We start from the raw sequence: 57,671 nt of genomic DNA on the forward strand, positions 1-57,671 counted from the left end.
AGAAGTCGGATATGTTCTTGCGGCCGGATCTTGGTACATTTGCCATTTTCCCGTGGCGCCCGCAGCAGGGCAAGGTGGCGCGGTTCATCTGCGATATTTATAAACCGGACGGTACTCCTTATGAATGCGACCCGAGACGCGTACTGCGGAAAATGACGGAGGAGGCGGCCGGGTACGGTTATTCCTTCGACGTGGGGCCCGAGTGCGAGTTCTTTTTATTTGATTGCGATGAAAATGGGGCTCCGACCACGCATTCTTCCGAGCGGGCGGGATATTTTGACGTAAGCCCGTTGGATTACGGGGAAAATGCAAGGCGCGATATGGTGCTCACGCTGGAAGATATGGGGTATGAGGTGGAGGCGTCCCACCACGAGATGGCGCCCGCCCAGCATGAGATTGATTTTAAATATGACGAGGCGCTTAAGGCGGCAGATGACATTATGACTTATAAGCTGGTGATTAAGACCATCGCCAAACGTCATGGCCTTCATGCGACCTTTATGCCGAAACCGATATTCGGAATCAATGGTTCCGGTATGCATCTGAATCTGTCCCTTTCCAGAGATTGTCGGAATATTTTCCGCGATACGGGGGATCCGAATGGACTGAGCAAGGAAGGGTATTATTTCATCGGCGGTCTGATGAAGCATATCAAAGCAATCACGCTGATCACGAACCCGCTGGTGAACTCTTATAAGCGTTTGATTCCGGGCTACGAGGCGCCGGTCTATATTGCGTGGTCTGCCAATAACCGGACGCCGCTGATCCGTATTCCGGAGACTGCCGGAGTGGGAGCAAGGGTCGAGCTCAGGAGTCCGGACGCCGCCTGCAACCCGTATTTGGCGTTGGCAGTCTGCCTGGCAGCGGGGCTTAAAGGAATTCGGGAAAAAATAGATCCGCCAGAGCCGATTAGCAGGAATATTTTTGAACTGAGCGGTGATGAAAAAGAGGAACTGGGAATTGAATCTCTGCCGGGCAGCCTTTTGGAGGCAGTTCACGAATTTGAAAAGGACACTTTTATACAGAATGTTCTGGGAGAAGAACTGAGTAAGAAGTTTATCACTGCGAAGAAGGAGGAATTTAGGCAGCACTGTGCCCAGGTGACCAGGTGGGAGCTTGACGAATATCTGCAGAGATATTAAAATATCCTGTTTTCGGGGAAAATTTTCCGGAAGGGATATGTAACTCGACGTTGGCAGATATTCGGAGGCTTGAATGAATGAGTAGTATTATTGTTGTATTCCCTAAACGGGAAAATGCAGCAAATATTCGCAATATACTGGTGCGTAACGGGGTAGATGTTCTGGCGGTGTGTACCACGGGTGCCCACGCAGTTCAATATGCAGAGGATCTTGATGAGGGAATCGTGATTTGTGGTTATAAATTGAAAGATATGTTATATACTGAATTGAGAGAATATCTGCCCGATACCTTTGAGATGCTGCTGGTCGCTTCTTTGGAGAAATGGAGAGGGGACGCGCTTCCGGGTGTGGTGGGTCTTGGTATGCCGATCAAGGTATATGACCTTATGAATACCGTGCAGATGCTGCTGGAGACCATGGAGCGCAGAAGGAAAAAGCGGAAGGCCCGGCTTAAAAACCGCAGTCCCGAGCAGCAAGCCCTGGTGAAAAGCGCCAAAGAGCTTCTGATGGACAGAAATCATATGACCGAGGAGGAGGCGCACCGCTACCTGCAAAAATGCAGTATGGACAGTGGAAATAATATGGTGGAAACTGCCCAAATGGTGCTCAGTATTATGGCAGAATAGGAGTTGTAAAGGCGGAGGTCTATGAAATTTACGAAAATGCATGGCATTGGAAATGACTATGTGTATGTAAATTGCATGAGAGAAACGATAGAAAATCCTTCGAAAATTGCAAAAGAGATCAGCGACAGGCATTTTGGAATCGGTTCAGACGGGCTGATTCTGATCGAACCGTCCGCTATTGCTGATTTTAAGATGGATATTTATAATGCAGACGGTTCCCGGGCGAAGATGTGTGGAAATGGAATACGCTGTCTGGGAAAATATGTTTATGAGTATGGACTTACGGGAAAGACACATTTGACCATCGAGACGCTCTCCGGTATCCGAAAGCTTGAACTTTGTGTGTCAGGCAGGGAGGTGGAGGCCGTCAGAGTGGATATGGGTACGCCCAGATTTAATTCGCATTGCATTCCCATACTGAGCGAGAAAGATCTGGTTCTCGATGAGGTCATCGAGATTCAGGGAGAGAGGTATCGCATGACGGGAATTTCCATGGGAAATCCGCACGCAGTCGTATTTGTGGAGGATACAGAGAATTTTCCGGTGGAAAGAGTGGGGCGGCTGTTCGAGTTCCACCCCAGATTCCCGGAGCGGATTAACACGGAGTTCTGTCAGGTGTTGGACCGCAGACACTTAAAGATGCGGGTATGGGAGCGGGGATCGGGCGAGACCCTCGCCTGCGGGACGGGGGCCTGCGCAGTTTTGGTGGCCGCGGTACTTAATGGCTTGACAGATGCCAAAGTACAAGTTAAATTATTAGGAGGAGATTTATCCGTAGCATGGGACCGCCAGCTTAACCGGGTATATATGACCGGACCGGCTGTAAAAGTATTTGACGGAGTTATTTAAGTTGCCAGGCATACTTAAGAAGAGGTTTGGTTAAGCGCATGTTGACAGTGGTTTGAGTGGAATGTCCGGTTGGTTAAAGAATACCGGCTGTTCAGAAAAGCGGTATCGGAAAGACTACGAATAACAATAAGTTATAGAAAAAGAACAGGAGAAGACGACGATGTATACAGTAAATGAAAATTATTTAAAATTACCGGGCAGCTATTTGTTTTCCAATATAGCTAAAAAGGTAGCGGCCTTTGCCGAGGCGAATCCGGAGGCTCCGATTATCCGTCTGGGGATCGGTGATGTGACGCAGCCGATCGCTCCGGCTATTATTGAGGCACTTCACAAGGCGGTCGATGAGATGGCGCACGCAGAGACCTTCCACGGTTATGCGCCGGATCTGGGCTATGAGTTTTTAAGAAGCGCGGTTGCGAAGAATGATTTTCAGGCAAGAGGTTGCGAGATCTCTGCGGACGAGATCTTTATTTCTGACGGAGCAAAGAGTGATTCCGGTAACATTCAGGAAATTTTTGGGCCGGATTGTAAAATTGCAGTGTGCGATCCTGTTTATCCGGTATATGTGGATACCAATGTCATGGCCGGACGAACCGGTACATACGATCCGAAGACGGAGACATGGAGTAATGTGATTTATATGCCGTGTACCGAGGAAAATCATTTTTCACCGGAATTGCCGAAAGAGACGCCGGATCTGATCTACCTCTGCTTCCCGAACAATCCGACAGGTGCGGCGATCACGAAGGACGAACTGCAGAGATGGGTAGATTACGCGAATAAAGCAGGCGCGGTAATTATTTATGATGCAGCTTATGAGGCGTATATTACCGAGGAAAATGTACCGCATAGCATCTTTGAGTGCGAAGGGGCAAGAACCTGTGCAATCGAGCTTAGAAGTTTTTCGAAAAATGCAGGATTTACCGGAGTGCGTCTGGGTGCGACTGTGATTCCGAAGGATTTGAAATGTGGAGATGTGATGCTTCATTCTTTGTGGGCGAGACGTCACGGAACCAAGTATAACGGGGCACCGTATATCGTACAGAGGGCGGGCGAGGCTGTTTATTCCGAGGCAGGAAAAGCGCAGACTTAAAGAACAGATCGCATATTACCAGAAGAATGCAAGAACGATTTACGAAGGCCTGAAGAGTGCAGGTTACAATGTGTCCGGTGCAGTGAATTCACCGTATATCTGGCTTAAGACTCCGGGACAGATGACTTCCTGGGAGTTCTTTGATTTCCTGCTTGAGAAGGCCAATGTAGTGGGAACTCCGGGGTCTGGATTTGGCCCGAGCGGGGAAGGATATTTCCGGCTGACGGCATTTGGAACCTATGAGAATTCCTTAGAGGCCATCAAGCGGATTCAGAATATTTAAGAGAAGAGTGCCTGGGACATGGTTGCTCGTGGTGATAAGAGGCGAAAAAATAGCTTTGAGGTGTGACCAGGCAGAGAAAAATTGAATAGGAAGATGGGAAAAGCCACAGGATTTGCAAAATGCAAGTTACTGTGGCTTTTCTTTGGTTTTGTGGCTAATAAAAACCACAAAACCTGTAAACACAAGTTTTGTGGTACCCACCAAATAAAAAATCGGAGTGACAGGATTTGAACCTGCGGCCTCTACGTCCCGAACGTAGCGCTCTACCAAGCTGAGCCACACTCCGATGTTATGTACCGGACATTCCTTAGAATATCCGGCTTTCCTTATTCAATTAAGGAGCTACGGATAGAGGACTCGAACCTCTACTAACAGAGTCAGAGTCTGCTGTGCTGCCATTACACCAATCCGCATTAGTGTTTTGCAGTTGTCCGCATCAACAGCGAACAATAGTATTATATCAAAACTCCGACAAAATGCAAGCCTTTTTTTGAAAAAAATTAAAGAAAGTCTTTTTGGTGATATGGATATATTTTTCTGATATTATTAATTGGAATGGGCATTGTGAGAGAATATTTTAACATTGCTTTTTAGATATGAAAGTGATAAGAATTGTGGTAAGATATTCACGAAAGCAATGAGCAGTGCCAAATCACAGGAAAAGCAATCGGCTGCTTGCAGACGAATTGTTTTTCCTGCGATTTGATAGGGCGAAAGCCCGTGAACGAACGGGCAAAGCTCGTGAGTTCGCACTGCGGACTATAGTATAATATGACCACTTGAAAATTCTAAACCAACAAATACTACAGGAGGATTACCCATATGGAACTTGTGAAGGGAAGACCGGAGGATACGATCGGCAGACTGCCCAGAGAGGTTGAGGTCTATGATCTGCTGGACAGTCTTGGAATAGAATATTACCGCACAGATCATGAAGAGGCGAATACGATGGAAGCGTGCAATGAGATAGACAGGATACTCGGAGCAACGATTTGCAAAAACTTATTCCTCTGCAACCGACAGAGGACACAGTTCTATCTATTGATGATGCCGGGCGAGAAGGTTTTTAAGACGAAAGATCTGTCAAAACAGATTGGTTCCTCGCGTTTGTCCTTTGCAGAGGCGGAATATATGGAAGAATTTCTGCATATCCACCCCGGAGCGGTGTCGGTGATGGGGTTGATGAATGATAAGGAGCACCATGTTCAGCTCCTGATTGATAAGCCGGTGGCAGAAAGCGAGACAGTCGGCTGTCACCCCTGTGTCAGCACTTCCAGTATGCGTATGAGAACGAAGGATATATTGGAAAAATTTCTTCCGGCGGTGCATCATGAGCCGATTATGGTAGATTTACCGGATTATGCAGAAAAAGAAGAGTAGAGGAGCGTTTAGGAAGGAAATGGAGAATAGTAGAAAAAGAATCAGAATATCATGGTTCCTGCTGGGCGTTCTGCCGTTTGTTATTTCTCTTGGAATACAGATCGTGGCAGTTATGGTGGGAAGTGAAGTGACCCGGGACATGGGAATGTATATGGTATTTTATCAGGTGCTTGCGATTCCGATATTTGGTCTGTGGTATTACCTTGGAGAAGGTAAAAAGCAAGGATTTCGCTCAACTAAAGAGGGATTAAGGCAAGGATTTGGCCTGCTTGTAGTCACAGCGCTTGCGCTGCAATTTGGAAGCAGCCTGTTCTTGATTTTCGCCCAGATCGTGATGCCGGGATTCATGCAGGAATATTTGGAACTGGTGGAGACCTCCGGGCTTGGGAGCCTCACATTTTCCATGATTTTTTATACGGTCATTTTGGCACCTATTGGAGAAGAACTAATCTTCCGGGGAGTGACTATGCGGTATTTTAAGGGAGCTTCCGGGAAATTCTGGATAGCCAATGTATTACAGGCGGCTCTTTTTGGTCTGTATCATATGAATGTGATCCAGGGCTTATATACCTTTATTCTAGGGCTTGCCATGGGATATGCGGTGAGAACTTACGGGACGGTGACGGCGGGAATCGTGATGCATATAGTGATCAACGGTTCCGGCTATCTTTTGATGAACGTACAGATTCCGGCGGTATTTACGCTGGCCCTGGAAGTGGCGGGTGCAGTTATTGCGGTATGGGGAATTTGTAAAATGAAAGAGAAAAAGAGGGCGGAAGAAGAGCGAGAAATGAGCGAAATGACTGGTGACGAATAGAGAACGGTTCCTTTATGGGCGGAGGCAGTGGAGATAGTATGAATATCAAGGATTTAGAGACGTTTGAAGCAGTTGTGGAAGAGCAAAGTATCACCAGGGCGTCAAAGAAATTATATATTACCCCTCAGGGAGTCAGCAAGATCATAAAAAATTTGGAAAAAGAATGCGGGTGTGTACTGTTCGTGCGTACAGCCCACGGTCAGGCGCTTACAGAGGCAGGAGAGCGTTTTGCAAAGTACGCGATGCGGGTGCGGGCGGAACATCATGCTATGCTCACTGATATGCTCCGTATCAGGCAAAAGGAACATGGGGTGGTAGATTTGATATCGGCATATGGAATTCTGAGACTTCTGACGCCGGACTGTATTCTGGATTTTAAGCGGAAATATCCGGACATTGAGTTTCACTATCGGGAATATCCTGACAGACAGGTAGAACGGCTGTTTCAGGAAAGAGAAGGCAATGTGGCATTTTCCATCGCCGATTTTGAAGAAGGGTGCTATGACGTGTCGGAAATAGAGACATTTCCAATTCGGCTTTTAGTAAATACAGACCACCCTTTAAGCCAAAGAAAATCGGTCACGATTGAAGATTTAAGAGGGGAACCATTATTTATCGAAAGCAGCCAGTTTAAAATTCATCATCTGATTGTAGAACGGTGTCGAGAAGCCGGGTTTAAACCGAATATCATTTTTGAAACAAGCGGATTCAGCCTGTGCCATAAAATGGTGAAAGCCGGGAAAGGTATTTCTGTCACAGTGGATTTTGTGTTTGACGATATGAAGGCTGACGGGTTGGTCATGATACCGTTTTCCGACGGGGAGTACCAGTGGAAGGCGTGTATGCTGACGCGGAAGGGGGAAAAGCCGGGCGAGGCAGTAGAACTTTTTGTCGCGCACGTCAGAGAATGGCTTTCCCTGATTCGGACAGGGGTTATCACCAGATAGTGAAGAATTGGAAACGAAATGTTGAAGGGATACCGTATTTTCTTTCTTTTTGTACAATTTAGAAAGAGAGAAAAACGGTATTTTTTGTATATTTTTTCGTAAATATAGAAAAAAAGTATATATAGAATATTTTTATAGAAAATCTCGATTTGTTGATGCAAGGGCTTAATGATAAAATAATATCATGAAAGAATTTCGTGTATGACAAAGGAGGAAATAACGATGAATATCAAACAGGAGATCAGCGTAAAGAAAGTAGTCAAAGATGCAGAGGATAATTTCAGAAATGGATATTTCTGTTGTGAGGCTCTGGTAGCCGCAATTCGCGATAACTTTGAACTCGATGTACCGAAGGAAGTAATTGCTATGGCATCTGGTATGGCAGTTGGTGCGGGAAAATCTGGCTGCATGTGTGGCGCGCTTAACGGTGGAATTCTTGCGCTTGGGCTGTTCTTTGGCCGTACTGAGCAGAATGGACCACAGGATCCGAAGGTCGTAAAATGTATGCAGCTTACGCATGAACTCCATGACTGGTTCAAGGAAGCAAATGGAAAACATTCCTGCTGCTGTCGTGTGTTGACAAAAGAATTTGATATGGGAAAAGGGGAACACAAACAGCAGTGTATCTACTTTACAGGACTTTGCGCAGGTAAGGTGGCTGAGATTGTAGTTCGCGAGCTGGGACTTACGAACCTCGATGAACAGACTTCTTAATATACGGATAGCGTTATATCCTACAGCTTGATTCGCATAAAAGATACAAAAGACAGGAGAATAAAGGAATGAAAGAGGTAATTAAAAAAGTCCCGCTGCCAATCTGCGGCGTGATGCTGGGCTTTGCGACACTGGGAAATCTGCTGCAGAGCTATTCGGAAGGAATCCGGTATGCCTGTGGAATCGTCTCAGCAATTTTACTGGTACTGTTTTTGCTGAAACTGATCATGTTCCCGAAGATGATAAAAGAGGATATGAAAAATCCAATCATGGCAAGTGTGTCTGGAACCTTTCCCATGGCACTCATGTTGCTGAGTACATACGTGAAGCCATTTATTGGGAAAGCTGCATTTTACATCTGGCTGTTCGCGATTGCACTTCATGTTGTATTGATTGTGTATTTTACCATACAGTTTATCTTAAAATTGCAGATGCCAAAAGTGTTCGCCAGCTATTATATTGTATATGTGGGAATCGCAGTGGCAGCAGTAACAGCTCCGGCTTATGAACAGCTTGGAATCGGAACAGCAGCCTTCTGGTTCGGGTTTGTGACATTAATCGGACTTCTTGTGCTGGTTACAATGCGTTATACAAAGTATAAGGAGGTGCCGGACCCGGCAAAACCGCTGATCTGTATCTATGCAGCTCCGACAAGTCTGTGTATCGTAGGTTATGTGCAGTCTGTCACTCCGAAGTCCAGAGGATTTCTGCTGGCGATGCTGGCTGTGGCTACGGTGCTTTATATTTTTGCTGTGGCAAAGGCAGTAGGGTATTTGAAGCTGCCGTTCTTCCCGAGCTATGCGTCCTTCACCTTCCCCTTTGCGATCAGTGCGGTTGCCACTAAACAGACGATGGCTTGTCTGATGAACATGGGACAGCCGATGCCGGTTTTGAAATATGTGGTATTGGTCGAGACGATTCTTGCAGTTTTGTTTGCAGTGTATACTTTGATTCGTTTTATGGGCTTCCTATTTGCAAAAAAATAAAAGGGCTATGGTAAAACTAGCTGAAAAAGTGGTTGTTTATGCAAAAATATTGTATAAATAACCACTTTTCTTTTTCACTGTACCATGGTAGAATAGGGAGAAATAAACGGAGAGAGCAAAAAGCCTGTCCGAGTATGTATAGCAGTCAGACAAATGCATGAAAGGCATTCGCCTGAGACACATGGAAACTGAAAATAATATGGATTGAGAGGAAGAAAATTATGAAAATGAAGAAATTAGGACTGGTACTTACAGCAATCGCGTGCATGGGAATGATCACTGCATGTGGTTCCAAGGATTCTGCAAAGGGGGATTCCAAAGGGGAGGAGAAAAAAACTCTGGTCATGGCGACCAATGCGGAGTTCCCGCCGTATGAGTATTATGAAGGAGACGAGATCGTAGGTATTGATGCTGAATTTGCAGCAGCGATCGCTGAGAAGCTGGGAATGGAACTTAAGATTGAGGATATGGCATTTAACTCCATCTTGTCTGCTGTCTCAAGTGGAAAAGCGGATCTCGGCGTTGCCGGAATGACGGTAGACGAGACCAGAAAGAAACAGGTTGATTTTAGTGATTCTTATTATACCGGCCGTCAGGTAATCATCGTAAAAGAGGACAGTGACATTGCAGGGCCGGACGGACTTGAAGGGAAGAAGATCGGTGTTCAGGAAGGGACAACGGGCGATATTTACACGACAGATGATTTCGGCGACGAGGCGATCGAGCGTTACAATAAGGGTATGGAAGCAGTGCAGGCACTTGCACAGGGCAAGATTGATGCAGTTGTCATTGATGACCAGCCGGCGCAGACCTTTGTCGAGCAGGTAGAAGGGCTTAAGGTTCTTGAGGCTGAATATGCGGAAGAGGATTATGCGATTGCGCTGAAAAAGGGCAATACGGAGCTTCTGGAAAAGGTCAATGCTGCCATCAAAGAGCTGAAGGAAGACGGAACATTTGACGAAATCGTAGCAAAATACATTAAGTAATTTTTGCAGATAGGCAGGTCCTGTAATGAGTTTAAAAGAACGTTTTTATATAAATTTTATTGAAGATAACAGATGGCATTACATTGTGGACGGTTTGAAGGTTACCCTTTTGGTAACCTTCTGTGCCGTTATGATTGGCGTGGTTCTGGGATTTTTGCTGGCAATCGTAAGGGCGACCTATGATAAGACAGGCAGGTTAAAGATAGCAAATGTACTTTGTAAGGTGTATATCACGATCATCCGTGGAACTCCGGTCGTTGTTCAGCTTCTTATTATATATTTTGTGATTTTTGGGAGCGTGAATATCAGCAAAGAAATTGTGGCGGTTCTGGCCTTTGGTATGAATTCCAGCGCGTATGTGGCGGAAATCTTCCGTTCGGGAATCATGTCCGTGGATAACGGGCAGTTTGAGGCAGGACGAAGCCTCGGATTTAATTATACGCAGACGATGGTTCATATTATTATGCCGCAGGCGTTTAAAAATGTCCTTCCGGCGCTGGGAAATGAGTTCATTGTGCTGTTAAAAGAGACCTCTGTTGCCGGATATATTGCCCTTCAGGATCTGACTAAGGGCGGCGATATTATCCGAAGCCGTACATTTGATGCATTTATGCCGCTTATAGCAGTTGCACTCATTTATCTTGTAATGGTTATGATATTTACGAAGCTGGTAGAGCTTTTGGAGAGGAGGCTGAGAAACAGTGATCATTAATGGAGAAGAATTGATTCGTGTGGAAGGCCTCCGCAAATCATTTGGCAGGTTTTATGCGCTGGATGGAATCGATGAGGTGATACGTAAAGGAGAGGTCGTGGTGATCGTAGGGCCGTCCGGCTCCGGGAAATCTACGTTTCTCAGATCGCTGAACCTTTTGGAGGTTCCGACGGAAGGCCACATTTATTTTGAAGGTGTGGACATTACCGATAAGTATGTGGATATTGACAAACACCGTCAGAAAATGGGAATGGTGTTCCAGCATTTCAACCTGTTCCCGCATAAGACGATTCTGGAAAATATTACGCTTGCTCCGATGAAGCTGCGAGGAAAGAGCAAAACCGAGGCCGAAGAGCGGGCAATGGAGCTTTTGAAACTGGTAGGACTGGAGGAAAAGGCGAATGCATATCCGTCCCAGCTTTCCGGTGGACAGAAGCAGAGAATCGCGATTGTTCGTTCGCTTGCCATGGATCCGGATGTGATGCTCTTTGACGAGCCGACCTCCGCTCTTGACCCGGAGATGGTAGGCGAGGTGCTGGAGCTTATGAAGCAGCTCGCGCGGGAAGGCATGACCATGGTCGTGGTGACTCACGAGATGGGATTTGCCAGAGAAGTGGGAAGCAGGGTTTTATTTGTGGATGAAGGAAGAGTTAAGGAACAGGCGCCGCCGGAGGAGTTTTTCTCAAATCCGAAGGATGAAAGATTGCGGGAATTCTTATCGAAGGTGTTGTAAAATGGATGCCTTTGGGTATACCTTGTGAAACGGCCGAATGGCCATACGGGATGCCCTTGGGTATACCTTGTGAAACGGCCGAATGGCCATGCGGGATGCCCTTGGGTAAAATTTTTAAGAACGATATTGGCAGGACCAAAAGCACTTTGGTCCTGCCTGTTTGTATTTGGAGTGATTTGATTTAGAAGGTCAGAAAGACGGTAATCTGGTGTCTGATAAAAGGTAAGGAAGCAACAGGGCAATAGAGTCTTTTTGTGATTGGATAAAGTCTTTTTTTATGTTATGATACATTATATATTATATGAAGGTTAAACTTATATACCCAACGGTAGGAGACAGGAAATGATAAACAGACGAAGACCATCTAAGCAGATTATAGCTTGCATTATGGTGATGATTTTTATTTTGCTTGCTTTTTTTTCATTTACCAGAGAGAATGAGCAGCGTATTATGGAACAAAATATGGGATATATCCAGGATAGTACGATTCAGATTGCGGGACAAATTGATCAGGTATTCTCGGACGGGTATGCAAACATTCGTATTATGAGTGCATTTGTAAGCCAGTCGTTGGACAGGCCGGAGGTAGATATCGATCTTGTACGTGAGCTTGCAGAAGATTCTGTTTTTGATTTCCTTGAATTTGCAGATAAGGATGGCATGGACCATAACATTACAGGCGGCGTGTCAGATGCAAGAGACAGGAAGTACTATCTGGATGGAATGAAGGGAAATGTCGGTCTGGAGGTTATTTTTAATTCCCGCGCGACCCACGAGACATTGCTTATGTTCTATTCGCCGGTTACCTTTGAGGGAGAGAACGTGGGTGTGCTTATCGGGGTGTATCAGGCGAGCAACAAGCTGGCAAAGATGCTTGATATAACGTATTTTGGAGAATCGGCCAATCTGTATTTGTGCACACCGGAGGGAAGGGTGGCTGCAAGTAATCTGCCGCTGGATACCAATGAGGAACTCTATGTTACCGATTTGGCAGAGGGGAATGAGAAACTGTCCGACAGTATGTATCAGGCGATGCAAAGCGGTCAGAGTCTTAATTTTACTCTGGAAACGCAGAAGTCTGGCGGGTGCATGACGAAATTGAAATCAGATTGGTATTTGATTCAGGTATTTCCGGAAGCGGCGAATGTCACCATGGTTCAGGAAGCCAATAATGCGGGAATCCGGCTGGAGACGATGCTTCTTTTGATTTTTGGCGTGGTTCTGGTGGTTATGGTTCATTTTTATCGGAAAGAGCAGCAGACGATAGCGGAGGTGGCAGAGGAAAGAGGGGAATATAAGAATGCGGTACTGGCTGATGCCATCATTGTGTTTGAGGCGAATATGACCAGGAATCAGATACAGGAAGGAATCTGGAAGAATAGGGACGGAAGCAGAAGGCCGCTGGAAGAAGTCCTGGGGCTGGAGCTGCCCTGTGATTATGATACATATATCGTGCGCTGGGCGGACACTTATGTGGACGAGGGATCAAGAACTTTGTTTTTGGAATATACCGGAAGAGAGTATCTTAATAAACAATTTGAGCAGGGAAAAAGTGAGATTACATTCGAGTATTATGCCAGATCGCTGGAGGGAGAGAAAATTTTTGTGCGACGCAGTACCTATCTGGCGGTAGACAAGAAAAGCGGCGATATCATTGCATACAATAATGTAAAGGACATTACGGATCAGAAACAGAAAGAGAATCAGATGCATCGGTATGAGCAAATGTTGATCATGACTGCATCGGGAATGCATCAGGGGGCGTGGCAGGTTGATTTGAGCGATTTCTCGACGGTCTATCTGTCTTTTGAGGATAACCATATTACGCCATGGGAGAAAGAGGATTGGAGTGTATGGTTTGCCAGACAGGAGCGGTATATTCATCAGGATGATATAGAGAAGGTCAGAGAGAAGTTGTCGGCAGCAAATCTGCTTAAAATGCCTGTCGCCGAAAAATTCAGGTGCGATTTCAGAAGCAGGGAAAGGAACGAAAGTGGAATTCACAGGATGTATTCCGCCAGCGCATATAAGACGGAACTGGATGGGAAGCTGTACGTAAGTTTGATCACCATGGATAATACTGCGGCTATGGAAAATGAAATGAAGCAGAAGGCGTTAATCGAGGATGCACTGCTTAGAGCAGAGAATGCAAGTAAAGCAAAGACAAAGTTCCTGTTCAATATGTCTCATGATATCCGCACCCCGATGAATGCGATTATTGGGTTTACGACGCTTGCAATCAGACATGCGGACGATGCGGAACGAGTGCGCGGTTACCTTAAAAAAATTGCAGATTCCGGCAATCATTTACTGTCTTTAATTAACGACGTGCTTGATATGAGCCGGATTGAGAATGGTAAAGTGCAGTTGGAAGAGACAGAGTACAGTCTGTCCGAGGTGGTACAGGAATTACAAAATATGCTGCTTTTAGAAGTGCAGTCCCGAAATCTGAAATTATATATTGAGATGGAGGATGTGACAGATGATAAGGTCATCGGGGACAGACTTCGTTTGAAGCAGATTCTGCAGAACCTGCTCGGTAACGCCGTGAAATTTACAAATTCGGGAGGCAGAATCTGGGTTAAGGTTATGGAAAGACCGGGAAGAGACAAAACAATCTATGAATTTCGCGTAAAGGATACCGGAATCGGTATGAGCGAGGAATTTCTGAAGCGTGTTTTCGAGCCGTTTGAACGGGAACGTACATCGACTGTAAGTGGAGTTCAGGGTACCGGACTTGGTATGGCAATTACACGGAATCTTGTGGAGATGATGGAGGGAACGATTTCGGTCACCAGCAAGAAAGGGGAAGGAACTGAGTTTATTGTGCAGCTTCCTATGAAGCCTTTTATGGGCGAGCAGCAGGAAACGGTACATGTTGAGAAAGAGAATACTCATGAAATAAGTATGACCATGAAGGGGCGAAGAGTTCTTCTGGTCGAGGATAATGATCTGAATCGGGAAATTGCAGGAGAGATTCTGAGCGAGGCAGGTCTGTTAGTTGAGGAAGCCAATGACGGAAGTATTGCGGTCGAGAAACTTCTCGAACAGGGACCGGGTTATTATAGCCTTGTATTGATGGACGTTCAGATGCCGGTCATGGATGGCTATACTGCGACACGGACGATTCGCAGCTTTGATAATAAGGAGCTGGCCAGCATTCCGATCATTGCGATGACGGCGAATGCATTTGATGAAGATAAGAAGGAGGCATTTGCAAACGGTATGAATGCACATGTTGCCAAACCGATTGATGTGAAATTACTGTTAAAAGAGATGGAGGCAGTTATGGAATGATAGTATCTGCTATAGAATGTCTTATTTCAGGGAGAGAGACAGCTGCAGAGAGATAGATGATTTTAAAAATGATATCAGCAGGGCCAATGATCTATTGCCTGGAGGAAAAAGATAATGGAGAAGGCCTTCAGAGGATTTTCCTTAATACGAATGTACATCCCCAAATAATTCAAAATAATGAATTTGATGGCGCAGTTCTGATTATGGCAGAAGGGAAACGTTTATCGGAGGAAGGCTGGGAAGATTGTCTTTATGCTTCAGAAATGGCGCAAAAGTATGAAAAACAGGAATTACAGTTCATACCATATTATCTGTGGAATAACCGTGGGGAAGGTGAAATGACAGTTTGGGTCAGAAGCGAATCTAAAGTGGTATAAAAGCAGCTGGGTCTGGTAAAAAATAAGGAAGGCAGTGAAAGATCAATTTCCCTGCCTTTTTTTAATGGCTTTTTAGGGGAAATAAGATGATTCTCAACAAAAAAACTAAAAAATAGGTTAGTTGATTAGTTAGAGAATCAGATTATTTGATTAGAGATAGAAAAGAAAGGCTTATGTATATTGGCATGTGTTTTGACAGAAGCAAATAGCCATGGGTTGGATTGGAACTTTGCTGACCTGCATTGCGTAAAAGATATTTTGATAGTTCAATTTGCCTGATTTGGAAAAAATTATTCAACATTTTACCACTTTGACAAAGGAAAAGCATGGTTATATAATGCGGACAAGTCATTTTAGAGTATGCGAGTAACGTAGGGGGAATAGAGAGTATGAGATTTTATGGAATCAGAGAGAAAATGGAAGAAAAGGGCATCACACTTGGCATGTTGGCGGAAGGAACCAGGATTCCCTTGCCGGAATTGATTAAGGTAAGGGAGGGAGAAGAAGCACAGGTGAGTGTGGAAGAGAGGGAACGCCTGGAGAATTTACTGGAGCTTGAAAGCTTTGATGTTACGCCGAATGGAACGGAAAATATCATAAGGGAGAGCCCTGTGTATTTGGCGAGAAAGTCGGATTATACACTGGAGGATTATGATGCACTTCCTGATGATGTGCGGGCTGAGCTAATCGACGGGCAGTTTTTTGTGATGGACGCTCCGTTTCTGGAACATCAGGTGGTCAGTGGTGCGCTTTATTTTGCAATGCAGCAGTATATTAGAGAGAAGAAGGGGACATGTTTTGTGCTTACGGCACCGGTGGGAGTGCAGATCGACTGCGATGAGAAAACGGTGGTTCAGCCGGATATTCTTATTATTTGTGACCGTAAAAAGATGATAAAAAGAGGGATTATAGGTGCGCCGGATCTGATTGTGGAGATTTTATCTGAGTCTACCCGGAAAAAGGATATGGGTATTAAGCTGAGAAAATATAGGGATGCCGGAGTCAGGGAATATTGGATGGTGGACATCAGGCACCGTCAGGTTATCGTCTATTACTTTGAAAAGGACGAGAACCCAATCATTTATGGATTTGAAGTGAAAGTACCGGTCGGAATCTATGACGGTGAGCTGGAGATTGATTTTGAAGAAATCAAGGAGCGGTTGGAGCTGATTAGCGATTAGTGGAAGTAAGAAAACAGATTTTTGTCTGAGAAAAATTTCGCATTTAACTTTTTACGTCGCTTTTCTTACTATTTGGCGGCACTCCGGCTTAGATCCGGGCACCCTCCAATTCTAATAATTTTTCTTTGATATCCAGTCCGCCGGCGTAACCGACCAGACTGCCGTTTTTTCCGACGACACGGTGACAGGGAATCAGGATTATGATAGGATTCCGGTTGTTTGCCATGCCGACAGCGCGACAGGCTTTCGGATTCCCGACCATTTGCGCAATTTCAGAATAGCATCTGGTCTCCCCGTAAGGGATGGTTCTGAGAGCCCTCCATACCGCTTGTTGGAATGGGGTACCTTGTGGAGCAAGCGGCAGCGTGAATTCCTGACGCTTTCCTTCCAGATACTCGGTAATCTGAGAAATGGCCCGGGTTACAAGAGGCAGGCAGCATTTGGTTGTTTGGTCTGTCAACTGTATTCCGGGAGAAGAGCATACGGCGGGAGAGAGTATCTGATTCTTGGCATTTCCATCTGGTCTGCGGGCAAGAGTGAGGTGCGTGATGGAACTCTCGGTATACCCGAGAATCATAGTTCCAATGCATGTTTCAAATGTGTGATAAGAGATATTTTGTGTTTTCATGTAGTTTATCGTTTCCCTTCGCGGTGTTATATATAAGTAATATCATGAGTAGGAGAGCACTGTCAATATTTGGCAGTGTTCCTTTTTTGTTGCTATGCATACGACAAAAACGTCCAGTGGACGTTATTTAGTTGCCAAGCATACCTGAAATAAGGTCCAGTGAACCTTATTTTAGTCCTATGATCAGGAATGTTTTGAGAAAACCCGGGGAATGATAGATAGTATTGACAACACTAAACGCATTGATAGAAAGTCCGTTCAAAAAAGGGAAGAAGTTTCTTCTTATATAAAAAATTGTATTTACAAGTAAGTTGTACTTGCTGCGCTGATTGTGAAAGAAGGTGCAAAAAACTATGCAAATTAACCAAAAAATCTACTGAAATATGTAAGAAATGACAGATTGTTTGAGAAACGTTTGAAAGCACTTTCCAAGCACGGTGAAAGTATTGAATAAAAAAAACTGCCGTGTATACTTGGGATTACCAACGAAGGAGGATAAAAAGTATGAAAAAGAGAGTCGAAGAGCTGCGGGGAAAACTGATCGTATCCTGCCAGGCTCTGCCTGACGAACCACTTCATTCTTCGTTTATTATGGGAAGAATGGCGCTGGCCGCGAAAGAGGGTGGTGCAATGGGAATCAGGGCAAACACCCGGGAGGATATTCTTGCGATCAAGAGTCTGGTCGATCTGCCTGTCATTGGAATCGTGAAGCGCGATTATAAGGACAGTGCGGTCTACATTACCCCTACCATGCGGGAAGTGGCGGAACTGGTGGAAGCAAAACCAGAGATTATTGCAATGGATGCGACTGGGGCGTTAAGGCCGGGAGGAGTAGATCTTGATACATTTTTTGCACAGGTGAAAGAGAAATATCCTGACCAGCTATTGATGGCAGATTGCTCCACGGTAGAAGAAGCGCTTCATGCAGACGAACTGGGATTTGATTTTATAGGTACTACGATGGTGGGATATACTCCGCAGAGCAAAGGTATGCGGATCGCGGAAAATGATTTCGCGATACTGCGGAAGATCGTGGAGAACGTGAAGCATGAAGTGATTGCAGAGGGCAATATTAATACGCCCGAAAAAGCGAGACGGGTGATAGAATTAGGGGTCTTCAGCGTTGTAGTAGGCTCTATTATCACGAGGCCCCAGATCATTACCCGAACTTTTGCACAGGCACTGCAATAGCAGCGCGGAACACAAATTTAATACTCTAAGAAGAATAAAACAGTAAGAGTTTACGTGAAAAGCTAAGCGTGAAATTTGGAAACAGCAACAATATCAAAATCACAGGGAAAAGGAGAAATGAGTTATGAGAAATCTGGACAAGTATAAGGGAGTCATTCCGGCATTTTACGCATGTTACAATGAAGAGGGAAAGGTGAGCCCTGCTCGTGTGCAGGAACTGACTAGATATTTTGTGGAAAAAGGAGTAAAAGGAGTTTACGTCAACGGTTCTTCCGGTGAGTGTATCTATCAGAGCGTGGAGGAGCGTAAAATCGTTCTGGAAAATGTGATGGAAGCGGCGCAGGGGAAATTGACGGTAATCGCTCATGTGGCCTGCAATAATACGGAGGACAGCCGTGTGCTTGCAGCTCATGCTGAAAGCCTGGGAGTAGATGCCATTGCGTCGATTCCGCCGATTTATTTCCGCCTGCCGGAATATGCCATTGCGGATTACTGGAATGACATCAGTGACGCCGCACCGAAGACGGATTTTGTGATCTACAATATTCCTCAGCTGGCAGGGGTGGCGCTGACCATGAGCCTGTTTGAAGTGATGCGGAAGAACCCGAGGGTGATCGGCGTAAAGAACTCTTCCATGCCGGTTCAGGATATTCAGATGTTCAAGCAGGCAGCCGGAGAAGATTATATCATCTTTAACGGACCGGACGAACAGTTCATCAGCGGCCGTGTGATCGGTGCAGAGGGCGGAATCGGAGGAACTTATGGAGTCATGCCGGAACTGTTCCTTAAGATGGACGAATATGTAAAAGCAGGAAAGCTTGATCAGGCGAGAGAAATACAGTATGCGGTCGATGCGATCATTTACAAGATGTGCTCTGCTCATGGAAATATGTACGCGGTGGTCAAGGAAATTCTTAGAATCAATGAGAAACTGGATATCGGAAGCGTGAGACTTCCACTGGCTCCGCTTACCGCATCAGACAGGGAAATCGCGGCAGAGGCAGCACAGATGATCGTGGAGGCAAAGGAACAGTATCTGTAAAGAGGGAGAAAGAATATGCAGGGTTTTACGGTAATAGATTTAATTATTTTGATCGTATATCTGGCGGCAGTGTTGTTTGCGGGACTACATTTTGCCAAGAAGGATATGCAGGGTAAAGAGTATTTTAAGAGTGATGGGACTGTGCCGTGGTGGGTGACTTCCGTGTCGATTTTCGCTACATTGCTAAGTCCGATATCCTTCCTGTCACTGGCGGGAAATTCCTACGCGGGGACATGGATCATGTGGTTCGCTCAGCTTGGCATGCTGCTTGCGATTCCGCTTACGATCAAGTTTTTCCTGCCAATATACAGTGCACTTGATATTGATACGGCCTACCATTATCTGGAGCTTCGGTTCGGCAGCAAAGGGCTTCGGGTACTCGGGGCAGTCATGTTTATCATTTATCAGGTAGGGCGAATGTCGATCATCATGTATCTTCCATGTATGGTGCTCTCCAGCCTGACAGGACTTAATGTGAATCTGCTGATTGTCATTATGGGCGTGATCGCGATCATTTATTCATATACGGGCGGCCTTAAATCCGTACTTTGGACGGACTTTATTCAAGGCTCCGTACTCCTTATAGGAGTTACATTTGCACTGATTTATCTGCTGGCGAATATTAATGGAGGCGCGGGCGCAGTCTATGATGCGCTGACGGCAGGACACAAATTCCTGGCTGAGGATCAGCCCGTTTTCAATATTAATATTCTGAAGGACAGTGTATTTCTTCTGATCGTAGGCGCCGGATTCAATACTATGGGGTCCTACGTATCCAGCCAGGATATTGTACAGCGTTTTACCACGACGACAGATACGAAGAAGTTAAATAAAATGATGCTGACGAACGGAGCGCTTTCCATTTTCATTGCTACCGTATTTTACCTGATCGGGACAGGGCTTTCTGTATTCTATCAGCAGAATGCACTGCCGCCGGCAGCAGCGCAGGATCAGATTTTCGCGTCCTACATTGCATTTGAGCTTCCAGTCGGAATTACAGGTATTTTGTTGGCGGCAATCTACGCGGCGTCCCAGTCCACACTTTCGACAGGGTTGAATTCCGTGGCGGCAAGCTGGACGCTGGATATCCAGTCAAGGCTGACGAAAAAAGAACTGAGCTTTGAAAAGCAGACGAAGATTGGACAGTATGTGTCACTTATCGTGGGTGTTTTCGCAATTGTGGTATCCATGGTTCTGGCAAATGGAGGCGTAAAATCAGCTTACGAGTGGTTCAACGGATTTATGGGTCTGGTTCTCGGTATTTTGATCGGAACCTTCATTCTGGGAGCATTTACCAAAGTGGCAAATACTTTCGGAGCGACTCTTGCCTTCATCGCGGCATCAGTTGTGATGGTCAGCATCAAATATTTCATTCCGGCGGAAAGCGTGTCGATCTGGTCTTATTCCATCATCTCAATCACGGTATCGCTGGTAGTGGGTATTCCGGCGAGCCTGATCTGGCGGACGGTAAAAGGAGACAGGTCAGAACCGGCGCCGAATACGACAATTTATAAAAAGTAGCATTTTGACCATTGCTTTGGGGCGCAATGCATAGAGGCGGGCAGGATATGCCCGCTGCGTGCATATAGGCTGAAAGAGAAGCAATGTAAAAAGAAATTCAATGCAAAAAGAAAAACAATGCAAAAGGAGAAGCGTATGATTTATGGCAATATTTATAACTTAGAAGGGTATGCATTTCCCAATGAACAGCTTGGAGAATGTGTGGAATATGTGAAAACGCATGATATGCTCAGTCTGCCTACGGGGCGTTTGGAGATAGATGGAGAGCGTCTGTATGCCAATATCGCCGAGTATACGACGGTGTACGCAGATGAGAGATTCTGGGAAGCACACAAAGCCTATCTGGATGTGCATGTCATGCTTCATGGAAGTGAGAGGATCGACCTGGCTTTCCTTCAGGACATGGAGACAGGAGATTATGTGGAAAAAGAAGATTTTCTTCCGATGGAGGGAGAGATGAACGCGTCGGTCACGCTTCGGGAGGGAGATTTTCTGGTGTGTTTTCCGGAGGACGCACATAGGACCGGAGTAATGAGTGAGGCGTCTGAAAAGATTAAGAAAGCGATTTTCAAGGTTCGTATCTGATAATTAGCTGAAAAGTAAGAGGAAAAATGAAATATGCAGCATTATGTATGTATTGATATTGGCGGAACTGCTATCAAGTGTGGTATAATAAATGAAAATGGAGAATTCCTGGCAAAAGGACAGCGTGAAACAGAAGCGATGAAAGGAGGGACATCTATTCTGGCCAAGGCAGTCCAAATCGTGGAAGACTACAGGGAACAATATAAACTGAGTGGTATATGTATTTCAACAGCCGGAATGGTGGATGTAGAGACGGGGGAGATTTTCTATTCTGCGCCTCTGATCCCCGGCTATAAAGGAATTAATTTTAAGACCAGCCTGGAAGAAAGGTTTGGCATTCCCTGTGAAGTGGAAAATGATGTAAACTGTGCAGGTCTTGCAGAATATATCTCAGGAGCGGCCCGGGGAAGCCGGATTGTGCTTTGCCTGACTGTGGGAACCGGAATCGGAGGCTGTATTTTGATCGACGGCAAGGTATTTCGCGGCTCTTCAGGCAGTGCCAGCGAGGTGGGATATATGCAAATGGAAGACAGTGATTTCCAGACGCTTGGTGCAGCGAGCATTCTCTGCCGGAAGGTAGCAGAGTGCAAGAAAGAACAGTTGCAGGACTGGACTGGATATCGGGTCTTTGAGGCGGCACATAAAGGGGATGCTGTATGCATACAGGCAATTAACGAAATGACGGATATCCTTGGAAAAGGAATCGCGAATATCTGTTATGTGCTGAATCCTGGAACCGTCGTGATCGGCGGAGGGATTATGGCACAGGAAAAAGTGCTGATGCCGAAGATTCAGGCAGCGCTTGAAAAATATCTGATTCCTGAGATTTGTGCGAAGACTAGACTGAAAACGGCCGAATATGGAAATGATGCTGGAATGCTGGGGGCATTTTACCATTTTAAAACGATCCGTAATCAAAATGCGGAGCAATAATCGGGAATCCGGATGCTTTATAACTGAGTGACACGAAAGAATGCTGGATCAGGGGGGCATGCAGCAGGTAAAGGAAGAGGCCAGATGGAATATTATATTAAATCAGTAGTACCGATTATTGAATCAAATTATGAGAATTTTACAGCAGTGGAAAAAAGCATTGCAGATTTCTTTATCCACAATCAGGAAAAGGTAGATTTTTCTGCGAGATCCATAGGAGAGAGACTATTCGTATCGGAAGCCTCTCTTTCCCGATTTGCCAAGAAATGCGGCTATCGCGGCTATCGGGAATTTATCTATCAGTATGAGGAAATTTTTGTAGAAAAGAGAGATTCTGTTGCAGAGCATACCAGAATGGTGCTCAATGCGTACCAGGAGCTTTTGAATAAGACTTACAGTCTGATGAATGAGAACCAGATTATGCGGGTCTGCCGCTATCTGAGCAAGGCGTCGCGTGTATTCGTCTGCGGACGGGGCAGTTCCGGTCTTGCGGCAAGAGAGATGGAACTGCGTTTTATGCGGATCGGGCTGGACATCGATTCGATTCAGGACAGTGATCTTATGAAAATGCAGGCGGTATTTCAGAAGGAGACCTGTGTGGTGATAGGGCTTAGCATCAGCGGGGAGAAGGAAGAGGTCCTCTATATGCTCCGCGAGGCGCATCGCCAGAAGGCGAAGACCGTGCTGGTCACATCAAGGAACCGGGAAGAGTATGATGAGTATTGCGATGAGGTGATGCTGGTACCTTCTCTGGAATATTTGAATCACGGCAGTGTGATCTCTCCGCAGTTTCCGATCCTGTTAATGGTAGATTTAATCTATTCTTATTATGTGGAAAAAGATAAATATTTAAAAGAAACAATGCATGGGGATACCCTGAAGGCATTGAAAGGAGAGCGCTAAATGAGAATTTATAAGACGAAAGATTATAGTGAGATGAGTAGAAAAGCTGCGGGAATCCTTGCTTCGCAGATCATTATGAAACCAGATAGTACACTGGGCCTTGCAACGGGCTCCACCCCAATCGGTTTATATGATTGTCTGGTAGAGGGGTATGAAAAGGGAGATTTGGATTTCTCTCAGGTTACAACTGTGAACTTGGATGAGTACAAAGGACTTCCCAGAGAAAATGATCAGAGCTATTACTATTTCATGCATAAGCATCTTTTTGACCGTGTGAATGTAAAGCCGGAGAATGTTCATCTTCCGGATGGAACGAAAGAGGACAGTGAGGCAGAGTGTGCCGGCTATGAAGCGCTGATCCGCTCTACGGACGGTGTAGATATCCAGCTCTTAGGTCTGGGACATAACGGACATATCGGCTTCAACGAGCCGGCAGATGAGTTCAAAAAAGAGACACACTGCGTGACCCTTACAGAGCGCACGATCGAGGCGAATAAACGGTTCTTTGCATCAGCAGACGAAGTGCCGAAGCAGGCTTATACGATGGGAATCGGTACGATCATGCGTGCTAAGAAGATTCTGATCGTGGTAAGCGGAGAAGACAAGGCAGAGATCGTAAAGCAGGCATTCTTCGGACCTGTGACACCGAAGGTTCCGGCGTCTATTTTGCAGATGCACCCGGACGTAACACTGGTTGCAGATGAGGCGGCACTTTCCAAGATTCCGGAATAACAGAGGAATCCAAGTTTGAAGAACTAAGCAGCAGCCGGGATATCGGCGGCAGAATGGAGTTGTAGTATGATTGTAAAAAATGTCATGGTATTTACGGAAGAAAAAGAATTTGTTCCGGGATTTCTGGAGATCGCAGATGGCGTATTCCGGCAGGTCTGCCTGGGAAAAGAAACGGAGAACGCCGCATTTTCCCAGAAGGAACAGATTGTCGACGGACAGGGAGCTTATGCACTGCCAGGTATGATCGATCTGCATTTTCATGGCTGTATGGGGTATGATTTCTGTGATGGAACAAAAGAAGCGGTAGAAGCAATCGCTGCATATGAAGCGTCTATCGGTGTGACTGCAATCTCTCCGGCTACTATGACACTTCCCGTGGAGGTCCTTGAAGAGATTCTCGGCACAGCGGCTTCCTATCGCGAGGAGCAGAAAGCGGACAAGGAAACGAAGGTGGCGGATCTTGTGGGCGTTAACATGGAAGGCCCGTTTATCAGCACCAAGAAAAAGGGAGCCCAGGACGCGAGAAATATTATTCCCTGCGACGTAGGGGTCTACCGCAGATTCCAGAAGGCGGCAAAAGGTCTTGTGAAATTTATCGGTATCGCTCCGGAGGCATCAGATGCCGGGGAGTTTATCCGGGAAGTAAAAGAGGAAGTACAGGTTTCGCTGGCACACACCAACGCGGATTATAATACGGCGAAGGCGGCATTTGACGCGGGTGCTTCTCATGCGGTACATCTGTATAATGCGATGCCGGCTTTTACGCACCGGGAACCCGGCGTGGTGGGAGCTGTATCGGACAGTGACCATGTCATGGCGGAGATGATCTGTGACGGAGTGCATTTGCACCCGGCAGTGGTCAGGGCGACATTTAAGATGCTGGGAGAGGATAGGATCATTCTCATCAGTGACAGTATGCGTGCGGCAGGAATGCCAGATGGCAGATATACGCTGGGAGGACTTGATGTGGAGGTTACCGGAAACCGTGCGGTTCTGGTATCCGACGGTGCACTGGCAGGCTCTGTCACGACGCTTCCGGATTGTGTGCGGACAGTGGTCAAAAAAATGGGAATCCCGCTTGGCACGGCGGTGGCATGTGCCAGCATGAATCCTGCGAAAAGTCTCGGAATTTTCGATCAGTACGGTTCAATCAGAACAGGGAAAAAGGCAGATCTTGTACTCTGGGACAAGGAGCTGAATCTACAGATGGTCATCAAAGATGGTCAGATTATAACCTAAGTATACCTTGTGAAACGGCCGAATGGCCATACGGGATGCCCTTGGGTATAGAATAGGAAAAACGGTTTCCGATAGCAGCGGACTTTGCGAAAAGTGTTGCGAATGGAAATCGTTTTTTTCAATTGGTGCGCCCGGCGGCACACGTTTCTATTTTCGCATTTCCTGGATTTGGCGATACATCTCTACATCTTCTTTTGTGATTTTCAGGTTGGAAGCGAGAGTTTTTCCGTCCGGCAATGTCACCTGTAATTCCAGAATGGTCCCTTCCTGCAATCCGTTCTGGGAAACGGCTTTTAAAAAGGAGGGGAATTTTGGGTGACGGGTGGAAAATTCGCTCCACAAATTCTTAAGCTGTAATAACATCATTGGATTCATATGTCTTCACCTGCTTTCTGTATTTTGTAGTGCCTGCGCGTACAGTATAGCAGAATATGAAGCAAAAGGAAATAAAAAGTGGGAACACTCTCGCCTGTTGTATTTTGGGTAGAAATCGATTATACTAAAAGGGCAAAAATTGCCAGGAGATGAAAGAGAATGAGAGAAACATGTGAAAATATGCTCAGGACTTGGAAAAGTCTGTTTGGAGCGCTAATCAAGTGGATCATTTTATCCGTTGTGGTCGGCGGAATTATCGGCGTCATTGCCAGTGCATTTTCCTATGCGGTCGCCTATGCGACGCAGTTCAGAGAAGCGTATGCATGGGTATTGTTTGGAATGCCGCTTGGAGGTCTTTTGATCGTATTTTTGTATAAGATCACAGGACAGGAGAAGAATTCGGGTACGAATCTGGTACTTACGGTGGTGCGTTCCAGCCATGAAGATGTGCCGGGAAGGGTGGCTCCGCTGATTTTGATTGCCACGGTCATCACACATTTGTTCGGCGGTTCCTCAGGACGTGAGGGGCAGCTTTGCAGTTCGGCGCCAGCGTGGGAGACTGGTTCGGACAGAAGCTCCACCTGAATGAAAGCGATAAAAAGATTCTGATGCTTGCAAGTATGAGTGCCGCATTTTCCGCACTGTTCGGGACCCCTATGGCAGCGGCAATTTTCCCGATGGAGGTCATCAGTGTGGGAATCATGTATTACGCGGCTCTGGTGCCGTGTATGTTTTCGGCGTTTGTGGCACAATTTGTGGCGGTATTTTTCAAGGTACGGGTATTGGAGAACCCGTATCCGGTGGAGGAGGTGCCTGTCTTTTACAGTGTGGACGGGCTGAAATTTATTTTGCTGGCCGTATGCTTTGCGCTGGCCGGGACAGTGTTCTGCATTCTTTTACATAACAGCGAGCATTGGTTTAAGAAATGGATCGCAAATCCCTATCTGCGAATCGCAGCGGGGGCTGCTGCGGTGATTGCGCTTCGCTATCTTGTGGGAACAGACGCCTATCTGGGACTTGGCGACGGCGTTATTCACGGCAGCTTTGCGGAGGCGGCGGGGATTGAGATGTTCCTGCTTAAGATGATATTTACCTGTCTGACCCTTGGCTCAGGCTTTAAGGGCGGAGAGATTGTCCCCTCTTTGTTCATCGGGGCGACGCTTGGCTCTGCGCTTTCGGCAATATTTCACCTGCCGCCGGACATCTGTGCGGCCTGTGGTATGGTGGGGGTATTCTGTGCTGTGACCAACAGCCCGATCAGCTCGATGCTCATCGCATTTGAACTGTTTGGCTTTGCGGGAATGCCGTTTTTCTGTATTGTGATCGCCGTAAGCTATCTGCTATCGGGATATCAAAGCCTTTATAAGGAGCAGAAAATCGTATATTCCAAGACGGAGAACCGCTATATTAATAAGCAGACGGAATAGAAAAGGAGTAAACGGGGAAGATTAACAGCATCACAGGGAAAAAGTTATTTCTAAAAATACCCTTGAAAAATGCTTTTGACTATGATATTATTGGAAAATAATTTATTTATGTAAAGCGTTGAAAGAGACTCTTGCCTTTGGAACTTGACAGGAATATGGCGTCACCGACTGAGAGCGCCGTTTGAGGAATAAGGCGAAGGGAACACTCCGGAGCAGATTGGCTGAATGGGAGACAGGGTCTTTGAAGGCGACGCCTTAGAGGCGCAGTTTTTGGGATACCGGATACACGGCATCAGAGTAGACAGTTTCAGTAGGTCAATACGTCTTATGCACGTTACGCATATCAGAGAGGAACCCAAGTGCATAGTACACCGAAAGAAACCTTCGCTTAAGCAGGAGCGACGGCCGACTGGCAGGCTGAGGCAGTATGTCAGGAGTGGTGTTTTGTGGCGGAAGATCTCGCCGGTCGATGATGACTTAAGTCCGATGGCATGAGCGGTTCTGTTTCGTTCGACAAAGGCGTCGGTTTAGCAATCAGGGTATATTGTTGCAGGGTTCAATGCGGGTGGTACCGCGGATTTGATAAGTCCGTCCCGGAATACAGATTGTATTCCGGGGCTTTTTTTGTTTCATAGGAAAGTGCGAGAGCACATTCTATTTTGATAATTTTTCAAAAAAAGTCCCCGGAATGCACAAAACTAAATTTTAGGAGGATTGTGACATGGAATTTTTAACAGGTGTAAAAGAAAAAGAAACTTTAGAGATCAGCCAGTTATTAAAAGACGGAATGCCGGGAAGTACGGTGAAGGTAAACGGAGCCGTTCATGCAGTCCGCAACATGGGAACAGTCGCCTTCATCATTCTGCGGAAACGGGAGGGGCTGCTTCAATGTGTTTATGAAGAAGGTACGGCAGATTTTGACGTGAGAGAGATTCGGGAGGCGCAGAGCGTAGAAGTGTCCGGAATTCTGGAGAAGTCGGAAAGGGCGCCTCACGGCGTAGAAATCCGGCTTACCGGTATCCGGATCCTTGGCCAGCCGAAGGAAGCACTTCCGCTTGCAGTGTCCAAGTGGAAACTGAATACGTCCCTGGAGGCAAAGCTGAACTACCGCTCCATTTCCCTTAGAAATATAAAAGAGAGGGCCAAATTCCGGATTCAGGAAGGAATCGTAAGGGGCTTCCGTGAATTCTTGTATCAGCAGGGCTTTACGGAGATCCACACGCCGAAAATCGGGGAGAAGGGAGCAGAAGGCGGCTCCAACGTATTTAAGCTGGACTATTTTCACCGCCCGGCGGTTCTCGCCCAGAGCCCGCAGTTCTACAAACAGATGATGGTGGGCGTATTTGACAGAGTATTTGAGACCGGACCGGTGTTCCGCGCGGAGAAACACAACACCAAACGGCATTTGAACGAATATACCAGCCTGGATTTTGAGATGGGTTATATTGACGGCTTTGAAGATATTATGGCAATGGAAACCGCATTTCTCCAGTATATGATGGAACTTTTGAAGAAAGACTATACAAAGGAACTGGAGATTCTGGAACTTAAGCTTCCCGATGTGTCCCGGATTCCGGCGATCCGTTTTGATGAGGTGAAACGTCTGGTCTCGGAAAAATATGACCGGAAGATCCGCAATCCGTTTGACTTGGAGCCGGAGGAAGAGCAGCTGATCGGACAGTATGCGAAGGAAGAATGGGGCAGCGATTTCGTCTTCGTCACCTATTATCCTTCTAAGAAGCGTCCCTTCTATGCGATGGACGATCCGGAAGATGAGAGATTTACACTGAGTTTTGATTTATTGTTCCGCGGGCTGGAAATCACGACCGGCGGGCAGAGAATCCATGATTACGACATGCTGATCCAAAAGCTGGAAAAGCGCGGCATGTCTGCAGAGGGCATGGAGGCATATCTTGACACCTTCAAGCACGGAATGCCGCAGCATGGAGGCTTAGGAATCGGAATGGAACGTCTGACCATGCAGCTTTTAGGAGAGGAAAATGTCAGAGAGACCACATTGTTCCCGAGAGATTTAAGCAGGCTGACGCCGTAATGTGACAGTGCAGCATGAGTAAGAGAGGTAGAAAGATGGCAAATAAAATATCAGACGAGACGATTGAATATGTAGGAATTCTTGCAAAGCTGGAATTGTCTGCCGAAGAAAAGGCACAGGCAAAGTCGGATATGGAGACGATGCTGGATTATATAGATACGTTAAATGAACTGGATACCCGGGGGATCGAGCCGATGTCTCATGTATTTCCCGTCCACAATGTATTTCGTGAGGACGTAGTGGAAAATGGAGATCAGCATGAGGAAATGCTGGCGAATGCGCCACAGAAAAAGGAGCAGAGTTATCAGGTGCCGAGGACATTTGCGTAAGCTGCATCAAAGGGCGCTTTTGTAAGGAAGGTACCTAAGGATTCGGATAGAAGGAGTAGGATATGGATATTCTGAGTATGACAGCCGTGGAGCTTGGGAAGAAGATCCGGGCGAAGGAAATAACGGTAAGAGAGGCGGTCCAGGCTTGTTTTGACCGCACCACCGAGGTGGAGGATCAGGTAAATAGTTTTGTGACGCTGGAAAAAGAAGAAGCTTTTCGGCGTGCCGAAGCGGTGCAAAAAGGGATCGAGGAAGGAAGATTTACCGGATATCTTGCGGGCGTACCAGTGGCGGTTAAGGACAATTTGTGTACCAGAGGAGTGCTGACCACCTGCAGCTCTAAGATTTTGGAAAACTTTATTCCGACATATACGGCCGAAGCGGTGCGGAATCTTAATAAGGCTGGAGCGGTCGTGATCGGGAAAACGAATATGGACGAATTTGCCATGGGAAGTACCACGGAGACTTCCTACTATGGAGCGACGAAGAATCCGTGGAATCTGGCGCATGTTCCGGGTGGTTCCTCCGGCGGCTCCTGCGCGGCGGTGGCGGCAAGAGAGGTGCCCTACGCTTTAGGGTCAGACACGGGCGGCTCGATCCGCCAGCCAAGTGCGTACTGCGGCGTTGTGGGAATCAAACCGACATACGGAACGGTGTCCCGGTATGGCCTGATCGCGTATGGTTCCTCCCTGGATCAGATCGGACCGATCGCGAGAGATGTGACGGACTGTGCGGCAATTCTTGAGGCGATCGCCTCCCACGATGTAAAAGACAGTACGTCGGTTCTGCGGGAGGATACGGATTTTACCAGTGCATTAAAGTGTGATGTGAAGGGAATGCGGATTGGAATCCCCCAGGATTATTTTACAGAGGGGCTGGATCAGGAAATTCGTGACGCCATCTTTGCGGCCGCAGAATGTCTTAAGAGGCAGGGCGCAGTCGTGGAGAAATTTGACTTAGGGCTGGTGAAATATGCGATTCCGGCATACTACGTCATCGCTTCTGCCGAGGCGAGCTCGAACCTTTCCCGGTTTGACGGGGTAAAATACGGATACCGCACGAAAAATTATGAAGAATTGCATGGAATGTATAAAAAGACACGTTCCGAGGGATTTGGACCGGAGGTAAAGCGGCGGATCATGCTGGGTTCTTTCGTGTTAAGCTCAGGATATTATGACGCATACTATCTAAAAGCACTGCGGACCAAGGCGCTTATCAAGAAAGCGTTTGACGACGCATTTTCCAGATACGATATAATCCTGGCTCCAGCAGCGCCGCAGGTGGCGCCGAAGCTGGGAGCGTCGCTTAGTGATCCGCTTAAAATGTATCTCGGCGACATTTACACAGTCTCCGTAAACCTTGCGGGGCTTCCGGGAATCAGCATTCCGGTGGGAAGAACCTCCGGGGGCCTTCCAATCGGCATGCAGATGATCGCGAATTGTTTCCAGGAGAAGAAGCTGTTTACGGCGGCATATACGTATGAATGTCTGACTGAGAAAAAATGGGTGTCCCGGTGGCCGCATCTCAGGCGAAATGGGGAGGACATACCAGCAGGGGAAAAAGAAGGAAGGGAGGAGAAATAGATGGCGAAGCAATATGAGACGGTGATCGGACTTGAGGTCCATGTGGAGCTTGCGACGAAGACCAAGATTTTCTGCTCCTGCAGCACGGAGTTTGGCGGAGCGCCGAATACGCACACCTGTCCGGTATGTACCGGTATGCCGGGTTCTCTTCCGGTCCTCAACAAAAAGGTGGTAGGGTACGCGATGGCGGTGGGACTTGCGACGAACTGTAAGATCACGCAGGTTAGCAAATTCGACCGGAAGAATTATTTTTACCCGGATAACCCGCAGAACTATCAGATTTCCCAGCTTTATCTTCCGATTGCCCGTGATGGTTACGTGGAGATCGAGGTGGGGGATATCAAAAAGAAGGTGCGGATTCATGAGATGCACATGGAGGAAGACGCTGGTAAACTGGTTCATGATGAATGGGAGGACTGTTCTCTTGTAGATTATAACCGAAGCGGCGTTCCGCTTATAGAGATTGTCTCCGAGCCGGATATGCGCTCCGCCGATGAGGTGATCGCTTATTTGGAGAAGCTGCGTATGATTTGCCAGTATCTCGGCGCTTCTGATTGTAAATTGCAGGAAGGCTCCATGCGTGCAGACGTAAACCTTTCCGTGAGAGAGGTGGGGGCGAGTGAATTCGGAACCAGGACCGAGATGAAGAACCTGAACTCATTTAAAGCGATCGCCCGTGCAATCGAAGGAGAGAGGGAGCGTCAGATCGAGCTGATCGAAGAAGGGAAAAAGGTCGTTCAGGAGACCAGAAGATGGGACGACAACAAGGAATACTCCTATGCAATGCGTTCGAAGGAGGACGCCCAGGATTACCGGTATTTTCCGGAGCCGGATCTGGCGCCGATTGTCATCAGTGATGAATGGATAGAAGAAATAAAGTCCCGTCAGCCGGAGCTTCGCACAGAGAAGCTGATCCGGTACAGGAAAGAATTCGATATTCCGCAGTATGATGCCGAGATTCTCACAAGCTCCAAGAAAATGGCGGATATTTTCGAGGCGGCAACGGCCATCTGTAAGAAGCCGAAGAAGGTGTCTAACTGGCTGATGGTAGAGACCATGCGTCTTTTAAATGAAAAGGGGCAGGAGCCGGCCGATATTGCATTTTCGCCCGAGAATCTTGCGAAACTGGTAAATCTTGCCGATTCCGGGACGATCAATAGCTCTGTGGCAAAGGAAGTATTTGAAAAAATATTTTCAGAGGATATTGATCCGGAGAAATACGTGGAGGAAAATGGCCTTAGGACCGTAAATGATGAGAGTGCTCTTCGTGAATTGGCGCAAAAGGTGATAGGCAGTAATCCGAAGGCGGTGGCCGATTACAGGGGAGGGAAGGAGAAAGCCCTTGGCGCGCTGGTCGGACAGATCATGAAGGCCATGAAGGGAAAAGCAAATCCCGGTATGGCAAGCCAGGTTTTGAAGGAAATGCTGGACTTGTAAGGGAGAAGAAGTTTGGATTTGCGATTCTAATATTAGAAATAGTCTTATATACAGTTCTACTGTTGTGGAAGCTGCAAGTGGAAGCGGGAACTGTGATAAGGCTATTTCTTTATTTTGAGAAAACGGTGCTTGACAAATGAAAATGTGTAAATAGGGATTCAATAATGCAGAAAAATGTGTAAAAAGCATAGATTAAAGTTGGAAAAAATGTGTAAAAGAGCGATAATAATAGAAAGAAGCGCCAATGCTGATGCTTTGAAAGAAAAAAGAATTGATTTTCACGTCAACTCTTTAGAATATCTTTAGTTTTTCCCGACGCCTGCCTTAAGAATTTTCAGGTATTTTATTTATAGGTTAATCGGGGAAGGGTTAAAATAACAGAACGGAGAACCTCTCCGTTTAGAATAAAAGAGAGAAGGGGACAGATTACTATGGAAATGAATCATGTACTGATTGTAGAGGACGACAAGGAGATCCGCGAAGGAATTGAGATATACCTTCGCAGTCAGGGATATAAAGTTTTTCAGGCGGCAAATGGAATTGAGGGTCTCGACATCATAGAAAAAGAAGAGATTCACCTTGCCATCGTAGATGTGATGATGCCGCGCATGGACGGAATCACCATGACCATGAAGCTCCGTGAGAAATACGATTTTCCGGTCATCATGCTGTCGGCAAAATCCGAGGAGGTGGATAAGATCACGGGCCTTAATTTCGGCGCCGATGATTATGTGACGAAGCCATTTACCCCGATGGAGCTTCTGGCGAGGGTCAATTCCCACCTCAGAAGATACCGCCGTTTCGCGGAAAAATTAAACGGAAAAGAGGAGAATTCCAACATTCATGTGATCGGCGGCCTGGAGCTCAACGAGGATACGGTGGAGGTATCGGTGGACGGAGAACCGGTAAAACTGACGCCGATCGAATACAAGATCTTACTGTTGCTGATGAAGAGTCCGGGCAGAGTATTTTCCGCGGAGGAAATCTATGAACGTGTATGGAATGAACGCGCCATCAACACAGATACCATCATGGTTCATGTCCGCAATATCCGTGAAAAGATCGAGAGCTGTCCGAAAGAACCAAAATATTTAAAGGTGGTGTGGGGCGTTGGATACAAAATTGAAAAACAGGCGTAAGCTGGCGATATTTCTTATTATATGCACAATTCTGATTCCAACCTTCGTGGTGATATATCAATATCCATATGTTTATAACGATTCCCGGGAGATGAGCGAGCAGAATCAGGAAGGCTATCTGACATCGGAGAGCTTCATGGGCAGTTTTTTGCGCACGGCCTGTGTGATGTATCAGAATGAAGAAGGACAGGAGGCGGGGAAGAGGCTCCTAGATGGGTATCCCTTCTATAACAGGGATTATGACTGCTTAAGTCCCTATCTGGAATATCAGGTGCAGGATCAGGAGGAAAATATTCTGGACGGAAATACCAGCGATATGAAGAAGCAGAAAATGACGCTGGATAATCTGAAAACGCAAGCGTATTTTGGCGTGGCCCTGGAATTTGACAGTGAGGGGAAGGCGTCGATGGTCGAGGTGGTCGGAGAGCGGAAAGAGGAGCAGATCTTTACTCTGCGCGAGCTTTTGAATGACCCGGATTACTGGATCACGGAAGATAATGAGTACTACGAGGACAGAACTTTAGAAATCGACGGCACGCAGGTCTGGGCCAGTTCGATACTGCCGCCCAGAGACAGAACCTACTATTTTGTCATGACCAGGGAGGGACTTGAGCGGTGTCTGCAAAATGCCTATGTCGGAGGCATACGCTCCGATGAACTGGTCTATCTGGTCCTGGCGCTTTCGGCCTGCGTGGGACTTGTGGCTTTGCTGCTTCCGCATTTTAAGTCCCTGGGGACGGGGGAGGAGTGGATATTTCACGCCCCGCTGGAATTGGTGGTCATTTTGGGAAGTACCGGACTTGGCGCAATCTCGGGCTATTGTGATGAGCTTTTCATGAAAACGGATTCCTACACGACAGCCGGCGATTATCTGATATGGATTCTGTATTTTGGCCTTATGTACTGGGTATTTGTCTGTCTGAGACAGATTCACGCGTTGGGCTTTCGAAGATACTGTCAGGAGAGGACCTGGACCTGGCACGCGTATAAATGGCTGCGCGGCCGCTGGAGATCGATCTGGCTCTGGGCCAAAAGGCAGATTGACAAGGTATATCATGTGGTGGATACATTGGATTTTACGGAGAAAAGCAATCGTACTATTTTAAAAATCGTGCTGATTAACTTTGTGCTCCTGGTTTCCATCTGCATGTTCTGGTTTTACGGAATTATCGGGCTGGTTATCTATTCTGTCATTTTGTTCTTCATTTTACAGAGATATTATGGAGAACTTCGTGACAAATATACATTGATTCTAAATGCGACAGGCAGGATCGCGGAAGGGCATCTGGATACGGAGATCGGCAAGGATTTGGGAATCTTTACTTCATTTGGGACGGAGCTTGACAAGATCCAGCGTGGTTTCAAAAAGGCAGTGGACGAAGAGGTGAAGAGTCAGAAAATGAAGACGGAGCTGATCACGAATGTGAGCCACGATCTGAAAACTCCGCTGACTGCCATCATTACTTATGTGAATTTGTTAAAAGAGGAGGGCGACGAGGAGAAACGGCGTGCGTATGTCGGAGTCCTGGAGCAGAAATCGCTTCGCCTGAAAGCACTGATTGAGGATTTGTTTGAGATCAGCAAAGCCAGCAGTGACAATATCACGCTGAATTTGGTAAACCTTGATATCGTAGGTCTTTTTAAACAGGTGAGCTTTGAGATGGAAGATAAGCTTAGGGAAAACGGGCTCGTGATGCGGTTTTCCCACCCCGAAGAAAGAATCATTCTTCATCTTGACAGCCAGAAAACATATCGGATTTTTTCCAATCTGATTGGAAATATTTCCAAATACGCCCTGCCAAATACCCGCGTATATGCGGAAATCAAAGTGGCAGGCGGTGAGGTGGTCATTACTTTGAAAAATGTCTCTGCCACGGAACTGAATTTTGACCCGGAGGAAATTACAGACCGTTTTGTGCGTGGCGATTTATCGAGAAATACGGACGGCTCCGGACTGGGGCTTGCCATCGTTAAGAGTTTTGTAGAGCTGCAGGGAGGAACGTTCCGGATTGAGACGGAGGCAGATCTCTTTAAAGCGCAGATTCGGTGGCCGGTCAGGAACGCTATTTGATTTGAAAATTGTGAGAAGAAAGGGGACAGTGGCGAACAAAAAGTAACAATTGAAAGGTGAAAAAATAATATAGAAATTTAAGCGGGCTGAATAAGCCCGTTTTTTATTTTAGCTTTTTGAAAAAGGAAAAAATTTCTAAAATTACGAAAAATGAAATTGCTGAATAAAATAAAAAAGGGTTCATAAAAAAGAAAGGAATAGAAATCAGTCATAAATGCTTTTTTGAATACCGAAATTATCTGTACAAAAAGGAAAATAAAGAATAATAGACAAAATAATAACGCGAAATTTGTCGAATATGACAAAAAAGAAAATTTTCTTCATAATATATTGAAAAAAATTTTCAGAAGAAATATAATGACTACAACAAACAAATCAGCCTAATAGCAGAGGAGGAAAAGAAAATGAGACCAGAAGAACTGAAAGAAGCTCTCAAGGGAATATGCGCCATTGCGGTGACCCCGATGACAGAGGATCGTCAGGTGGATTACGAGGGAGTGAGAAGCCATATTCGTTTTCTGAAGAGTAAAGGCATTAACAGGGACAACAACTGTACGCTGGTTGTTGGCGGAAGTACCGGTGAGTGTGGAGCGCTTACCATCGCAGAGCGGAAAAAATTAATTGAGACAGCGGTTGACGAGGCCGGCGAGGAACTTCCGATCATTGCAGGATGTAATCACAGTAATATCGAGGATGTCAAAGACTTAATGAAGCATGCAGAAGGAGCGGGGGCTGCAGGTGTCATGGTTCTTTCCCCTTATTACTATGTACCCACAGATGATGCTGTGCTTAGATTTTATAAAGAGATATCCAAAGCAGCGAATATCGGCATTCTGTTATACAACAACCTGGAAGTTACACACAAGGATGTACCGTTGGAAGTAATGGAGCAGTTGATCGGGGATTCCAACGTGGTAGGTATCAAAGAGTGTACACCGAACTTTGCAAAGATGGAAAAAGTTGCTCGTAAGATCGGTGACAAGATTGCAGTTATCAATGGACACGGTGAATTCCTTGAGCCGTTTGCAGCAGTTGCCGGCACGGCAGGATTTATTTCCAGCACATCTAACTTCGCGCCGGAGATTGCGGTGGAAATGTGGAAGGCAAGAAGCGCCGGAGATTATGTCAAGGCAAAGAAGATTCGTGACAGATTGGCTCCGTATCTGGATCTTGCGGCAGCAGAGAGCGCAACAGGCGGCGAGCCCGTAGTTCTGGCAATCTTAAAGAGAGCAGCGACTCTGGTCGGCTCTAACTGTGGACCGGGACGTATTCCGCTTCCGGAGATCAGCGAAGAATTAGAGGCAAAGATCCAGAATATGTTAAAAGAGGTTGGACTTATCTAGGTATTTGGTAAAAGAGATAAAGTACATATAAATTCAATGCCGCAGCTTCAGGGGAAGTTGCGGCAGCACAAAAAGGAGGAGTGAACAGATGAAAAAGAAAATATTATCAGTAATTCTTTGTTTGGCGATGATTTTAGCATTAACCGCATGTGGTAATAAGTCTGAATCCAATACTAAGTCGGAGGGTAAAGATGATGAATCAGGCGGGCAGACACAGCTTACTTTGCTGAGGTTGGGGGATCTCACAAAGGCTGAACCGATTTTTGCACCGATAGTAGAGAGTTTTGAAAAAGATAACCCTGATACGAAGATCAAGTTTGAAGCAATGGCATGGGCAGAGGCAACAACAAAATTGAAACTTCTCGGAGCGCAGGGAGAATTGCCGGATGTTACATTTATCAATATCATTAATGGCTGGGATCTGGCATCGGCAGGCTATCTGATGGATCTTTCCGATTTGTTTGAAAAGGATGAGACCCTTAAAGCAGAACTGCCACAGGCAGTTGTGGATATTGCTACAACCGCAGACGGCTCTATGTATTGGATTCCATCTGCTACCGGTGCATTTAGCCTTTGGTACAACAAAGACATTTTTGAGCAGGCAGGCCTGGATCCGGATTCTCCGCCGCAGACGATAGAAGAGATGATTTCCTATGCAAAAACGATTACGGAAAAGACAGGAATCCCGGGACTTGGCTGGGGAATTAAGTCTTTGGAAGATTATGCGAATGTAATAGAAAGTTTTTATTCCAGCTATACAGGCGTAGATATCTGGAATGATGCAGAGAAATGCTTCACCTTTGAAAAGGATGAAAATAATAAGAAGCAGATGCTGGAAGTTCTTGAACTGGCAGCAGCTATTACAAATGACTATGGAATTACACAGAATAACCCGATTGAGTATAATCCATTTGCACTTAGAACAGTATTCCGTGACGGACAGTGTGGTATGTATCTTGATGGCGTTTGGGCTGTAAAGGAATTCCAGGAAGAATTAAATAAAGGAGAAGACAGCAAATTTGCAACAGCTCTGTTCCCGGCAGGACCGGCAGGCTCACATCCGATCATGGGCTGTGACGGCTGGTCAATCCCGGCAGAATGCAAGAATACAGAAGAAGCATGGAAGCTTGTGCAGCATCTGATGTCATCTGATAATCAGACACGGCATGCTTCCCAGTGGGGCCTTCTTCCTATTCTGGAGTCTGAAAAAGATAAAGAGGAATTTTCCGGCGACTATTGGAAGGCATTGGTAGAACAGGAGCAGACCGTATCAGCAAGACCGAAAGATAAAAATGTGGCGATGATTGAACAGGCTATCGCAGACGGAGCACAGGCAGCAGCTATGCGGACGAAGACTCCGGAAGAAGCAGTTGATTACATGATTCAGACCGTAAAAGCGAATTATGTAGAATAGTAGCAGCGTGATGGGCAGTTTATCTGCCCATCTTTGGCTTTAGGTATTGGAAAGGTGGTTGTAAATGAAAACAAAAATGAAAAAGAAAAAGAACGCTTTGCCTTACTTGTTTTTGGCACCTGCGATATTCGTTATTATTGCTATTTTTGCAATACCGCTGGTCAATCTGCTGTGGTATTCCTTTGCAAAAGTGGATCTGATCGGTAATTTCCGATCCTGGGCCGGATTTAGCAATTATAAATATTTATTTACGGAAGCATTTGCACAGACCATGGTGAGGACCCTGATATGGGTAGTGTTTGGAATAGCGGGAATCTTCGTGGTCGGTACGGCTTTGGCGCTCGCGCTGAATAAGCCGATTCCGGGAAGAGGCTTCTTTCGTGCAGTGGTTATCATCCCATGGGTCATTCCGCACGTATTTGCAGGGACGATGTGGAGTTGGGTGCTCAATTCAACGAATGGAATTGTAAATACGCTCCTTTTGGAGATCGGGCTGATTAAACAGCCTATCAGCTTTTTGGGACCGGATTTTGCGTTGGCAACAGTGATTTTTATTCGTATCTGGAAGGGAGTACCGTTCTGGGTCATGAGTCTGCTGTCAGCATTGCAGACAATTCCATTTGAAGTAGAAGAGGCAGCGAGGCTGGATGGCGCGGTGGGACTTAGATATTTTTGGCATATCACACTGCCGTTATTACGTCCGGTCATGATCATGAGTGGAACGATTTTGATGGCATGGTCCTTTACAATCTTTGATCTGATTTATGTAATTACCGGAGGCGGCCCGTTAAATGCGACAGAGCTTTTGAGTATCACAATTTACAAAAAGGCGTTTATCAATGCAGATTTGGGCGGCGCATCAGCAATCGCGATCTTTACGATGGTATTTGTATCTATTATCGCGTTCTTCCTTATGAAACATAATGCAAAGGAGGAAAATTGATGAATAAGAAGAGAAAACGGAAACAGCTTAAGGATTACATTATACGATATATTGTGATTATCATTTGGGTGATTATTGCACTTCTTCCTATTTATGTGGCGGTCATGACATCATTCACGCCATTTGAGAAACTGGGAGAGCGCATGTTGTTCCCGAAATATTTCAGGTGGCAGAATTATGTGGAGGTCGCAACACAGACTCCGATGTGGGAATATCTGAAGGCGTCCGTTATATACGCACTGGGAACCAGTGTTTTTACGATTGTGATCTCGATCCTTGGAGCGTATGCATTATCGCGATTCCGGTTTCGGCTTAAAGTGGGATTTCTGATGCTGATCGTGGCAATTCAGGTCATTCCGCAGATTGTCATTGTGACTCCACTCTATGGAATCTCAAATTCAACGGGATTATATGATACGTATATTATGGTCATCTTTGCGATGGTAGCGTCGGCAATCGCAAATCCGATCTTGCTGCTAAAGGGATTTTTCGACAGTATCACCAGTACCCTGGAGGAAGCGGCGGCGGTAGATGGCTGTACAAGGCTGGGGGCGCTTGTCAGGATTATTCTTCCGATTTCCATGCCGGCGATCACGACAGCCTTTGCCCTTTCGTTTTTTACAGGCTGGGACGCATATCTGTATCCGATGATTCTGACATCTTCTCCGGGGAAAGTTTCCATGACGGTGGGATTGTCACGAATGGTCGACATTGTAACGCCGTGGAACTGGGTAATGGCCGGAACCGTTGTTGCCATTATTCCGCCAATTTTGGTTTATTTGCTGGCACAGAAGTATTTGATCGGAGGATTGACAGCAGGAAGCGATAAATAAATGAAAATGATACATCAGGAGGAAAGAGATATGAGTGAAACGGGATTATTGAAGATAGGAGTAGGAAGATTTTTATATGGCGCAGGCGCTGTGCATGAGCTGCCGGGGGAGATTTTGCGCTATGGGGTGCGCGCAGTTCTGGTAGGCGGAAAGACGACCCTTCCTATGGTAAAGAACCTTGTTTTGGCCGGGATGGAGGAAAAAGGAATTGAAAGCGAATGGATATTGATGAACGAACCCAATTCCGTAGATTTCGCGGGAAGACTGGCGGAAATGGCAAAGGAAAAGGGAAGCCAGGTCATTGTTGCGATTGGCGGCGGAAAGTGTATGGATCTGTGTAAGGTGTTCTCTGACTTTGCCGGACTTCCGCTCATTACCGTTCCGACTTCCGTTGCGACCTGTGCCGGAACCTCAGCGGTAAGCATCATGTACACGAAAGAGGAAGGACGCTATGACTGCTCGATCCCGAAGGAAAAAGAGGTGGATTCTACGATTGCGGACCTGGATCTTATCGGAGCTTCACCGAGGAGATTGTTCGCGTCCGGCATCATGGATTCTATCGCAAAATTGCCGGAAATCGTAAACGGAAAAGAGAGCATGACCTATCCGGAAGTGTCTGTGTACAAGTATATGGCCTATAGTAATTCCATATTTATTTATGACTTTCTGACGGAAAATGGCGTGAAGATCTATGAGGATCCGAAGGCAGATGAGAGGCTTCTTCGGGACGTGACGCTGGTCAATCTTTTGATTACTTCGATGGTGAGTGGATTTTCCAGCGGCGCCGATCAGCTGGCGGTGGCTCACGGTCTATATGATGGTATGAGAAAATATTTTCCAAGGGAGTCCAAAGGGGCGCTTCACGGTGAAATTGTGGCGGTCGGCGTTTTGATGCAGATGCGTTTTAACGGGGACAGCGAGGAGGAATATCAGAAGATCCGCGGTATGATGGAGGCCATGCATATGCCGCTTACGATGAAGGAGCTTGGAGTAGAGCCGACGGAAGAGAACGTGAAATTGCTGAAGGAATATAATGCAATGAAAAATAATATGGTTTGTCAGGAGGATCTTAAGAAACTGGATAAGGCTTTCCAGGAGATTGTTTAGTTCTCAGACGTAAAAAAGACAGGAGCAAGGAGGAGAACTCATGGAAAATGAAATACTGAAAAGCATCAGGGGAGGCTTGATCGTATCCTGTCAGGCACTGAAAGAAGAGCCGCTTCACAGTTCCTACATCATGCAGAGAATGGCTGTTGCCGCGATGCAGGGCGGAGCAGTGGGGATTCGGGCCAACACTGTGGAGGATATCCAGGCGATTCGTGAAGAGGTCTCTCTTCCGGTCATCGGGATCATCAAACGGGTATATTCGGATTCAGAGGTCTATATCACGCCTACTATGAGGGAAGTGGAGGCGCTGATCGCGATCGGGACAGAAATCATTGCAATGGACAGTACGAGCCGTGTCCGGCCAAATGGAATCGACCTGGAAACATTTTTTAAAGCGGTCAGACAGCGGTATCCGGACCAGCTTTTTATGGCGGATTGTTCTACATTTGAAGAAGGAATGAAAGCTGCAGAGCTTGGATTTGACATTATTGGGACCACGCTGCATGGGTATACGGATTATACGAAGCGTACGACGCTTCCGAATCTTGATCTCATCAGACAGCTTGTGAAGAAGACGGGAAAGCCGGTGATCGCAGAGGGGGGGATCTGGACGCCGGATCAGTTAAAAGAGGCGATGGATGCCGGGGTTCTGGCTGCGGTCGTAGGGACTGCGATCACAAGACCACGGGAGATTACCCGCAGATTTGTAAGCGAAATTGAATTTGCAAATCTGTTAAAGGAGAAGCAGTAAGCCGTTATTCCGGTCATGTCTGGTCATGAGGAAAAAGGCGACAGCTGGCATAAAATGGAAAATTGATTGGACTATGGAACCGATAGGGGGTACAATGAGATTAATAGTAGTGGATATAGGTGGAACATCTATTAAATCGGCTGTCTGTGAGGAAGGACTGCTTGGGAAGAAGCAGGAGACGGATACGCAGGCGGCCAGAGGTGGAGACTTCGTTGTAAGCGAACTGATCCGGATCATTCATTCCCTGGGAGAAGCAGACGGGATTGGAGTGAGCACGGCGGGGCAGGTCGATGTGGTATCAGGTACGATACGCTATGCGAATGAGAATATTCCCGGTTATACCGGAACACGCCTGAAGGAGATCCTGGAGCGGGAATTTGAAGTCCCTGTCGTGATCGAGAATGATGTCAATGCGGCAGCTTTGGGAGAGGCTCATTATGGTGCGGCAAAAGGGATCGCAGATTTTTTATGCCTGACCTATGGAACTGGTGTAGGCGGAGCCATCATACAGGGAGGAGAGGTCTGGCGGGGAATCTCCGGTTCTGCAGGGGAATTTGGAAGTATGATCACTCATGGGGAATGCGTGACTGCTGGGAGACGGATCAGCGGCTGCTATGAAGAAGCTGCTTCTACGGCAGCGCTGGTAAGAAATGTCAGCCGTCGGTTTCCGCATCTTACAAGCGGCCGTCAGATATTTGAACGTCTGGAGCTTCCCGGGGTGCGGGAGGAAGTGGACGCCTGGCTTGAGGAAATCGTACACGGTCTTGTGACGATTATACATATCTTTAATCCGGGCTGTATTGTGCTTGGAGGCGGAGTGATGGGGCAGGCGTATGTTGCGGAGTCGGTAAAGGAACGGGTATATAGACGGATTATGCCATCTTTTGCGGAAGTCAGAATCATGCCCGCCGAGCTTGGAAATGCAGCAGGCCTTTGGGGCGTGGCGTATCTGATACAAAAACGGCTTTCCGATGCTCGTGCATAGAGAAATTCCGGCGATTTATGTAGGTGTCACGATCTGCTGCTTGCATAAAGAAAAGAACAGGAATCTACGAGGGAGGCCGAGTCTATGAAGCAGGAGAATTTTATTGTGCAGATACGTGCTGCATACCCCCATTTAACGAAAGCAGAGAAAAAGGTAGCTGATTATATACTGGCGCATGTGTCGGAGGTTTTGTATATGTCGATCACCGATCTGGCAGATGCCTGTAAGGTCGGTGAAACGACAGTGTTCCGATTTTGTAAAAGCATGAAACTTCAGGGGTATCAGCAGTTCAAGATTCAGTTGTCACTCGGTATTCAGGACGAAGAGAAGAACAGTGGGCAGGAGCCTCTTACGAAGGATGTGGCAAAAACAGATTCATTTTCTGTCATGACACAGAAGCTGCTCAACTCGAACGTGAATGTGCTGACCGAGACCAGTGCGCTTCTTGGAAATGAGAATATCTGCCGTCTTGTAGAAAGGCTGATCGATGCGGAACGAATCTTTTTCTTCGGCGTAGGGGCAAGTCAGATTGTAGCGATGATGGCGGCAAACCGTTTCTTGAGAATTGTGAATAAGGCGTACTGCTATACCGATTCTCATATGCAGACGATGGTGGCGTCAACGATGACCCAGCGCGATGTGGCTGTCGTGATCTCTTATTCAGGTTCTACCAAGGACTCCATTCTGCTCGCAAAACTGGCGAAGGATTCAGGTGCGTTTGTGGCGGGAATCACACGTTTTGCCAAATCGCCGTTAGTCAGCCATGCAGATGTGGTGATTCTTTGCGGATCGAATGAGGGACCGTTGGAGGGTGGCTCCATCAATGCACTTATGAGTCAGATGTTTATTCTGGAAGTGATGTATACAGAGTATTATCGGAAGGTATATGATTCCAGTTATGAGAATAATCAAAAAACTTCACAATCGATTATTGATAAGATGTACTAAGCGGGCCGTGCATTGAGCGGAAAACACCTCAGGCATATGCGAATGACTTGGGGTGTTTTTTTAATGTAAAAAAACAGGCCTATTATGAGGAAGGAGGAAGAAAATGAGAATACTGGTATGTATAAAGCAGGTTCCGGGAACCACTTCGGTCGAGGTAGATGAAAAGACCGGAGTCTTAAAACGGGACGGCGTGGAAGCGAAAATGAACCCATTTGATTTATATGCGATTGAGCAGGCGCTGCTTATGCGGGAAACGTATGGCGGTACGGTAGATGTGATCACGATGGGACCGCCCCAGGCAGAGGCTGTATTAAATGAAGCTGTATATATGGGAGCGGACAGGGGAGTTCTCATCAGTGACCGCCGTTTCGCAGGAGCGGATGTAGTTGCGACCAGCTACACACTCTCGCAGGGAATCCGGAAGGCGGGAGAATATGATCTGATTCTATGCGGCAAGCAGACGACGGATGGGGACACAGCCCAGGTGGGCCCGGAGACGGCAGAGTTTCTTGGAATCGAACATATTGCAAATGTACTGCAGATTCTGGAAATGGAAGATGATAGTATCACCGTTCTGGAAAATCTGGAAACACAGGTGCGCAGATTAAAGCTAAAGCTGCCCTGCCTTCTTACGATTGAAAAAGATGCCAATACGCCCAGGCTTCCGTCTTTTAAAAGAAAACAGGAGAGAAAGGATCTGCGGCCTGAAATGATAAGCCTTGATCATTTTGCGGACAAGGATCCGAAGCATTATGGGCTAAATGGTTCGCCTACCCAGGTGGAGCGGGTATTTCCACCGGAAAAGAGTACAGACCGTATGTTGTATGAAGGCAGTGCCAGGGAATTGGAACGTGCGCTGCTGGAACTTCTAAAGAGCAGGAAATTCTTATAGGGAAGGAGAGAGGGCTAAATGGGATATTTGAAAATACATCAGGAGATGGTGACGGAGGAAATCGCCCGGAAGATGTGCGACGTTTGTCCTTTTGGTGCGATATCATACCAGGAAGGAAAGCTGGAAATCGGCGCAGGATGCAAGATGTGCCGAATCTGTGTGAAGAACGGCGTTCCCGGCGTGGTTACCTATGAGGAGGAAAAAAAGGAAGAGATCGACAAGTCGTTGTGGAAAGGAATCGCCGTTTTTGCAGAGCAGGAAGAGGGACGGATCCACCCGGTGGTGTATGAACTGCTGGGGAAAGCAGCAGAATTGGCGCAGAAGATTCAGCAGCCGGTCTATGCCGTTTTAGCCGGCTTTGGGGTGGAGAAGCTGGCCGAAGAATTGCTTCACTATGGGGCAGACCGGGTATTTTGCTATGATGCAGAGGAATTGGAAGAGTTTCGAATTCTTCCTTATGCAAAGGTGCTGGAAGATTTTGTGGAGCAGACACAGCCGTCGGTGATCATGGTGGGTGCGACGATGAAAGGGCGTTCTCTTGCACCGCGGGCGGCGGCACATTTCCGTACAGGGCTGACCGCTGACTGTACAGTGCTTGATATCAAGGAAAATACGGATCTGGTACAGATTCGACCGGCTTTCGGGGGAAATATCATGGCGCAGATCGTGACGCCGAATTCCAGACCGCAGTTTTGTACGGTGCGCTATAAAGTGTTTGCAGCTCCGGAAAGAAAGGAGGCGGCTTCGGGCAGCGTTGTCAGAATGGAGCTGGAAAAGGAGAAATATGCGACGTCGGTAGAAGTGGTCGAAAAGACGAAAAAGCCAAAGGAAATCGACATCGCGGAGGCAGAGATCATCGTTGCAGTCGGACGGGGAGTGAAAAGTCAGAATGATCTGGAGATGATAGGAGAGCTGGCAGAGCTTTTGGGCGCGCAGACGGCCTGTACCAGACCGCTGATCGAGGCGGGCTGGTTTGACGCCAGAAGACAGATCGGATTAAGCGGAAGAACCGTGAAACCGAAGCTGATTCTCACAATCGGGATTTCCGGTTCTGTGCAGTTTGCAGCCGGAATGAAAGGTTCGGACTGTATTGTTGCGATTAATGAAGATAAAAATGCGTCGATATTTGATGTGGCACATTACGGGTTTGTGGGAAATCTATATGAGATTGTTCCGCGGCTGATAGAAGAGATCAGAGGAGGTGCAGCCAGATGATCATGGATGAAAAAGTAACACTGAGTGAACAGCAGATTGCCTATCTGAAAGAACGGATTCCGAAAGAGCGGATTCAGGTGGGGGAAGAAATCGGGGAAGATTACAGTCATGACGAATTAGGCGGGGCCCACGGTTATCCCCACGTTCTGATTCAGGTGAAGACGACGGAGGAAATCTCCGAGATTATGAAATATGCATATGCACAGCAGATCCCTGTGGTCGTGCGCGGGGCAGGAACCGGGCTTGTCGGGGCAGCGGTGGCTCTTTGCGGAGGTATTATGCTGGAGACAACACAGATGAATCAGATTCTGGAGCTGGACGCGGCCAACCTTACGGTGACGGTGGAACCGGGAGTCCTTCTCATGGAGCTGGCTCAGTTCGCGGAGGAACATGGCTTTTTGTATCCCCCGGATCCGGGAGAAAAATCGGCGACGATCGGCGGAAATATCAGCACCAATGCGGGAGGAATGCGCGCTGTCAAATACGGTGTGACACGGGATTATGTCAGAGGACTGACGGTGGTGCTGCCTGATGGTGAGATCATCGAACTGGGCGGTAAAATCGTAAAAAACAGCTCCGGCTATGCGCTCAAGGACCTGATGATCGGTTCTGAAGGGACCTTGGGAATCATTACGAAAGCGATTCTGAAGCTGGTCCCGCTTCCGGAGAAAAGTGTGAGTCTATTAATTCCTTATCCGACGATGGAGGATGCAATAGGCGCGGTGCCGGAAATCATTCGACTAAAGGCTGCGCCTACGGCAATCGAGTTTATGGAAAGGGAGGTCATACTTTTTGCAGAAGATTTCCTCGGAAAGAAATTTCCGGATACCGGAAGCGTGGCATACCTGCTCCTGACCTTCGACGGGAATTCGGCAGAGCAGGTGGAAACGGAGTACGAAAAGGTTGCTCTCTATTGCCTGGAGCACGGCGCAAAGGATGTATTTCTGGTAGATACGCCGGAGAGGAAAGACTCGGTATGGTCTGCAAGGGGCGCCTTTTTGGAAGCAATCAAAGCCTCCACAACGGAAATGGACGAATGCGATGTGGTCGTGCCGCGGAATCACGTGGCAGATTTTATCCGTTACACGCATGAGCTTGCCAAAGAATTCGAGATACGAATTCCCAGCTTCGGACACGCAGGGGACGGGAATCTGCACGTCTACATCTGCCGCGATCACCTGGAGGAAAACGTATGGTCGCAGAAATTGAACGATATATTCGGGAAAATGTATAAAAAGGCGGAAGAATATGGCGGTGCGGTTTCTGGAGAACACGGAATCGGATACGCCAAGAAAGAATACCTGGAAGAACAGGCAGGACCTGAGCAGATCGCACTGATGCGGGGCATCAAAAAGGTGTTTGATCCGAAAGGGATCCTGAATCCGGGAAAAGTGATTTAGTACAGATAGTAATAAAAATGGTTTGTAGTATTGAATAAAGTGATTGTTATGATTTATCAGACCCCAGGGAGTGCAAGTATGCTCTTTGGGGTCTGAAATTTTTACTGTCACGCGTCAGCTAAAAATGTGTATGAGGTGGGATAATTATGATTTTATCCTACAAATTACTTGACAAAGCAAGGAACGTTCCCTATAATAACCGCACTTAAGGCGGAAAGGCAAGCGATTAACCAGAAAGTTAATCGTCGGGAAGGAGGGAAAACATGATAATAGATCAATTTGAGAGCATGGGAGTGGAGGTGATCTTCCTGTACATGCCGGCATGGGAAATGTTTTTCTCCATGCATGTGCTGGCCGCTCCCGAGCACCACCAGGAGAGGGGGCGCTGGGTATTTGAGGCAGAGCGTGAGCATCAGGAGTTGGTGGAGGAAATACGGAATCTGCGGCATGAGACAGATAACTGGAATCTGGTGATTGATTCTGACGAATGGAAAAACATGCGCTTTTTGGATATACCGGAAACGATGGAGCACCTTAGGCAGATGCATATCATCAGGTGGAATCAGATGGTCCGTTGTGATCGGGGAGAAATAACAGTTCCGGAGCGGGACAAAATATTATCAGTCATCAATCGGTATTATCAGAAGATCTATCGCCGTGAAGAGATTATTTTGTTTCCGTTCCTGAAGCGAATGATTCGGGCGGAGGCGGATAAGTGCCAAAATCAGGGGATTTGGAATTGGGCAGGAGGAATACACGAACGGCTCAAAATAGAAAAAGATCAGATTGTTTTCCTGAAAAACAGAGAATATGCATATCCCATGAGCAAGATTAAAACGATCTACGCCACGGTCAGTACATTTTTAAGCCCGCATCTTTGGAACTATGAGCGGGGAGGAAAAATGGAATTGGTAAAATCGGTGAGGGTAGAGAAAAAGGAGGATGCGATTCCGGCGGATTTCCTGAGGATCTGCAAGGCACTGGGCGATGAGATGAGACTTTGCATTCTGCGGGAAATCGTTCATGGAGTGGGGACAACAAAAGAGCTGGCAAACGAGCTTCAGGTCAGTGAAGCGGCTATTTCCAAACATCTGCGCCTCCTTTGGCAGGCGGGAATGGTGGAAAAACATCGGGAGGGAAACTATGTGAAGTATGAACTGGTAAAGGAAAGTATCGATTTTATTCCTTATCGTTTTTATGAAATGATGTTGTAGGAGCAAAAAAGGAGGCAATTCATGCTGCAGGTTATCAAATCCACATACCGCAAGAACAGGATTGGCATTTTGCGGGCAGTCCCCTGGTCTTTTATTGTGTCGCGGATTGTGACAGGGGTCACACAGATTGTATTTCCCTATTTTATTTATCACTATTATATGGAAGGGAATCTGAACCGGGAGTATTACCATTATACGAACGGAGCAGATTATATGACCTTTATTGTGCTGGGATCAGCGTTCAATGTGCTGGCAGTGGCAACGCTTATGAACGTGGGGAGAGCGCTGATCACGGAGCAGAGGGAGGGGACGCTGGAAGTCCTTCTGTTGTCACCTGCATCGAGGACAGAATATTTTCTGGGCTGCCTTGCAGAACAAACACAGAGAGCGCTCCTGGAATTTGGAGCCGTTCTTTTGACTGGGGTTTTATTTGGAGCGAACCTTAAGGCTCTTTTTACCTTCAGCGCTTTGTTGGTCATTCTTCTCGCCGTGTTCGCATTTTTCTGCATGGGACTTTCCCTGTCGGCGGTAATGCTGGAGACAAGGGATACCTACATCACGCAGAATACCCTGTTTTTTATTATGAGCCTGAGCTGCGGAATCGCATTTCCGATTCAATACCTTCCGGTCTGGGTGCAAAAATTCGCACAGATTTTGCCCCTCACTCCGGCAGTAGAACTGTTTCGGAGAGTGATCATTCACCGGGAAATGCTTGCGGGAAACGGAAAACTGATTTTGCAGGTGTTACTTTTATGCCTGCTCTACGCTGGACTTGGTATTTGGTGGTTCAGGAAGAAGGAGCGTGTCCTGGTCGAGAGCATTTTTGCATGAAATTTTGCATGAAGAAAAGAGAAAAGAAGGGAACAGCCAAAATGGAACAAGCAGAAAAAATCAAGAAAAAGCAGATGGCAGATAGTCAGAGGAAAATCATAGCCAGAAATCTGGTCAAAGATTATGAATTAAAAGAAAAAAGAGGGCTATTTCGCCCCAGAACGAGAAAAACGGTCCACGCCGTAAAAGGAGTTTCCCTGGAAATTCCACGAGGTAAGATCATCGGTCTTTTAGGAATTAACGGAGCCGGAAAAATGACGACGATCCGTATGCTTTCCTCCGTAATTGAGCCGACGGCCGGAACCCTTGAGATGGAAGGAATCGATGCAATCAAAGAGCATCGACGCGTCAAAGAGCGGATCAATGTGATCTCAGACGGCGAGAGGAATCTCTACTGGCGCCTTACCGCAGTAGAAAATCTGGAATATTTCGGAAGCCTTTACGGAATCAGCGGCGATACCTTAAAAAAACGAATCCGTAATCTCCTGAGAATCGTGGACCTCGAAGAAGCTGCGGACATTCCGGTAGAGCGCTATTCTAAAGGAATGAAGCAGAGACTCCAGATCGCGCGGGGACTTGTCAACGATCCGGCCTACATTTTTCTGGATGAGCCGACTCTTGGGCTTGACATTGTGATTGCCAAAGAAATCCGTGAACTGATTCGGCGTCTTGCAGCAGAGAAAGAGAAAGGGGTCCTCCTGACAACGCATTATATCAGTGAAGCCGAGGAACTTTGCGATTACATCTATGTCATAGACCACGGTAAGATCATTGCCCGGGGAACCAAGGAAGAATTGCAGACCTTATTTGCCCCACATGTCCGGGAAGCAAAGGCAAGGAGAGCACCCTTAGATTCCGATCCGGAAAATCCAAAAGAACCGGAAATTCCCCTGGAAGATATTCTGATGTACCTGGTAAATGAAGCAAAGGAGGAAGAAAAGTGAGAGAAATCCTATTAGTAATCTATGCAGAAATCCGCAAACAAAAACAACACAATTACCATTCCTATTTTGTATACTTTTCCCTGCTCATCTGGCCGATCCTGGGATTTTTAGAGGTTTACTATACCTATAAACCCTTTGAGCTTACAGGAAATATTGCCGGAATCGGAAATGCACAGACGCTTCTGGCATTTCTTGCTACCGGTTATATGGCCTATAATTGTTTCTGGTCTATGGTACAAAATGCCTGGTCCATGTCCTACGACGAAAGAACCGGCGGAACTCTGGAAATCGCGTTCCTCACCCCCGCAAACCGCCTTGCCTTAAACTACGGAAAAGCCCTGGGTGCGCTTATTCAGGAAGCCTGGATGTTCTGCTGCTTTTGCCTGTTCATCCTGTTCTACACCCGAAGCCTTAGCCTGGCCAACTGGTACCTCTTCCCGCTCATTTTCCTCCTGCTCGTCGCCTCCTCCACCATTTGGGGCGGAATGCTGAACGCAATCTTTCTCTTCTCCCGCGACGCCTCCATCATAATGGATCTCTTCGACACCCCCATGCTCCTCTTCTCTGGCACCCGAATCCCCCTAAACGCCTTCCCCCTCTGGGCCCGCCTCATCTCCCTGCTATTCCCCCTGACCTACTGCCTGAACCTAATTCGTCTAACCCTCCACATCCACCAACAACCAACCAGTCTCTTCCCCGACCTGATCAAACTCCTAATCTGCCTCACCACCATGATTGCCATAACCCAAATCCTCCTAAAGAAAGCCGAACAAACCAACCGCCAAACCGGAGAACTACTATTTTACTAACCCGTCTGCAACCCCGTTTCTCTAGCAGGAACATAATTTTGTACCCCTTATGAGCCAACAGCCGTAAAGCGTGGTATGTTCGTCAAAGACACACTTTACGGCGTCTCTCATACATCCCTCCAAAAAAATTATCGTCCTCATTTCCATTTGACATCCTCCCCAAACCATGCTATCATACCCGTTGAATAGTTCACAAAGTAAACTAATATACCAAATTCAGGAGTCCCTTATGAAAAAACTTAACGAAGACCTCTTGTCCGCATGGTTAAAACTAAGACTAACGATAAGCAATGAACGGATTGTATCGGACATGCCATATAACGAATCCCTGATTTGCAACATTTTGCTCAGAAACTATATCCGCAGCCCTAAGCAGTATCTGACGGCGACTGATCTATGCAAGGAGACGCGCATGCTCAAATCGCAGATGAACAGAACGCTGAAAAGTCTGGAAGAAAAGGGAATGATTGTCAGGGAACGCTCCACAGAAGACCGACGCCGGATTTACATTAAATTTAGTCCCGACAGCCCGGATATTTTTACCGAACAGCATCGGAAGAATCTGGAATTAGTTGACGCTATCGTAAAGAAAGTTGGCGTGGAAAAATCCCGGGAGATTCTGGAAAATTTCAAATTGATCGCCGAAGCGGCAGAAGAGATTATTAATTGCTAGAAAGAAAATAATAGGTAGAGAAAGGAAAACACAGTCATGATAAGAATACTGGTAGATTCATCATCCGACTACACATTGGCGGAGATCAAAGAAAAGAATATGGAACTCCTGCCCATCAGTATCGCCATCGGGGAAAAGACATACGTAGACGGCATCGACATGGGTAGAGACGAATTCTATGAAATTTTGGAAAGGAGCGGAGAATTTCCAAAGACCTCCCAGCCCTCCCCGCAGGAATTCCTGGATGTTTTCGAGGACGCAAAAGAAAAAGGTGACGAGCTGATCTGCATTCTGTTATCCTCCGGACTCAGCGGCACCCGCCAGACAGCAGTTATGGCTAAAAGCATGGTAGATTATGAACAGATTCATATTATCGATTCGCTTTCCGCTACTTATACGATTAAAGAGATGGCAGATTATGCATGTAAGCTCCGGGCGGACGGAAAAACTGCTAAGGAGATTGTGACCGCCGTGGAGGAGATGAAATCAAAAGTTAAAGTAGTGGCGGCTCTGGATACTCTGGAATATCTCGGAAGAGGCGGAAGAATCAGCAAAACTGTGGCGACGATTGGGGACATGGCCAACATTAAACCTATTATTACAGTCACAGAAAAAGGCGAGATCGGAATGCTTGGAAAATGTATTGGCAGAAATAAGGCTATCAGCTACATCATCAAGCATTTGCAGGAGCTTGAGATTGATCCTGATTTTCCGGTCTATGTCATTTATTCCTATGGCACGGACAACTGTCAGCGTTTTGAGACGAAACTGGAAAAAGAAGGCATTCAGATAGCGGACCGGCTTCAGATTGGTTCTACGATTGGAGCGCATATCGGCCCGGAAGCGTTTGGGATTATTTTTGTGGAACGTGTAAGCGGGAAGTAGTAAATATATATTTGGAAAATCCGACTAACCTAATTGTAGTTAGATTAGTCGGATTTTTCCAGTTCCTTGAGAAGATAAGTTTTGGATTTTTGATAATAAAATGTTGCTTATCTGCACCTACATGGATGCCATCTATGTATTTATCTGTAATAGGAATGGCATCGCTGATAAAAAAGATAGACTGCGACGTTGTTCTGCCAGTGTGGTAATAGCAGGATCGAATATCACGTTCTGGGAGATTTAAATAAAAGTCCAGGCGCTTTTTTTGTGCAGAATTACGATGATTCAGTTTTCCCATAGGGATTGCCCAATAAAGATTTTCGTTTTCAGATGATTTAATTAGGCAGACGATGGGGCGGTGTTTTGTATCATTCCATGTGCCGCACATTGTGAAGCGTATTTGGATAAGCAATGTTTCAGCGCCGTACATTGCGAAACGTATTTGAATAAACAGTGTTGAAGTCGCACACTGTAAAGCGTAATGAGCATTGCTCAATATTATTATACTCAAAATGTTCTTAAATAGCAGCCGATTCGAAAAAATTTCATATTAAATATCCCAGAAATGAAAAAACAGCTTACAACGTATGATCGGGGGAAACGTTGTAAACTGTTTTTCCAATAATTTCATTAAAGGAGAAATGAAAATAAAAAGTATCAAAATACTGAAAGCGTCTTAAATTGTGTATTCCTTTGATAGGGAACCGGACTCGCATCTCTGCGATACCGCCCTGTCAAGGAATGTTCTAAACTAGTAATATCTTCAAGCTGGTATTATAATACCATGGCAATCCCCCTAAGTAAATCCGCAAAAAAGACAAATGTTACAAAAATGGATATCAAAAATTGTACAAAATCACAATAAAATATCAATGTGCACAAAATTAACAATAAAATATTCGCGCGACTATGTAAAAATACCAGACAATGCATTTGAGTCTGAAATGAGGGTTATAGGATAGAAATTCTTATTTAAGTAGAGATTTATGAAAATCAAAGTTTAGAAAATTTTAATTTCCTACAAAGCGACATATCTTCCTTTTACCAGGGAGGGTGTGGTATAATGTGCACGAAGGCAATGAGCAGTGCCAAAGTGCAGAAAAAGCAATCGGCTGCTCGCAGACGAATTGCTTTTCCTGCACTTTGATAGGGCGAAAGCCCGTGAACGAACGAGCGAAGCTCGTGAGTTTGCACTGCGGGGTTCAACCCATCAATATACTAGCACGGGCAAAAGCCCATAAACGACACTATAGAGAGGTAAAACCGTGAGAGAATTCGTAGAACTTAAAGATGTACGCAAGATATACAAAATGGGAGAAATAGAGATTGCTGCCGCCGCCGGCATCAATTTCACAATCAAAAAAGGAGAATTTGCAGTAGTGGTAGGCGCCAGCGGCGCGGGCAAGACGACCGTTCTCAATATCTTAGGAGGCATGGACACAGCGACCAGTGGAGAAGTCTGGATTGACGGCGCCAATGTGGCGGGGTATAATGCCCGCCAACTCACCTCCTATCGAAGGGATGACATCGGATTCGTATTCCAGTTCTATAATCTGGTCCCGAATCTGACGGCCCTTGAAAATGTGGAACTGGCCCTGCAGATCTGCAAGGACCCGCTGGATGCGGAAGAGGTATTAAGAGAAGTAGGGCTTGGAGAGCGCCTCAAGAACTTTCCGGCGCAGCTCTCCGGCGGCGAGCAGCAGAGAGTTTCCATCGCCCGGGCTTTGGCGAAGAATCCCAAGCTGCTCCTGTGCGATGAGCCTACCGGAGCATTGGACTACAATACAGGAAAAGCTATTTTGAAGCTGCTGCAGGACACTTGCCGTATGAGAGGAATGACGGTCATTTTGATCACGCACAATTCGGCGATCGCGCCTATGGCGGACAGGGTCATTAAGATGAAGAATGGAAAAGTGGCTTCCATAGTAGAAAATCCAAACCCGGTTTCGGTGGAGACGATTGAGTGGTAGTGCCATGAAACGGCGATATTGTTATGGATAAGCAAGACGATACGACAGAAAAAGTATAACAGAATGGCAGGGGTCATATGAAGAAAAACGTGTTACGTAAAGACTTTTTTATGGAAATCCGAAAGACGATGGGGCGGTTCGTGTCCATATTTTTTATTGTAGCGCTGGGCGTGGCGTTTTATTCGGGAATACGCGCGTCGGAACCGAGTATGCGGATCTCGGGAGATTCCTATTTTGATAAAAGTAATTTGATGGATATCAAGGTCATGGGCAGTATGGGGCTGACGGATGATGATATCCGCGCGATTAATGAATTGGAGGGAATTGAAGAGACGGAAGGGGCATATAGTAAGGACGTACTATGCCCTGTGGGAGATACGGACAAAGTAGTCCATGTGATTTCGGTGCAGAACACATTTAACACAGTGGCGGTAAAAGAAGGCAGGCTTCCGGAAAAAGAAGGGGAATGCCTTCTGGACGAGGATTTTCTGGCCTATGCGGATTATAAAGTGGGAGATCAGATTATATTTCGCTCCGGTGATGAAACGCCGCTTACAGACAGCATGGTCACGGACACCTATACGGTGGTGGGAATCGGAAATAGTCCTTTGTACATATCTTTTGGACGTGGCAGCAGTATGATCGGAACCGGTGAAGTCAGCGGATTTGTGATGGTAGATGAAGCTTCCTTTGATATGGATGTATATACAGAAGCCTATGTAAGGGTCAGGGATACATTGGATGAGACGGCATTTACGGAGGAATATGATAAGCTTTCCGATGCCGCGGTGGAAGCATTGGAACAGATCAAGGAAGAACGCTGCATGGCAAGGAGAGATGAGATTCTCGAGGAGGCTAATAAGGAAATAGCGGATGCGGAAGAGACGGTAAATGAAGAATCCGGCAAGCTGGATGATGCGAAGAAAGAGCTGGAGGAAGCGAAGAGCACTGCGGCAAGAGAACTTTCTGCTGCCAGAAAGAAGCTGGCAGATGGGGAGGCGAAGCTGGCAAAATCACAGAAGCAGATTGCAGATGGTGAAGCACAGTTAGCATCAGCCAGAACTGAACTGAATGCACAGCAAAAAAAGGTGACTGCGGCAAGACAAGAATATGAAGAAGGGGTAGCCCAGCTTAACGCAAAGGAAAAGGAACTCCTGGAAGGCGAAAAGCAGTATCAGGAAGAATATGAGAAGAATATGCCGCTGATTCAGGAGAAAAAAGAGGAGATTGAAGCGGCAAAACCACAGCTGGAAGAGGGACTTGAACAGATCGAAGCAGGACTTACAGAGATTTTGTCCGGGCTTGATGCACTGTCGCAGCTTCAGGCGGGGATCAGTCAGGCGCAGACTGAGATACAACAAACGGAAACAGAAATTGCGGACGGCGATGCACGTTACAGTCAGTATGAAATGATTCCGGAGGATGAGAGGACTGAGGAGCAGAAGCGGTTTCTTACGACCTGGAAAGCACAGAAGGCGTTGCTTCGACTTAAGGCGACAATGTATCAGGCGGAAATTGATCGGGCTTTATCTGAGGCGGGATTTGCGTCAGTAGACGAGATGAACGCACAGATTGATAGTTTGCAAAAGAGCCGCCAGGAGCTGGAAGACAGTCAGAGTGAACTTCTGGCGCAGCAGGCGGAGTTGGAAGAAGGTGAGAGGCTCCTTCTTGAAAGTGAGCAAAAACTCGAAGAGACGGCGAAGGTCATAGAAGATGGAAAACGACAGATTGCGGACGGAAAAAAGACGTTGGCGACAGCAAAACAGCAGATCGACAGCGGACAGGCGCAGATAGACGCAGCCTGGGCACTTCTTGAAAAAGAGGAAAACACACTGGTCTCTGGAAAATCGGAGCTGGAGGAAGGACAGAAGGAGCTTGCCGAAGGGCGGGCAGAGTATGAGCAGGCAGCGGCAGAGGCGGCAGAGAAGATCGCGGATGGTGAGACGCAGATCGCGGACGGAGAAGAGGAATTAATAGAGGCTCGCCAGGAGATTGCTGACGCGAAAGCAGAGATTGAGAAGATAGAGAATCCCAAGTGGTACATACAGAGCAGAGGGGACGCTTTGACGGAATATAATGGCTACGGGGAGAATGCAGACCGAATGCGTTCGCTGGGGCAGGTATTTCCGGTGCTGTTTTTCCTGGTGGCAGCTCTGATTAGCCTGACGACGATGACACGTATGGTCGAGGAACAAAGGGTGCAGATCGGAACGTTAAAGGCGCTGGGCTATGGGAAATTCGCGATCGCTAAAAAATATCTGTACTACGCCCTTGCGGCAACACTGGGAGGCAGTGTGTTCGGCGCACTATTCGGAGAAAAAATATTTCCGTTCATTATTATTTATGCGTATAAGATCATGTATAAGCATATTCCGGATATCCTTGTGCCATACCATTTATCCTATGCGTTACAGGCTACGGTGATCGCGGTATTCTGTACTTCCTTTGCAACTATAGCTTCCTGCTATAAAGAGCTTGCGTCTCAGCCTGCGCAACTTATGCGGCCGCCGGCACCCAAACAGGGGAAACGGATCCTTTTGGAGCGGGCCGGCTGGTTCTGGAAGAGACTCAGTTTTATCTGGAAGTCCTCCATTCGGAATCTGGTGCGTTACAAAAAGCGGTTCTTTATGACGATTTTCGGAATCGGCGGCTGCATGGCTCTGATGCTGGTTGGATTTGGTCTTAAGGATTGTATTTACGAGATCGTGGAACTGCAATATGAGAAAGTCCAGTTTTATGACGCGTCCGTTTATTTTGAGGATAAGGCATCTAAGGAAGAAAAGGAGGAAATCCTGGATTATCTAAGTGGAAATTCAGCAGTGGAGGGTGCGATTCCGGTCAGAATGCAGAAAGTTGATCTGAAAGCCGGAAAGGAGAAACGGAGTGTGTACCTGACTGTTCCGAATGATGAAACGGAGATTGAGGATTTCTTAAGTTTTCACAGCAGAATCGGGGATGAGGTCTACTCTCTTAAGGAGGATCAGGTGATTCTGACAGAGAAGGCGTCTCAGCTTTTGAAGGTGGAGGCCGGAGATACCCTGACAATCTCGGACGAGGATCGCGGTGACCGGGAGGTCGTGATTGGAGCAGTCTGTGAGAACTATCTGGGCGGGTACCTTTATCTCTCCAACGAGGCGTATGAGGAGTTGTATGGCGCACCTCCAAGATACAACAGCATTTTGTATATGGTAAAAGCGGGAGAG

At 46.7% G+C, this 57,671-nt stretch carries 49 protein-coding genes, 2 tRNA genes and 2 pseudogenes (2 of these 53 running past the window's edge); 49 read left to right on the forward strand and 4 right to left on the reverse strand.

What is annotated here, in order from left to right:
* From glnA to ABXS75_06260, 4 genes and pseudogenes are all read left to right on the forward strand, one after another.
* Positions 1 to 1,142: the 3' portion of a type I glutamate--ammonia ligase gene (gene glnA / locus ABXS75_06245; protein XCP86394.1), read on the forward strand. Its footprint begins 193 nt before the window's first position; only the last 1,142 of its 1,335 coding nucleotides appear in the window; the start codon falls outside the window, past its left edge; it ends in the stop codon at positions 1,140 to 1,142.
* Positions 1,143 to 1,219: 77 nt separating this feature from the next.
* Complete coding sequence (locus tag ABXS75_06250; protein ID XCP86395.1) at positions 1,220 to 1,768, forward strand: ANTAR domain-containing protein; 549 nt, start codon at positions 1,220 to 1,222, stop codon at positions 1,766 to 1,768.
* Positions 1,769 to 1,789: 21 nt separating this feature from the next.
* Positions 1,790 to 2,617 carry a diaminopimelate epimerase gene (gene dapF, locus ABXS75_06255; protein XCP86396.1) on the forward strand — a complete coding sequence of 276 codons (828 nt, stop codon included), beginning with the start codon at positions 1,790 to 1,792 and terminating at the stop codon, positions 2,615 to 2,617.
* Positions 2,618 to 2,777: 160 nt separating this feature from the next.
* Positions 2,778 to 3,993, forward strand: a pseudogene (locus ABXS75_06260) (LL-diaminopimelate aminotransferase).
* A 212-nt stretch (positions 3,994 to 4,205) separates the two neighbouring features.
* Here the strand turns inward: ABXS75_06260 and ABXS75_06265 are convergent.
* Both ABXS75_06265 and ABXS75_06270 read right to left on the reverse strand, forming a co-directional pair.
* Positions 4,206 to 4,279, reverse strand: a tRNA-Pro gene (locus ABXS75_06265).
* A 56-nt stretch (positions 4,280 to 4,335) separates the two neighbouring features.
* Positions 4,336 to 4,406 (reverse strand) — tRNA-Gln (locus ABXS75_06270).
* A gap of 409 nt (positions 4,407 to 4,815) precedes the next feature.
* On the opposite strand from ABXS75_06270, the gene ABXS75_06275 reads away from it, so the two are divergent.
* The 11 genes from ABXS75_06275 (at position 4,816) to ABXS75_06325 (ending at position 16,123) form a co-directional block, all read left to right on the forward strand.
* Positions 4,816 to 5,373, forward strand: a complete 558-nt coding sequence (locus tag ABXS75_06275) for a prolyl-tRNA synthetase associated domain-containing protein (protein XCP86397.1) — start codon at positions 4,816 to 4,818, stop codon at positions 5,371 to 5,373.
* 19 nt (positions 5,374 to 5,392) lie between these two features.
* Positions 5,393 to 6,190, forward strand: coding sequence for a CPBP family intramembrane glutamic endopeptidase (locus ABXS75_06280; protein ID XCP86398.1), 798 nt, complete (start codon positions 5,393 to 5,395; stop codon positions 6,188 to 6,190).
* Between the two features lie 38 nt (positions 6,191 to 6,228).
* Positions 6,229 to 7,137, forward strand: a complete 909-nt coding sequence (locus ABXS75_06285; protein XCP86399.1) for a LysR family transcriptional regulator — start codon at positions 6,229 to 6,231, stop codon at positions 7,135 to 7,137.
* Between the two features lie 222 nt (positions 7,138 to 7,359).
* Entirely contained in the window at positions 7,360 to 7,851 is a 492-nt protein-coding gene (locus ABXS75_06290; GenBank protein ID XCP86400.1) for a C-GCAxxG-C-C family protein, read from the forward strand.
* A gap of 68 nt (positions 7,852 to 7,919) precedes the next feature.
* Positions 7,920 to 8,837 (forward strand): TDT family transporter, encoded by a 918-nt coding sequence (locus ABXS75_06295; GenBank protein ID XCP86401.1) that lies wholly within the window; start codon positions 7,920 to 7,922, stop codon positions 8,835 to 8,837.
* 221 nt (positions 8,838 to 9,058) lie between these two features.
* Entirely contained in the window at positions 9,059 to 9,823 is a 765-nt protein-coding gene (locus ABXS75_06300; GenBank protein XCP86402.1) for a basic amino acid ABC transporter substrate-binding protein, read from the forward strand.
* Between the two features lie 25 nt (positions 9,824 to 9,848).
* A complete protein-coding gene (locus tag ABXS75_06305) occupies positions 9,849 to 10,535 on the forward strand; it encodes an amino acid ABC transporter permease (protein ID XCP86403.1) in 687 nt (228 codons plus the stop codon).
* Entirely contained in the window at positions 10,525 to 11,268 is a 744-nt protein-coding gene (locus ABXS75_06310; protein XCP86404.1) for an amino acid ABC transporter ATP-binding protein, read from the forward strand. Before ABXS75_06305 ends, ABXS75_06310 begins: the two co-directional genes overlap by 11 nt.
* A gap of 342 nt (positions 11,269 to 11,610) precedes the next feature.
* A complete protein-coding gene (locus tag ABXS75_06315; protein XCP86405.1) occupies positions 11,611 to 14,565 on the forward strand; it encodes an ATP-binding protein in 2,955 nt (984 codons plus the stop codon).
* A 56-nt stretch (positions 14,566 to 14,621) separates the two neighbouring features.
* Entirely contained in the window at positions 14,622 to 14,942 is a 321-nt protein-coding gene (locus tag ABXS75_06320; protein XCP86406.1) for a hypothetical protein, read from the forward strand.
* A gap of 389 nt (positions 14,943 to 15,331) precedes the next feature.
* Positions 15,332 to 16,123 (forward strand): Uma2 family endonuclease, encoded by a 792-nt coding sequence (locus tag ABXS75_06325; protein XCP86407.1) that lies wholly within the window; start codon positions 15,332 to 15,334, stop codon positions 16,121 to 16,123.
* Between the two features lie 88 nt (positions 16,124 to 16,211).
* Here ABXS75_06325 and ABXS75_06330 read toward each other — a convergent pair whose 3' ends face one another.
* Positions 16,212 to 16,751 (reverse strand): methylated-DNA--[protein]-cysteine S-methyltransferase, encoded by a 540-nt coding sequence (locus tag ABXS75_06330; protein XCP86408.1) that lies wholly within the window; start codon positions 16,749 to 16,751, stop codon positions 16,212 to 16,214.
* Between the two features lie 504 nt (positions 16,752 to 17,255).
* Here ABXS75_06330 and ABXS75_06335 point away from each other — a divergent pair.
* From ABXS75_06335 to nagA, 8 genes are all read left to right on the forward strand, one after another.
* Positions 17,256 to 17,942, forward strand: a complete 687-nt coding sequence (locus ABXS75_06335) for an N-acetylmannosamine-6-phosphate 2-epimerase (protein ID XCP86409.1) — start codon at positions 17,256 to 17,258, stop codon at positions 17,940 to 17,942.
* A gap of 124 nt (positions 17,943 to 18,066) precedes the next feature.
* Positions 18,067 to 18,984, forward strand: coding sequence for a dihydrodipicolinate synthase family protein (locus ABXS75_06340; protein XCP86410.1), 918 nt, complete (start codon positions 18,067 to 18,069; stop codon positions 18,982 to 18,984).
* Positions 18,985 to 18,999: 15 nt separating this feature from the next.
* Positions 19,000 to 20,505: a sodium:solute symporter gene (locus ABXS75_06345; GenBank protein ID XCP86411.1), complete on the forward strand. Its 1,506-nt coding sequence runs from the start codon at positions 19,000 to 19,002 to the stop codon at positions 20,503 to 20,505.
* A 135-nt stretch (positions 20,506 to 20,640) separates the two neighbouring features.
* Positions 20,641 to 21,090: a YhcH/YjgK/YiaL family protein gene (locus tag ABXS75_06350; protein ID XCP86412.1), complete on the forward strand. Its 450-nt coding sequence runs from the start codon at positions 20,641 to 20,643 to the stop codon at positions 21,088 to 21,090.
* Between the two features lie 33 nt (positions 21,091 to 21,123).
* The gene (locus ABXS75_06355) at positions 21,124 to 22,023 is read left to right on the forward strand and encodes an ROK family protein (GenBank protein XCP86413.1); all 900 of its coding nucleotides are present in this window, start codon (positions 21,124 to 21,126) and stop codon (positions 22,021 to 22,023) included.
* Positions 22,024 to 22,107: 84 nt separating this feature from the next.
* Entirely contained in the window at positions 22,108 to 22,926 is an 819-nt protein-coding gene (locus ABXS75_06360; GenBank protein ID XCP86414.1) for a MurR/RpiR family transcriptional regulator, read from the forward strand.
* Positions 22,927 to 23,658, forward strand: coding sequence for a glucosamine-6-phosphate deaminase (gene nagB / locus ABXS75_06365; protein ID XCP86415.1), 732 nt, complete (start codon positions 22,927 to 22,929; stop codon positions 23,656 to 23,658).
* Positions 23,659 to 23,724: 66 nt separating this feature from the next.
* Complete coding sequence (gene nagA, locus ABXS75_06370) at positions 23,725 to 24,897, forward strand: N-acetylglucosamine-6-phosphate deacetylase (GenBank protein XCP86416.1); 1,173 nt, start codon at positions 23,725 to 23,727, stop codon at positions 24,895 to 24,897.
* A 147-nt stretch (positions 24,898 to 25,044) separates the two neighbouring features.
* Here nagA and ABXS75_06375 read toward each other — a convergent pair whose 3' ends face one another.
* Positions 25,045 to 25,272 carry a hypothetical protein gene (locus ABXS75_06375; protein XCP86417.1) on the reverse strand — a complete coding sequence of 76 codons (228 nt, stop codon included), beginning with the start codon at positions 25,270 to 25,272 and terminating at the stop codon, positions 25,045 to 25,047.
* Between the two features lie 339 nt (positions 25,273 to 25,611).
* Between ABXS75_06375 and ABXS75_06380 the strand changes: the two are divergent.
* The 26 genes and pseudogenes from ABXS75_06380 to ABXS75_06505 all read left to right on the forward strand — a co-directional run.
* Positions 25,612 to 26,699, forward strand: a pseudogene (locus ABXS75_06380) (chloride channel protein).
* A gap of 721 nt (positions 26,700 to 27,420) precedes the next feature.
* A complete protein-coding gene (aspS, locus tag ABXS75_06385; GenBank protein ID XCP86418.1) occupies positions 27,421 to 28,752 on the forward strand; it encodes an aspartate--tRNA(Asn) ligase in 1,332 nt (443 codons plus the stop codon).
* 35 nt (positions 28,753 to 28,787) lie between these two features.
* Positions 28,788 to 29,081, forward strand: a complete 294-nt coding sequence (gatC, locus tag ABXS75_06390; GenBank protein XCP86419.1) for an Asp-tRNA(Asn)/Glu-tRNA(Gln) amidotransferase subunit GatC — start codon at positions 28,788 to 28,790, stop codon at positions 29,079 to 29,081.
* Between the two features lie 62 nt (positions 29,082 to 29,143).
* The gene (gene gatA / locus ABXS75_06395) at positions 29,144 to 30,664 is read left to right on the forward strand and encodes an Asp-tRNA(Asn)/Glu-tRNA(Gln) amidotransferase subunit GatA (GenBank protein ID XCP86420.1); all 1,521 of its coding nucleotides are present in this window, start codon (positions 29,144 to 29,146) and stop codon (positions 30,662 to 30,664) included.
* The gene (gatB, locus tag ABXS75_06400; protein XCP86421.1) at positions 30,665 to 32,101 is read left to right on the forward strand and encodes an Asp-tRNA(Asn)/Glu-tRNA(Gln) amidotransferase subunit GatB; all 1,437 of its coding nucleotides are present in this window, start codon (positions 30,665 to 30,667) and stop codon (positions 32,099 to 32,101) included.
* Between the two features lie 431 nt (positions 32,102 to 32,532).
* Complete coding sequence (locus ABXS75_06405) at positions 32,533 to 33,240, forward strand: response regulator transcription factor (protein ID XCP86422.1); 708 nt, start codon at positions 32,533 to 32,535, stop codon at positions 33,238 to 33,240.
* Complete coding sequence (locus ABXS75_06410) at positions 33,212 to 35,311, forward strand: sensor histidine kinase (protein ID XCP86423.1); 2,100 nt, start codon at positions 33,212 to 33,214, stop codon at positions 35,309 to 35,311. The genes ABXS75_06405 and ABXS75_06410 overlap by 29 nt, the downstream gene beginning before the upstream one ends.
* Before the next feature lie 404 nt (positions 35,312 to 35,715).
* Positions 35,716 to 36,654 (forward strand): dihydrodipicolinate synthase family protein, encoded by a 939-nt coding sequence (locus ABXS75_06415; GenBank protein ID XCP86424.1) that lies wholly within the window; start codon positions 35,716 to 35,718, stop codon positions 36,652 to 36,654.
* 88 nt (positions 36,655 to 36,742) lie between these two features.
* Positions 36,743 to 38,068 carry a sugar ABC transporter substrate-binding protein gene (locus tag ABXS75_06420; GenBank protein ID XCP86425.1) on the forward strand — a complete coding sequence of 442 codons (1,326 nt, stop codon included), beginning with the start codon at positions 36,743 to 36,745 and terminating at the stop codon, positions 38,066 to 38,068.
* 64 nt (positions 38,069 to 38,132) lie between these two features.
* Positions 38,133 to 39,011, forward strand: a complete 879-nt coding sequence (locus ABXS75_06425) for a sugar ABC transporter permease (GenBank protein XCP86426.1) — start codon at positions 38,133 to 38,135, stop codon at positions 39,009 to 39,011.
* Positions 39,011 to 39,844, forward strand: coding sequence for a carbohydrate ABC transporter permease (locus ABXS75_06430; protein XCP86427.1), 834 nt, complete (start codon positions 39,011 to 39,013; stop codon positions 39,842 to 39,844). Before ABXS75_06425 ends, ABXS75_06430 begins: the two co-directional genes overlap by 1 nt.
* Before the next feature lie 30 nt (positions 39,845 to 39,874).
* A complete protein-coding gene (locus tag ABXS75_06435; protein XCP86428.1) occupies positions 39,875 to 40,951 on the forward strand; it encodes an iron-containing alcohol dehydrogenase in 1,077 nt (358 codons plus the stop codon).
* A 40-nt stretch (positions 40,952 to 40,991) separates the two neighbouring features.
* Complete coding sequence (locus ABXS75_06440; protein ID XCP86429.1) at positions 40,992 to 41,702, forward strand: N-acetylmannosamine-6-phosphate 2-epimerase; 711 nt, start codon at positions 40,992 to 40,994, stop codon at positions 41,700 to 41,702.
* Between the two features lie 94 nt (positions 41,703 to 41,796).
* The gene (locus tag ABXS75_06445) at positions 41,797 to 42,687 is read left to right on the forward strand and encodes an ROK family protein (protein ID XCP86430.1); all 891 of its coding nucleotides are present in this window, start codon (positions 41,797 to 41,799) and stop codon (positions 42,685 to 42,687) included.
* 84 nt (positions 42,688 to 42,771) lie between these two features.
* Positions 42,772 to 43,635: a MurR/RpiR family transcriptional regulator gene (locus tag ABXS75_06450; GenBank protein ID XCP86431.1), complete on the forward strand. Its 864-nt coding sequence runs from the start codon at positions 42,772 to 42,774 to the stop codon at positions 43,633 to 43,635.
* Between the two features lie 103 nt (positions 43,636 to 43,738).
* Positions 43,739 to 44,527, forward strand: a complete 789-nt coding sequence (locus ABXS75_06455) for an electron transfer flavoprotein subunit beta/FixA family protein (GenBank protein XCP86432.1) — start codon at positions 43,739 to 43,741, stop codon at positions 44,525 to 44,527.
* An 18-nt stretch (positions 44,528 to 44,545) separates the two neighbouring features.
* Positions 44,546 to 45,742, forward strand: coding sequence for an electron transfer flavoprotein subunit alpha/FixB family protein (locus ABXS75_06460; protein ID XCP86433.1), 1,197 nt, complete (start codon positions 44,546 to 44,548; stop codon positions 45,740 to 45,742).
* Between the two features lie 2 nt (positions 45,743 to 45,744).
* Positions 45,745 to 47,142 carry an FAD-binding oxidoreductase gene (locus ABXS75_06465; protein ID XCP87099.1) on the forward strand — a complete coding sequence of 466 codons (1,398 nt, stop codon included), beginning with the start codon at positions 45,745 to 45,747 and terminating at the stop codon, positions 47,140 to 47,142.
* Between the two features lie 263 nt (positions 47,143 to 47,405).
* Entirely contained in the window at positions 47,406 to 48,356 is a 951-nt protein-coding gene (locus tag ABXS75_06470; protein XCP86434.1) for a metalloregulator ArsR/SmtB family transcription factor, read from the forward strand.
* A 21-nt stretch (positions 48,357 to 48,377) separates the two neighbouring features.
* A complete protein-coding gene (locus ABXS75_06475; protein ID XCP86435.1) occupies positions 48,378 to 49,187 on the forward strand; it encodes an ABC transporter permease in 810 nt (269 codons plus the stop codon).
* Positions 49,188 to 49,228: 41 nt separating this feature from the next.
* Positions 49,229 to 50,131: an ABC transporter ATP-binding protein gene (locus tag ABXS75_06480; protein XCP86436.1), complete on the forward strand. Its 903-nt coding sequence runs from the start codon at positions 49,229 to 49,231 to the stop codon at positions 50,129 to 50,131.
* Positions 50,128 to 50,940: an ABC transporter permease gene (locus ABXS75_06485; protein XCP86437.1), complete on the forward strand. Its 813-nt coding sequence runs from the start codon at positions 50,128 to 50,130 to the stop codon at positions 50,938 to 50,940. Before ABXS75_06480 ends, ABXS75_06485 begins: the two co-directional genes overlap by 4 nt.
* Positions 50,941 to 51,169: 229 nt before the next feature.
* Positions 51,170 to 51,613: a MarR family transcriptional regulator gene (locus ABXS75_06490; GenBank protein ID XCP86438.1), complete on the forward strand. Its 444-nt coding sequence runs from the start codon at positions 51,170 to 51,172 to the stop codon at positions 51,611 to 51,613.
* Between the two features lie 36 nt (positions 51,614 to 51,649).
* Positions 51,650 to 52,498 (forward strand): DegV family protein, encoded by an 849-nt coding sequence (locus ABXS75_06495; GenBank protein XCP86439.1) that lies wholly within the window; start codon positions 51,650 to 51,652, stop codon positions 52,496 to 52,498.
* Positions 52,499 to 53,763: 1,265 nt separating this feature from the next.
* A complete protein-coding gene (locus ABXS75_06500; protein XCP86440.1) occupies positions 53,764 to 54,468 on the forward strand; it encodes an ABC transporter ATP-binding protein in 705 nt (234 codons plus the stop codon).
* Positions 54,469 to 54,545: 77 nt separating this feature from the next.
* On the forward strand, positions 54,546 to 57,671 hold the 5' portion of the coding sequence (locus tag ABXS75_06505; GenBank protein ID XCP86441.1) for an FtsX-like permease family protein. 510 nt of this gene lie beyond the right edge of the window; the window shows 3,126 of its 3,636 coding nt (coding positions 1–3,126); the start codon lies at positions 54,546 to 54,548; its stop codon lies beyond the right edge, outside the window.

This window comes from Roseburia hominis (genome assembly GCA_040702975.1).
In the GTDB taxonomy this organism is placed as follows: domain Bacteria; phylum Bacillota; class Clostridia; order Lachnospirales; family Lachnospiraceae; genus Allocoprococcus; species Allocoprococcus hominis_A.

Bases quoted from the DNA above. Each gene is read 5' to 3' on its own strand.
- ABXS75_06430 (XCP86427.1), top strand. From the start codon at position 39,011: ATGAATAAGAAGAGAAAACGGAAACAGCTTAAGGATTACATTATACGA.
- ABXS75_06330 (XCP86408.1), bottom strand. From the start codon at position 16,751: ATGAAAACACAAAATATCTCTTATCACACATTTGAAACATGCATTGGA.
- ABXS75_06290 (XCP86400.1), top strand. From the start codon at position 7,360: ATGAATATCAAACAGGAGATCAGCGTAAAGAAAGTAGTCAAAGATGCA.
- ABXS75_06405 (XCP86422.1), top strand. From the start codon at position 32,533: ATGGAAATGAATCATGTACTGATTGTAGAGGACGACAAGGAGATCCGC.
- ABXS75_06320 (XCP86406.1), top strand. From the start codon at position 14,622: ATGATTTTAAAAATGATATCAGCAGGGCCAATGATCTATTGCCTGGAG.
- ABXS75_06295 (XCP86401.1), top strand. From the start codon at position 7,920: ATGAAAGAGGTAATTAAAAAAGTCCCGCTGCCAATCTGCGGCGTGATG.
- ABXS75_06355 (XCP86413.1), top strand. From the start codon at position 21,124: ATGCAGCATTATGTATGTATTGATATTGGCGGAACTGCTATCAAGTGT.
- dapF (XCP86396.1), top strand. From the start codon at position 1,790: ATGAAATTTACGAAAATGCATGGCATTGGAAATGACTATGTGTATGTA.
- ABXS75_06490 (XCP86438.1), top strand. From the start codon at position 51,170: ATGAAAAAACTTAACGAAGACCTCTTGTCCGCATGGTTAAAACTAAGA.
- ABXS75_06445 (XCP86430.1), top strand. From the start codon at position 41,797: ATGAGATTAATAGTAGTGGATATAGGTGGAACATCTATTAAATCGGCT.
- ABXS75_06335 (XCP86409.1), top strand. From the start codon at position 17,256: ATGAAAAAGAGAGTCGAAGAGCTGCGGGGAAAACTGATCGTATCCTGC.
- ABXS75_06280 (XCP86398.1), top strand. From the start codon at position 5,393: ATGGAGAATAGTAGAAAAAGAATCAGAATATCATGGTTCCTGCTGGGC.
- ABXS75_06285 (XCP86399.1), top strand. From the start codon at position 6,229: ATGAATATCAAGGATTTAGAGACGTTTGAAGCAGTTGTGGAAGAGCAA.
- ABXS75_06275 (XCP86397.1), top strand. From the start codon at position 4,816: ATGGAACTTGTGAAGGGAAGACCGGAGGATACGATCGGCAGACTGCCC.
- ABXS75_06450 (XCP86431.1), top strand. From the start codon at position 42,772: ATGAAGCAGGAGAATTTTATTGTGCAGATACGTGCTGCATACCCCCAT.
- ABXS75_06495 (XCP86439.1), top strand. From the start codon at position 51,650: ATGATAAGAATACTGGTAGATTCATCATCCGACTACACATTGGCGGAG.
- ABXS75_06415 (XCP86424.1), top strand. From the start codon at position 35,716: ATGAGACCAGAAGAACTGAAAGAAGCTCTCAAGGGAATATGCGCCATT.
- ABXS75_06345 (XCP86411.1), top strand. From the start codon at position 19,000: ATGCAGGGTTTTACGGTAATAGATTTAATTATTTTGATCGTATATCTG.
- ABXS75_06300 (XCP86402.1), top strand. From the start codon at position 9,059: ATGAAAATGAAGAAATTAGGACTGGTACTTACAGCAATCGCGTGCATG.
- ABXS75_06375 (XCP86417.1), bottom strand. From the start codon at position 25,272: ATGAATCCAATGATGTTATTACAGCTTAAGAATTTGTGGAGCGAATTT.
- ABXS75_06340 (XCP86410.1), top strand. From the start codon at position 18,067: ATGAGAAATCTGGACAAGTATAAGGGAGTCATTCCGGCATTTTACGCA.
- ABXS75_06305 (XCP86403.1), top strand. From the start codon at position 9,849: ATGAGTTTAAAAGAACGTTTTTATATAAATTTTATTGAAGATAACAGA.
- ABXS75_06325 (XCP86407.1), top strand. From the start codon at position 15,332: ATGAGATTTTATGGAATCAGAGAGAAAATGGAAGAAAAGGGCATCACA.
- gatB (XCP86421.1), top strand. From the start codon at position 30,665: ATGGCGAAGCAATATGAGACGGTGATCGGACTTGAGGTCCATGTGGAG.
- gatC (XCP86419.1), top strand. From the start codon at position 28,788: ATGGCAAATAAAATATCAGACGAGACGATTGAATATGTAGGAATTCTT.
- nagA (XCP86416.1), top strand. From the start codon at position 23,725: ATGATTGTAAAAAATGTCATGGTATTTACGGAAGAAAAAGAATTTGTT.
- ABXS75_06475 (XCP86435.1), top strand. From the start codon at position 48,378: ATGCTGCAGGTTATCAAATCCACATACCGCAAGAACAGGATTGGCATT.
- ABXS75_06425 (XCP86426.1), top strand. From the start codon at position 38,133: ATGAAAACAAAAATGAAAAAGAAAAAGAACGCTTTGCCTTACTTGTTT.
- ABXS75_06420 (XCP86425.1), top strand. From the start codon at position 36,743: ATGAAAAAGAAAATATTATCAGTAATTCTTTGTTTGGCGATGATTTTA.
- nagB (XCP86415.1), top strand. From the start codon at position 22,927: ATGAGAATTTATAAGACGAAAGATTATAGTGAGATGAGTAGAAAAGCT.
- ABXS75_06250 (XCP86395.1), top strand. From the start codon at position 1,220: ATGAGTAGTATTATTGTTGTATTCCCTAAACGGGAAAATGCAGCAAAT.
- ABXS75_06435 (XCP86428.1), top strand. From the start codon at position 39,875: ATGAGTGAAACGGGATTATTGAAGATAGGAGTAGGAAGATTTTTATAT.
- aspS (XCP86418.1), top strand. From the start codon at position 27,421: ATGGAATTTTTAACAGGTGTAAAAGAAAAAGAAACTTTAGAGATCAGC.
- ABXS75_06460 (XCP86433.1), top strand. From the start codon at position 44,546: ATGGGATATTTGAAAATACATCAGGAGATGGTGACGGAGGAAATCGCC.
- ABXS75_06470 (XCP86434.1), top strand. From the start codon at position 47,406: ATGATAATAGATCAATTTGAGAGCATGGGAGTGGAGGTGATCTTCCTG.
- ABXS75_06440 (XCP86429.1), top strand. From the start codon at position 40,992: ATGGAAAATGAAATACTGAAAAGCATCAGGGGAGGCTTGATCGTATCC.
- ABXS75_06480 (XCP86436.1), top strand. From the start codon at position 49,229: ATGGAACAAGCAGAAAAAATCAAGAAAAAGCAGATGGCAGATAGTCAG.
- ABXS75_06350 (XCP86412.1), top strand. From the start codon at position 20,641: ATGATTTATGGCAATATTTATAACTTAGAAGGGTATGCATTTCCCAAT.
- ABXS75_06455 (XCP86432.1), top strand. From the start codon at position 43,739: ATGAGAATACTGGTATGTATAAAGCAGGTTCCGGGAACCACTTCGGTC.
- ABXS75_06465 (XCP87099.1), top strand. From the start codon at position 45,745: ATGGATGAAAAAGTAACACTGAGTGAACAGCAGATTGCCTATCTGAAA.
- gatA (XCP86420.1), top strand. From the start codon at position 29,144: ATGGATATTCTGAGTATGACAGCCGTGGAGCTTGGGAAGAAGATCCGG.
- ABXS75_06360 (XCP86414.1), top strand. From the start codon at position 22,108: ATGGAATATTATATTAAATCAGTAGTACCGATTATTGAATCAAATTAT.
- ABXS75_06315 (XCP86405.1), top strand. From the start codon at position 11,611: ATGATAAACAGACGAAGACCATCTAAGCAGATTATAGCTTGCATTATG.